This is a genomic window from Janthinobacterium sp. SUN120 (assembly GCF_030397735.1).
Classification (GTDB): domain Bacteria; phylum Pseudomonadota; class Gammaproteobacteria; order Burkholderiales; family Burkholderiaceae_D; genus Janthinobacterium; species Janthinobacterium kumbetense.
Window position 1 is genome coordinate 1 of the sequence record NZ_JAPUBW010000002.1, and the last position, 57671, is coordinate 57671.

Consider the following 57671-nt stretch of genomic DNA (forward strand, 5'->3'; position numbering starts at 1 on the left):
CGCATAGTCGGCGTAGCCGATCGCCAGCGGAGCATAGGGATTGTCCAAGCCGCTGCGCAGCGCCTGGTACTGGCTCAGGAATTCCTTGACCAGCAGGTCCATCGACCAGCCGTCCGAAGCGATGTGGTGCATATTAAACAGCAGCATGCCCTCCTCCTCGCCCAGCAGGATGAAGCTGGCGCGCAGCATCACGTCGCGCGCCAGGTCGAACGGCGCCTGGGCATCGGCCAGCGCCAGCTGCTGCGCGGCCTGTTCCCGCGCGCCGGCGTCGAGCTGCGTCAGGTCGCTCACCCGGATAGCGAATTCCACCTGCTCGCGGATCACCTGCCGCAATTGCTCGTCTTCGCCTGCGAACACCGTGCGCAGCGGCTCGTGCCGCGCGATGATGCGCCGGAACGCCTGCTCGGCGGCGGCAACGTCGAAGCGGCCCGTCACGCGCAGGGCGGACGGCATGTTGTAGTGCACGCTGCCGCCGTCGATCCGGTCCAGCAGCCACAGGCGCTGCTGCGCAAACGACAGGGGCAGCGCTGCGCCACGCGCCTGCGCCGTAACCTGCGGGCGGATGGGCGTGCCCGCACTGCGGTCGATAGCACCGGCCAGCGCCGCTAGCACGGCGTTGGCGAACAAGTCCTTGATGCTCAACTCGACACCGAGCGTCTGACGCACTTGCGCCGCCAGACGCACGGCCAGCAGCGAGTGGCCGCCCAGCGCAAAGAAATTTGCCTGCACGCCGATCTGGCCGGCGTCGAGATTCAGCAGGCCCGCCCAGATCGCGGCGAGGGCTATTTCGCTCGCGGTCTGCGGCGCCACGTATTCCTGCTGCGAGGCGCCCGCATCCGCGGCGGGCAAGGCCTTCCGGTCCACTTTGCCGTTGGGCGTCAGCGGCAAGGCATCGAGCACCATCCATGCCGTTGGCACCATGTAATCGGGAAGCTGCGCCTGCAATTGCGCCTGCAACTGCGCGACCGACAATTGCGCATCCAGCCCGGCCACCACATACGCCACCAGCCGCTTGTCGCCGGGGACATCCTCGCGCATGGCGACCACTGACTCGCGCACGTCCGCGCAGGCCAGCAGCTGGCTTTCGATTTCCCCCAGCTCGATACGGAAACCGCGCAGTTTCACCTGATCGTCGATGCGGCCGGCGAATTCCAGGCTGCCGTCCGCCAGATGGCGCACCAGATCGCCCGTCTTGTACAGACGCGAACCGGGCTCGCCAAACGGATTGGCAATGAATTTTTCGGCCGTCAGCTCGGAACGGTTCAGGTAGCCGCGCGCCAGGCCCACGCCGCCGACGTGCAATTCCCCCAGCACGCCAACCGGCACCGGGTTCAGGCAGCGGTCCAGCACATAGAGCTGGGTGTTGGCAATCGGGCGGCCAATCGTGATGACCTGGCCGGGCCGCAGTTCGGCCGTGCTGACCCAGACCGTGCTTTCGGTCGGCCCGTAGGCATTGAACACCCGGCATACCGACAGCCACGGCGCCACAACCTGCGCGCCGCAGGTTTCGCCCGCCAGCACCAGGGCCTCCAGCGCATAGCCCGCGCCACTGTCCAGGTGCGGCAACAGCGCTGGCGGCAAGGTCGCATGCGTGATGCCGTGCTCGCGCAGGAAGGTCTGGATCGCGGCCGGATTGTGCCGCTGTTCCTCCGTGCAGACATGGAAGGCGGCGCCGCGCAGCAGCGCCATGATCCATTCGAAGGTCGCCGCGTCGAAGCTCAGCGATGCGAAGCCGAGCACGCGGCTATCGTCGGCCACGCCGAACATGGCCTGCTGGCTGACCGCCAGGTTACAGGCGCCGCGATGCGCGATCTGCACGCCCTTCGGCTGCCCGGTCGAGCCGGATGTGTAGATCACGTAGGCCAGATGGGCAGGCTGCACCGCTGTGCGCGGATTGTCGCGGCGATAACCGGACAGCGCCTGCCAGCCGCTGTCCAGGCTGACCACCTTGGCACCGTCGAGCGGCAGATTGGCCTGCAGTTGCGGCTGGATCAGCACCACTGGAGGCCGGGAGTCGCCCAGCATATAGGCCAGCCGCTCGCGCGGATAGGCCGGGTCCAGCGGTACGTAGGCGCCGCCGGCCTTGAGGATGGCCAGCACGCCAACCACCATCTCGATGCCGCGCTCGACGCACAGTCCCACCAGCGTGTCGGCCGCCACGCCCTGTTCCAGCAGGCAGTGCGCCAGCTGGTTGGTGCGCTCGTTCAGTTCGCGATAGGTCAGCGAACGGTCTTCGCACACCAGCGCCACCTTGTCGGGCGTGCGTTCGGCCTGTTCCTCGAACAGCTGGTGGATGCACTGCTCATGCGGGTAGGCCGCTTCGGTCGCGTTGAGTTCATGCAGCAGGTAGTGCCGCTCATCGTCGCCCAGCAGCGGCAGGTCGTAGACCGGCGTCTGCGGCGCCGCCGCAATACCCTGCAGCAACCGGTCGTAATGCGCGGCCAGCCTGGCGACCGTGGCCGCGTCGAACAGATCGACGTTGTAGTCGATCGACAGCGACAGGCCGTTCTCGTCTTCGCTGGCATGGAAGGTCAATTCGTACTTGGCCGCCACGTCCTGCCCGGACACCAGGCTGAATTGCGCGTCGTCCAGACTGACCGCCGCCACCGTACTCGCCTCGTCCATGCCCATGCTGAACATGATCTGGAACAGCGGGCTGTATTGCGTGCTGCGCTGGGGATTGATGCGCTCGACCAGATACTCGAACGGTACGTCCTGCCGGCTTTGCGCGTCGAGGTTGACCGCCTTGACCTGCTCCAGGTACTGGTCGAAGCGCGGGTTGCCCGACACGTCGGTGCGCAGCACCAGTGTGTTGACGAAGAAGCCGATGAGCTCTTCCAGCTCCTTCTGCAGCCGGTTGGCCACCGGCGTGCCGATCACGATGTCGCTGCTGTTGCCGTGCCGCGCCAGCAGCACGCTCAGCGCGGCGTGCAGCACCATGAACAGCGTGGCCTGCTGGTCCTGGGCCAGCTGTTTCAGACACTCATGAACGGCCTTGCCCACGGCGAAGCGGTGGCGCGCACCACGGAAGCTTTGGTGCCCCGGGCGGGCGCGGTCCAGCGGCAGATTGTGCACCGGCGGCAGGCCGGCCAGCTGACTGTCCCAATAACCAAGCTGCTCTTCCAGCACCGGCCCGGCCAGCCAGTCGCGCTGCCATTGCGCATAGTCGGCGTAGCCGATCGCCAGCGGAGCATAGGGATTGTCCAAGCCGCTGCGCAGCGCCTGGTACTGGCTCAGGAATTCCTTGACCAACAGGTCCATCGACCAGCCGTCCGAAGCGATGTGGTGCATATTAAACAGCAGCATGCCCTCCTCCTCGCCCAGCAGGATGAAGCTGGCGCGCAGCATCACGTCGCGCGCCAGGTCGAATGGCGCCCGGGCATCGGCCAGCGCCAGCTGCCGCGCGGCCTGTTCCCGCGCACCGGCGTCGAGCTGCGTCAGGTCGCTCACCCGGATAGCGAATTCCACCTGCTCGCGGATCACCTGCCGCAATTGTTCGTCTTCGCCTGCGAACACCGTGCGCAGCGGCTCGTGCCGCGCGATGATGCGCCAGAGCGCCTGCTCGGCGGCGGCAACGTCGAAGCGGCCCGTCACGCGCAGGGCGGACGGCATGTTGTAGTGCACGCTGCCGCCGTCGATCCGGTCCAGCAGCCACAGGCGCTGCTGCGCAAACGACAGGGGCAGCGCTGCGCCACGCGCCTGCGCCGTAACCTGCGGGCGGATGGGCGTGCCCGCACTGCGGTCGATAGCACCGGCCAGCGCCGCTAGCACGGCGTTGGCGAACAAGTCCTTGATGCTCAACTCGACACCGAGCGTCTGACGCACTTGCGCCGCCAGACGCACGGCCAGCAGCGAGTGGCCGCCCAGCGCAAAGAAATTTGCCTGCACGCCGATCTGGCCGGCGTCGAGATTCAGCAGGCCCGCCCAGATCGCGGCGAGGGCTATTTCGCTCGCGGTCTGCGGCGCCACGTATTCCTGCTGCGAGGCGCCCGCATCCGCGGCGGGCAAGGCCTTCCGGTCCACTTTGCCGTTGGGCGTCAGCGGCAAGGCATCGAGCACCATCCATGCCGTTGGCACCATGTAATCGGGAATCTGCGCCTGCAATTGCGCCTGCAACTGCGCGACCGACAATTGCGCATCCGGCCCGGCCACCACATACGCCACCAGCCGCTTGTCGCCGGGGACATCCTCGCGCGCGACGACCACTGCCTCGCGCACGTCCGCGCAGGCCAGCAGCTGGCTTTCGATTTCCCCTAGCTCGATACGGAAACCGCGCAGCTTCACCTGAAAATCTCGGCGTCCTTTATATTCGATCCTGCCATCGGAGCTCCAGCGGGCCAGGTCTCCCGTCTTGAACAGGCGATCGGCCGGATCGTCGGAGAATGGATTGCCAATGAACCGTGCCCCGGTCAAAGCAGTATCACCCAGATAGTCACGCGCCAGACAATCACCACCTATATACATCTCGCCGATAACCCCCTGCGCCACCAGCTTGTGCCAGGCGTCCAGCAAGTAGACCTTGCAATTCGCAATCGGGCGGCCAATCGGAACTAGCCAGCTATCGGTATCGGACTGCGCGGCCTCAATATCGGTTTCCAGCGCGGGGTGTTGGACGCCCTTCGGCTCGATCAGCTCCTGGGCGATACGCAATTGATCGTCCAGGACCTCCTTGATGCTGGCCAGCGTCGTCAATGGGTTCGACAGCACCACGCGGAACACCGACAGCGGTGCGTCGGCAACCGCAGGCAGCAGTATCCTGGTGCGCGAGACAAAGGTCTTTCCCTGGTCGAACTGCAGCTTCTGGATACGCTCGACGGCATCGCTGATCGCCTCGTGCTCGTCGGCCGTATAACCCTGCCCTTTCTTGCCGCGCAGGTGAGAGGGCAGATAACGGTAATTGACGATGTTGAGTTCAGGCTGGCCGCCCGCCAGCTCGAAGCAAGGAGACTGCTCGATCGTGCGAACCAGGCTCAGGGTCTTTTCCATGCTCTGGTCAATCAGCCAGGCGTAGCCCTGCTTTGAAATCAGACGCAGGCTAGCATGCAAGAACAAGGCATTCGCCGGCCGCGAACCTTCCAGCGAATATTGACCGAGGTCGTAGCTTCCCTGCTGGGCCTGATATTCGGCGTGGGTGGCAATCGCGGCGACGCCACTTGTGTCACGGAACAGGCACAGACTGATGCCCTGCGGGAGGAACAGCTGCTTATGCGGGCACAGGGTGAGCGAATCGGCGTGCTCGATGCCGGCAAGCTTGCAGCGGTGCTTCGCCGAGAACTGGAATGCGCCGCCCCAGGCAGCATCGACATGAAAGTGGATGCCATGCCGCTGCGCCATTGCCGCGATCTGCTCAAGCGGATCGATGGTGCCGGTTTCGGTCGCGCCGGCCACGCCGACGATGGCGAGGATCAGGTAGTTCATCTGGCGGCACACCTCGATGCATCGCTCCAGGTCCGCCATCGACATGCGCTGGCGGTCGTCCTGCGCGACCTCGATGAAGCTCTCCTGGCCGATACCAAATACGCTGATGGCCTTCTTGATGGAGTAATGCAGCAAGCGCGTTCCCAGAATCACGCCGCGCTCAAAGCCCAGGGCGGCCAATGACTTCTGGTATCCCTCCCTCACCAGATCGCTCTTCTGGATGCCACGGCCCAGCAAGGCCCGATTGCGCGCATACCAGAGGGCGGTGACGTTGGCAACGCTGCCGCCACCGACCACCACGCCAAATACATGCGCAGGGTCCTGACAATAGCCGGCGTAGTAGTTGTCCTCCAGACCGAAGAACAGCTGGTGCATCGAAGCGAGCACCTGGCGCTCCAGGAAGGTCATTCCCTTCGACGTCTCGATCTTCACCACGTTCTGATTGAGCTGCGTGATCAGCCGGCCGATCTCGGTGACAAAGCTGGGCAGTTTGGACGTCATGTGTCCAATGAAGCGGTCGGACGACACATCGATCAGGTTGGGGAGGACTTGTTCATTGACGCTGCGCGCATACTCGTCCAGCGGCATGGGCCGATCTGGAATGGCGGCGTGCCCGAACGAGGCAGCCAGTTCGCCGATGCTCAGCGCCGGCCAGACGGGCGCGCCGGACTGGCCCATACCCCATGCCAGCGCTGGATTGCAGGGTGGCTGCCCCTGCTCCACAAAGTACTGCATCAAATCGGGATGGTCGGACAGGGGCGCAAATTCAAAGCAGGTTGCATCGGCTCCGACCTCGGTGGAACCGTACAGATTGAGCAGGCGGGTGCCCGGCAGGCAGCGCCGGAATGCCCTGGCGGTGCGCAGCGTCAACGCTTCGCCGCTCGACACCACATAACGCAGGCCCCGCAACTGCGGCGCAATCGCGTCGTCGAGCAGCACTTGCAGCAGCGAGGGCACGACCGTCAGCCGCGTCACGCGGCCGGCGCAAATCGCCTCGGACAAACTGGCAGGGTCCCTGACCTGTTCGGCGGGGATCACCAGCAGCGGCAATCCGCACAACAAGGGCTGGAACACTTCGGCCACGTGGTCGACAAAGGCAATCGTGGTCTTTTGGCAGAACACCTCGTCGGCGGCCGGATGCGCATGACGCTCCATCCAGCGCAGCCGGTTGACCATTGCCCGGTGTCCGCCGCGCACGCCCTTGGGCCGGCCGGTCGAGCCGGAGGTATAAATCACGTACGCGGTGCTGCCGGCATCGCCCTGCTGCACCGGATTGTCCGGCGATTCGCCGACCAGCTCCTGCCACTGGCTGTCCAGGCAGAATACGCCGCCCGCCACTTGCGGCAGGTCCGCACGCAGATGTTCCTGGGTCAGGATCACGGCGGGCGCCGCGTTCGAGACCATATAGGCCAGGCGTTCCTGCGGATTGGCGGGATCGAGCGGCAAGTAGGCGCCGCCCGCCTTGAGTACGCCAAGCATGCCGGCCACCATGTCAGCGCAGCGTTCGACGCACAGCCCGACCACGGTATCCTGGCCCACGCCCCGCCTGCGCAGGTAGTGGGCCAGACGGTTGGCCCGCTCGTTGAGCTCGCGGTAGCTCAGTACCTGGCCTTCAAATTGAACGGCCGGATTCCCAGGCGTTCGCGCCACCTGCGCCTCGAACAGCGCGTGCAGCGTGTGGTCGTGCTCATAGTCTTGCGCGGTCTGGTTCCACTCGACTAGCAATTGGCGCCGCTCGCGCTCTGCCAACATGTCCAGCTCGCACACCGGCGCATGCGGATTGGCGACGATCGCTTCCAGCAGGAGCACGAAATGGCCGACCATCCGCTCAATGGTGGCGCGCTCGAACAGGTCGGTGTTGTATTCGATGTCGCCGCGTAGTCCATCGGGCGACTCCGCCAGCGTCAGGGTCAGATCGAACTTGGCCCCATTCTGCTCGCGCTCGACCAGCTGCAGTTCCAGCCCTGGCAATTCCAGCTTGTCCATCGGCGCGTTCTGCAACACGAACATCACCTGGAACAGCGGGCTGTAGCTGCCATGACGTTCGGGTTTCAAGGCTTCCACCAGCTGTTCGAACGGCACGTCCTGGTGCGCGTAGGCGTCCAGCGTGCTGGCCCTGACTTGTTCGAGCAGCGCATTGAAACTGCTGGCCCCATCGACCTGCGTGCGCAGCACCAGCGTATTGGCGAAGAAGCCGATCAGAGGCTCGACCTCCGCCCGCTGTCGGTTAGCGATCGGGGTGCCGATGCAGATGTCGTCCTGGCCGGCGTAGCGGCTTAGCAGGATACTGAACGCCGCCGTCAGGGTCATGAACAGCGTGCCCTGGGTCTGCTGGCCAAGCCGATGCAGCGCGGCACTGGTCTGCGCCCCGATGGCCACCCGCACGCTGGCGCCTTGGTAGGTCTGCATCGGGGGACGCGGACGGTCGGTGGGCAGCGTGAGCAGCGTCGGCGCGCCGCGCAGTTGCACCTTCCAGTACGCCAGTTGATGCTGCAGCACCTCGCCCTCCAGCCACTGGCGCTGCCAGTGCGCGTAGTCGGCATACTGGACCGCCAGCTCCGGCAGCAACGGCGCCGCCGCGCCGACGAAGGCGCTGTACAGGGCCGCCACTTCCCTGACCAGCACCCCCATCGACCAGCCGTCCGCGACGATATGGTGTACGGTCAGCAGGAACATATGCTCGCTTTCGCCAAGGGCGATCAGCCTGGTGCGCAGCAGCGGCCCGGTGTGCAGGTCGAACGGAGCCTGCGCCTCGTCCTGCGCCAGCCATTCGGTCTTGGCACGGCGCTCGCTGGACGACAGCGCGCCCAGATCGGTGACCGGGATCGCCAGCCGCAGCTCGGGAGCGATGACCTGCACAGGCATGCCGTCGGCGGTATCGAAGGTGGTGCGCAATGCCTCGTGACGGTGCACCACCTCGTTCAGCGTGCGCTCAAGCGCAGCGCGGTCCAGACGTCCCAGCAAGCGCAGGCACACCGGAATATGGTAGATCGCGCTGCCCTGCACGATCCGGTCGATGAACCAGAGGCGCTGCTGGGCAAACGAGGTCTGGCAGCGGTTCGCGGCCCGCCGCGGCATCGCCGGCGCAGGGCTGAGCAGGGCCAGAATCTCGTCCTTGTGCGCCTTCAGAGCCGCCAGGATGTCCGGAGTCACGATGTCGCCCGGCGCCTTGAACTTGATCTTCCGGTCGACGACATGCAATTCGACGGAACGGCGCCTGAAAAAGGCCAACAACTCCCGAGCATTCATACGGTTCTCTCTCTAGCAAAAGTCTTCTTGTATGGGCAAAGCGGCGGAAATGGCAAGCCCGACGGCGCACACGTTTCCGTGTCCGGCCGTCGAGCAGACATTGCCCTGCTTCAGGGCATCAGGCGAAGCATTCGCTGGAGTCGGTAGGTTCGGTCTGCCGGTTGTCCTGCTTGCGCAACAGGAAATCACCGATGACCAGGAAATCGATTTCCGTCCTGAGGAAGGTCTTGATCGCGTCCTCGGGCGTGCAGACGATAGGTTCGCGGTCATTGAAGGAGGTGTTAAGCAGAAGCGGCACGCCCGTTTTTTGCTTGAAGCTAGCGATCAGCGCGTGGTATCGGGGATTGACCCGCTGGTCCACCGCCTGGATGCGGCTGGTCCCGTCGACGTGAACGACCGCCGGAATCAGCGCGCGCTTGCTTTCCTGGACCGGATAGGCCATCAGCATGTACTGGGCGCTGATGGCGTCCTTGCTGGTGACAAACCACTCCTTGACGTCTTCGGCCAGCACGCTTGGGCAGAACGGACGATGGTCCTCGCGGTGCTTGACCAGACGGTTCATGCGCTTGACCATCTCCGGATTGCGCGGGTCAGCCAGCAGGCTGCGGTTGCCCAGTGCACGCGGGCCAAATTCCATGCGACCCTGGAACCAGCCGACCACCTGGCCGTGGCTGATCAGGGTCGCCACCTCGTCCACCAACTGCCCAGGCGTGCTGTAGACCACGCCGAGTTCGTCTAGCGATTCGCGTATCTCGGCTTGATTGAACTCGGGACCAAGATAGGTGTCGCGCGTATGGAAGGCGCTGCCGCCCTTGCCGCGGAACAGCTCGTGATACACATGCAGCGCCGCGCCCAGCGAGGTGCCGGCGTCATTGGCCGCTGGCTGGACAAAGATCTGCTCGAAGGGGCCTTGTTCGAATATCGCCGTGTTGGTGACGCAGTTCAGCGCGACGCCGCCGGCCAGGCACAACTGCCTGGAGCCGGTCAGCTCATGGGCGTGATGGGCCAGGTTCAACAGGATTTCGGTGGTGATCTTTTGCACTCCAGCGGCCACATCCATGTAGTCGCGCGAGACTGGCTGGTAACTGCCGATCATGGGCAGGCCGAACAACTGTTCGAGCGCCGAAAAGTCGTCGGAACGGAACTGGCACAGGTCGGCATCGAGCTTGAAGCCACCCTTGGTGACGTCGATGAAGCTGCGGTACTGGCTATAGAAGCGCTCAGCGTCACCGAACGACGCCAGGCTCATCACCTTACAGGCATCATACTCGGACATGCCAAGATACTGGGAGATTTTCTCCCAAAGGAAGCCCAGCGAATGCGGGTAACCGATCTGCTCAAGCACGCTGATCCGTTCATCCCTGCCCAACGCCAGCGTGGTCGACTCAATCTCACCGATGCCGTCCACGGAAATGATCGCACTGTCTTGGAAGGAGGAAGGGAAAAATGCGGAAGCCGCGTGCGCCATGCTGTGGTCGACGAACACGAATTCGCCGCGGAAGCCCATCTCGCGGAAGCGGGACGGAATGCCCATCAGCTTGTCGTGGAACAACGTCTCGCCGGCCCGGCTGCCCCAGCTGCCGTCGATGACCTTGTCGTCGGCGATGAGGTTGTGCTCCAACCGCTTCGGCGGATTGAAAGAGAAGGCGATATAGTCGACCTGGGAGAGCGCCACGCTGCCCATCTTCAGGCAATAATTGAGCGCACCGACAGGCAGCTCGTCGGAATTGCTGACCAGCGCAGGCTTAGCGTGCTTGATCCGGTTGATACGTTCCTCTTCGATCGCCGCGACGATGCCGCGCTCCGTCACCAGGGCCACCGACGATTCATGGTATGCACAATTGACGCCTAAGATGTAAACCGACATAAATTCTTCTACCTTTCACTGAAACTCACTGTACGAAGGCCGGCCCGGCGATAACCGAAGTGCCGCTGCACGCTAGCGAACCTGGGTGAGGCGGCGTTCCATCTTGCGGAACCAGCCGGTCAACCAGATCGGGGGAATCTTTGACTCGGCAATCACATCGAAGGCCAATCCGCCGAAATAATCTCGCGCGGAAACCGGTGTCAGGCGAACGAAGTCCGCGCGCCACCAGAAGTTGACATTGACGTTGAAATCACCGAGGTGCTTGAAAGTGTGATACCAGTAAGCAGGGATGAACAACAGATCGCCTGCCTTGAGCGTTCCCTCGTAACCCTCCAGTTCGGAGAAGCGCGGGAATTGGTGGTGATCGACGTCTTCGACGTTGACCTGTGAAAAGGTGTAGGGATGGCCGTTCGAGTGCAGGTAGGGGTAGACCTGGCCCATCAGCTCGGGAGAGTAAAGTTGCACCTGCTTGCTGCCGGCGACCTGGGCATTGAGGTTGTGCAGGCAGTTGCCATCGTAATGCAGGTGGGAGCGGACGCCTTTCGCGCTGACCCACAGGGCCGCGCTGTCGAGCCTGGATTGCGGCACATAGGCGGGCACGTCGTAGTCGGCGCGCAGCTCGGCAAACGCATCGTTCCAGACGCCCTCGCGCAGGATGCCGAGTTCTTCGGCGCCGGCAAGATAACGGTATGCTTCCGGTGACGTGGTCAGCAGCTTCAGCAATTGGCCAAACGCCATCTGCTCGCCGTCATCAGTGCGGCCGCGCCCGATGATGCGCCGGCCAAGATGGCCCAGCAGCCGCAACAACAAGGGGCGACTCCATTCGGCGCGCATGCGCTCGAAATCGGGATGGAAATGGGTGGACGAAGTCCTGACGCCGATGCGCAAGTCACCTATTTTTTTTGTCAGATAATCAGGTGTCCAGCTGGCGCAGGCATTCCATCCCTGCACCGCGTCTTCGACGATGACGGGCCGGTCGCGCAAGATGGCGGTTTCAAAATCATGTTTCGAAAAATTCCGGACCCGTTCAATCGGGAGAAAATTTACTGCCATCAATAAGGCACCTGAAAAAATTTCAAATAGCGCAAAACTGATAAGAATGCGCCCCCCTTTGAGCCCCCCACTTTGAGCACCCAGTATCGGAGGACTTAGGGGGCGGTCATGTCGCGGTTAGCCTTCGACGTTTCAGCAACGATGAATCAGGCCAACTTTCAGATTTGAAAAGATTGTATTATATTGTACTATTTAAAGCAATGTAAAAACAGCTAGAAAATATTGCGATAAAGGGTTGCGCCCACAGCCCGATTTCGCTTGGGTACGCCTGAAATGGCGGCATGGCGCTCCCGGCCGGCCATGCGGACATACTGGGAATTTTTTTACTTTTTGGAGGGATGGCAAGGAATGGCTTCGGACACGCTTAATACAGCTTCATCGGCAAAGGTTAACCCATTAAAGAAGACCATATTTTCTGTGGAGGGAAAGCAGACCAGCCCCTCACTCAATGAGTATTACATTACGCAGGCAGCCGAGGTGGGGGGATTGGCGGACCTGCTGTCGGTCCAGAGCGGCTACAGGAAGCGCGATGACAGCGCGTTGTCGATGACCATACTGACCGATTCCTTCGAATACAAGTCCATCGACCAGGTCATTCCTCTTCAGCCCGAGCAGGTGTTCTTTATGGATTACACCAACCTGGACGATATCAAAGGGCGCCATGTGCTTGAGGTCGGGCTCGGCTCCGGGGTACTGAGCATTTTTTGCCTGCTCAATGGCGCCAGCTACTGCTCCGGCCTTGAAATCAATCCAAGGGCAAAAATACTGACTGGCTTCAATTGCGTGCTAAATGGCGTTGGGGATCGCTTGAATATTATCGACGGCGACGCGAAAGACATCTTTTCCCCCCTGCGCGACAAACAGTTTGACTTCATTTATTCCAATCCGCCGTTCGAACCGACTCCTCCCGGCATGGAATACTACTTTAATTCCGCCGCCGGAATTTATGGCCTGACTTTTGTCGAGGAACTGCTCAAGGGAATAAACGGCGTGCTCAATGATGGCGGGACATTCCAGATGGTGACCATGGCCCCTGGCGACCGCCATTCGCCCTTCATGCTGCATGAAATGATCGAACAATATCTGCCCGGTGCCGAAGTGGAAATCGTACTGGACCTGCAGCCCATCAGCTACGCGGGCTTTGTCGACCGTTTCGTGGATATTTTCAAGGAAGACAACGCCACGATCGATCAAATGAAAGACGAGGCTGCGCGCCGCGGCGTCACCCACCTGCATATGCTGATACTCAAATACAAAAAAGGCATGCAGGGGGGAGTGAAGACCAGCTGGGCCAGAAAGACCTACGAATCGTGGCAGTCCCCGTTGGGCACGACGAATGAGCTCTACCTTGAAGTCGCATAAGCGCAGCGCGGACAGGGCGTCTTTCCGCAGATGCGAAACGACGATTTCGGGCTGATTGGAGCGCCTCTCCGGCCTTAATGCCGTTCAGTTAAGAAGCATTCGTGCGATTGAGCGGCGGCCTCCCTCTCAGAGGTCGGGGGCAGACCCACATGGGGTCTGCCCCCAGTTCGCCGCAGTGCAGGGTAAACAATTTCCGTATCGATTAACTTAACGGCATTACTGCCTGGCCTGCCCGGAAAGCAGGCCAGCTGGCCGGTTGGAAGACTGCAACTGACCCTCGCACATGACGATGAGCTTGTCAGCCACGTCGAAGTAACGGTCATCGTGCGAAATCACCACCACGGCCTTCCCCTTCGCTTTCAGCGACGGCAGAATTTCCCGATAGAAGATATCCTTGAAGCTCGGGTCCTGGTCGGCGGCCCACTCATCGAACAGATACAGCTCACGGTCTTCCACAAATGCCGCCACTAGGGCCATCCGCCGCCGCTGCCCGTCGGATAGGGACAGTGTCGAGAAGCGGCCGTCATGGTAGTTGACCTTTTTGTCGAGGCCGAGCTGCTTCAGGTAGTACTCGACCTTCTCCTCTTTATCCTGATCGTGCCCGGCCGCCAGGATGCGGTCGAACAGGTAGTAATCGGAGTAGATCGCGCAGATGCTCTGGCGGTAGGAGTTCATGTTCTCGTTGGTGATGCGCTGCCCGCCAAAATAGATCGCGCCGCCGCTGGCGTGATAATGCAGCGTCAGCAATTTACTCAGCGTCGATTTGCCGGAACCGTTGCCGCCAACGATGAAGGTGATCTCACCTTTGCAAAACTCCAGATTGATCGGCCCGACCGCGAATCCGGCCCCCTCCTCCCCCTCATGCTCGTAGACCACGTGCTCAAACCGTACGCTGTCCCAGGCGCGCGCCTGGTACGCTTCCTGCGCCACCGGTTCCTGCGGCAGCTCGGCCAGCAGCGCGTTGACGCGGCCGATGGCGACCTTGGCGTAGGTGAACCCAGGGATCTTCGACGTCACCGAGCCGATCGGCATGGAGATATACAGCATCACCATCATGATGCTCGACAGGCTCTGCGCGCTGAGCGAATGGTAGCTAACAAAAATGAAGGCAATCGAGCCGAGGAACAGGAAGTTCAGCATCAGGCCATAGTTGGCGGCCGCGCTGTGGATGTTGTTGCCCGGCCGCTGGGCGGCGAGCAGCTCGCTCTCGGTCGCCAGCAGGGCCTGCTTAAAATACGCGTGGCGCTTGTCGTCGCTCAGCTTGAGCTCCTTGAAGCCATGCATGAGTCCATGAACCGAGCGTTGCAGGGAATCGTTGATTTTCGCGACGCGAAAGAAGTAGCGGTCGGCGAAGACGAAGATCAGCTGGTAGCTCAGCACGCCAAAAATGATGCACTTCAACACGAACCAGAACACCGCCGTGTGCACATAGGCGAGAAAGCTCAGCATTCCGATCAGGGTCACCATATCGATCAACATGGTCTGCGCCGTTTGCGCGCCGGTGACCACGGCCGGCATGTCGCTGGCGATCGCCGTGACGAGCCGGGGCAATCCGATCTTTTCGATCGCCGCCAGGGGCGCATGCGCGATGCGGTAGTACATCTGGATGCGCAGCTCGGACGTGGCCGCCATCGATACCCTGGTCATGGTGATGTCGACCCAGGTCCGGGAAGCCCAGATGAACAGCAGCGCCGCAGTAAATATCAGCGCCATCGAGGGGTTGGTGATCTCCATGCCGAACCAGAGCGCGCGGCCCGAGCCTGCGCCTTCGAGCGCGTCCCCTCCGTCCAGCGAGGCCATAACCAGCGGGATCAGCAGCGAGTACACGACCCCGGACAAAATGCCCACGATGATAGAGAAAAAGACCTTGTTGGGCGCGTTCTTGGCGAGTAGGGAAAACAGATTCATCGGGAAGATCCTTGGTGAGACACGGCGCCGGCAGCGGCAAGGCTACGCGCGCGGCCGGCCGTCTCGTCGGGCGCGAGCCGGGTGTATTCGAGCCGGGAGAATGGCTCGACCATGTCGGCATAGTGGCGGCTCGCCACATTGCCGGACTGGCCGGTCGAGTTCATGAATTCATGCACGATACCGCCCTCTCCCAGGCTGAACACCTGGCGAAAGCTGCCCCCCGTCCGTTGTTCAAAGCCTTGCCGGTCGATAAAGATGCTGTCCGCCGCATTGACGGTATTCGGGCTGCCGCCCTGGGCCGTCCCGCGTTCGAACAGGCCATTGAACGGCCGCCATGTGTCTTGCGAGGGATGGGCGTAGACGCCCCGCTGCAACGCGCCCCATCGCCAGTCGGCCATGCTGCGGCTGCCGGTGATCTTGCCAATTTCATCGAGCGCCGCCTGGAGGGCCGGCTGCAGCAGGCCGTCGCAGCCGGCCGCCGTGGCCGGCCGCCATACCGTTCTGCATTCGGCCAGCGCCTGCCGCAGCGCTCGCGTGCCCATCTGCTGGTCCAGGCTGCGCAGATAGCCGCCCTGTTCGGGGCGGTTCCAATACTGCTGCAATTTATCGCCCAGCAGCCGCTTGCGCAAATGGCGCGTCCAGACGTTGAAGATCGCGGCCGGCTGGCTGTCGGCCGCCATCGTGCCATTCCATCCTCGCAGCAGGCCGAGCGCCTTGGCCTGTGCCGCCCCGTCCGGGCGCATCGTCACTAGCTCAGCAGCCAGGGCGGCGGCGTCGAGGTCGACATCGTCGCCCTGGATGCGCTTCATATCGGCTGGGCCGAGCCGCTTTCCGGCCTGCAGGCGCTCCTGGAGTAGTTGCGCGATGCGCTCGGCGCGCGCGGGCGAGGCCCAGTCCCGGCCGATGAAGTCAGAATTGCTGGCGCCGGCTTCCTGCTGATTTGCAGCGACGACAAATCCGGTCGCCGGGTTGTACACCGCAGGCAGGCGCGCGACCGGAACATAACCGGCCCAGGCGAAACGCTGATCCCAGCCGGGCGCCGGCAGCGCGCCGCCGCCTTGCTTCCTGACCGGCACCTTGCCGGCGGCGATAGCGCCAATATTGCCGTCGATGTCGGCATATACCATTTTCAGCGCGGGCGTCGCATGCACGCTCAGCGCTGCGCGGAAGTCCTGCCAGTCGGCGGCGAACTGCAAACGGTACCAAGCCTCATAGCTGGTATCGCCCGAATCAAAGCCGACCCAGCGCAAGGAAACCGGCCGATCGAATCCGGCGAATTGATCCGAGATGAGCGGACCGTTCTTGGTCGCGCGAAGGACCACGCTGACCGTGCGCTGCTGCGCGCCGACCAGGGCACTGCCGCTCTCGGCCCGAACCTGGATGGTCTCCTTGCGCGTCACGAACGGCAGCCACTGCCCCTGCGCCTGGTAGCGGCTAGCATCGTCCGGGTCGGTGTTCTCGAAGTAGACGTCCTGGCTGTCGGCCCGCAGGCTGGCGCCGCCCCAACTGATTCTGTCGTTGCGGCCGAAGATCACCAGGGGTACGCCGACCAGGCTCATCCCAGACACGGCGAGCCGCTCCCCTTTCGCATGCACGGCGTACCACGGCGAGGGGATTTGCAGCTCAAGCTGGAGATCGTTGGCCAGCAGCGCCGCGCCAGCCTCGCCGTGGCGACCGGCCACGGCCCAAGCATTGCCGCCGGCCGCCGTCGGCGCGCCCCACGGCGGCGGTACCAGACCGGCTTCGCGCAGCGGCAACAGCGCGGCGGCACCGGCGTTTTCGCGGGCCTGGTCCATCCTGACGGCGGGAGTGCCCTCCAGCGCGTCACCGGGGAACAGCGTGCGCAACTGCGCCGTAGTCAGGGTCTGGCGCGCCGCTTCGCGCGTCAGGTCGAGCTGGAAGCTTCCGCTGAGATTGAGCGCGAACAGCTTCAGTCTGGCGAGGGAATCGTAGACCGTCCAGCGCTGCGGCGCGATACCGGCCTGCCTGAACTCGACCGGCAATTCGGACTGGGCGGCCATGCCCGCGTTGACGCCGTCGACATACTTCTGCAGCGAGCGCCTGGCCTGGTCGCTCAGCGCCGGCCAGGCGCTCTGCGCGGCGGCATGCAGGTTCAGCGAGCGGTACCAGATATCCTGCTTCAGGGTCTCCCGGCCGAACAGCTCGCTCAGCTCGCCGTGGACGGTGCGGCGCTGCAGTTCCAGTTGCCAGAGTCGGTCCTGCGCATGGGCGTAGCCGATGGCAAAAAACGCATCCTCGTCCGTCCGCGCCCGGATATGCGGCACGCCGTTGACGTCGCGCGCCATGAAGACCGGGGACAGCGCCCCATCCGGAAACAGCTGCATCCGCTCCGGCGGCAGCGTGCTGCCCAGCAGCCGGGTACAAACATAGTAGCCTCCGGACAGCACCAGCAGCACGAGGAGGATAAATCGCGTCAGCAAAGGAAAACGCTTGGACAGCTTCAACAGATTGAACAGATTCAACAATGTTTCCCCGCTAAATTTCGAACTCGGCCAGTTCTTCGCCTGGCGTCGGTGACAGGTGGGCGCCGGGATGGCGCAGCGCGAGGACGTCGTCAATCAAGGCTGCAATCCTTGCAATCGTGCTCATCTCGAACAGATCGCGAATATCGAGCCGGACCTGGAACTGGCCGTCGATTCGGGACACCAGCCGCACCAGCATCAGCGAATGGCCGCCCAGCGCAAAGAAACTGGCGTCGGTGCCGATGCGGCTGCCGTCCAGCTCAAGCAATTCCGCCCACAGGGCCACCAGTCGCACTTCGGTTGCCGTTGCCGGAGCGGCATACGCGCCCTGCAGATCTCGCGCATCCGGCTCCGGCAAGGCCTTGCGGTCGATTTTGCCGTTGGGGGTCAACGGCCACGCATCGATCACCATCACATGCGGCGGCACCATGAACTCCGGCAGCGCCTGCGTCAACCAGCTCTTCAGGCTGGCCACCGCTGCCTGGGCGGCGAGGCGGGCCGCCGCCGTCATGCTCACATAAGCAAGCAGGCGCTGCCCGCCTGCTGCGTCGGGCCTGGCAAGCACCACGGCGGCGCCGACCTGCTCATGCTCAACGAGCCGGTTTTCGATCTCGCCCAGTTCGATGCGGAAGCCGCGAATCTTGACCTGCTGGTCCAGCCGGCCCAGGTAATCGACCGCCCCGTCCGCCTTGTAGCGGGCCAGGTCGCCTGTCTTGTACATGGTGGCGCCAGGCGCACCGAAGGGATCGCCGATGAAACGGCTTCGTGTCAATTCGTCCTGGTTGAGGTAGCCATCGGCCACGCCGTCGCCGGCAATATGGAGCTCGCCGGCGACACCGAGCGGCACCGGCTGGAGCCAGGCATCGAGGATATAGAGCCGGGTGTTGGCAATCGGCCGGCCGATCGTGATGGCCATGTCCGCACGCGTAAGCTTATGCACGGTCGACCAGATGGTGGTTTCCGTTGGACCGTACATATTCCACACCACGGGCGCGCGTTCCAGCAGTTGCTGTGCCAGATCCCAGGGCATAGCCTCGCCGCCGCAGAGTATCCTGAGGCCTGGCGCGAAGGGGAAGCAGCCGGAATCGACCAGCATGCGCCAGGTGGACGGCGTGGCCTGCATCAGCGACACCCTGTGGCGCGCCGATGCTTCCGCTAGTTTTTCCGGGTGCGCTGCGCTATCGCGCGACACGATGACGGTGGTCGCACCTACCGTCAGCGGCAAATAGATCTCCAGCGCCGCGATATCGAAAGAGAGCGAGGTTACGCTAAGCAGCACGTCGGCCGCCTGCATGCCGGGCGCCGTTTGCATGGCGCAGATGAAATTGGTCAGGTTACGCCGGCAAATGCGGACACCCTTGGGACGACCGGTCGAGCCGGATGTGTAGATCACGTAGGCCAGATGGGCAGGCTGCACCGCTGTGCGCGGATTGTCGCGGCCATAGCCGGACAGCGCCTGCCAGCCGCTGTCCAGGCTGACCACCTTGGCACCGTCGAGCGGCAGATTGGCCTGCAGTTGCGGCTGGGTCAGCACCACCGGAGGCCGGGAGTCGCCCAGCATATAGGCCAGCCGCTCGCGCGGATAGGCCGGGTCCAGCGGTACATACGCGCCGCCGGCCTTGAGGATGGCCAGCACGCCAACCACCATCTCGATGCTGCGTTCGACATACAGTCCCACCAGCGTGTCGGCCACCACACCCTGCTCCAGCAGGCAGTGCGCCAGCTGGTTGGCACGCTCGTTCAGTTCGCGGTAGGTCAGCGAACGGTCTTCGCACACCAGCGCCACCTTATCGGGCGTGCGTTCGGCCTGTTCCTCGAACAGCTGGTGGATGCACTGCTCATGCGGGTAGGCCGCTTCGGTCGCGTTGAGTTCATACAGCAGGTAGTGTCGCTCATCGTCGCCCAGCAGCGGCAGGTCGTAGACCGGCGTCTGCGGCGCCGCCGCAATACCCTGCAGCAGCCGGTCGTAATGCGCGGCTAGCCTGGCGACCGTGGCCGCGTCGAACAGATCGACGTTGTAGTCGATCGACAGCGACAGGCCGTTCTCGTCTTCGCTGGCATGGAAGGTCAATTCGTACTTGGCCGCCACGTCCTGCCCGGACACCAGGCTGAATTGCGCGTCGTCCAGACTGACCGCCGCCACCGTGCTCGCCTCGTCCATGCCCATGCTGAACATGATCTGGAACAGCGGGCTGTATTGCGTGCTGCGCTGGGGATTGATGCGCTCGACCAGATACTCGAACGGTACGTCCTGCCGGCTTTGCGCGTCGAGGTTGACCGCCTTGACCTGCTCCAGGTACTGGTCGAAGCGCGGGTTGCCCGACACGTCGGTGCGCAGCACCAGTGTGTTGACGAAGAAGCCGATGAGCTCTTCCAGCTCCTTCTGCAGCCGGTTGGCCACCGGCGTGCCGATCACGATGTCGCTGCTGTTGCCGTGCCGCGCCAGCAGCACGCTCAGCGCGGCGTGCAGCACCATGAACAGCGTGGCCTGCTGGTCCTGGGCCAGCTGTTTCAGACATTCATGAACGGCCTTGCCCACGGCGAAGCGGTGGCGCGCGCCACGGAAGCTTTGGTGCCCCGGGCGGGCGCGGTCCAGCGGCAGATTGTGCACCGGCGGCAGGCCGGCCAGCTGACTGTCCCAATAACCAAGCTGCTCTTCCAGCACCGGCCCGGCCAACCAGTCGCGCTGCCATTGCGCATAGTCGGCGTAGCCGATCGCCAGCGGAGCATAGGGATTGTCCAAGCCGCTGCGCAGCGCCTGGTACTGGCTCAGGAATTCCTTGACCAGCAGGTCCATCGACCAGCCGTCCGAAGCGATATGGTGCATATTAAATAGCAGCATGCCCTCCTCCTCGCCCAGCAGGATGAAGCTGGCGCGCAGCATCACGTCGCGCGCCAGGTCGAACGGCGCCTGGGCATCGGCCAGCGCCAGCTGCTGCGCGGCCTGTTCCCGCGCGCCGGCGTCGAGCTGCGTCAGGTCGCTCACCCGGATAGCGAATTCCACCTGCTCGCGGATCACCTGCCGCAATTGCTCATCTTCGCCTGCGAACACCGTGCGCAGCGGCTCGTGCCGCGCGATGATGCGCCGGAACGCCTGCTCGGCGGCGGCAACGTCGAAGCGGCCCGTCACGCGCAGGGCGGACGGCATGTTGTAGTGCGCGCTGCCGCCGTTGAGCCGGTCCAGCAGCCACAGGCGCTGCTGCGCGAACGACAGGGGCAGCGCTGCGCCACGCGCCTGCGCCGTGACCTGCGGGCGGATGAGCGTGCCCGCACTGCGGTCGATGGCACCGGCCAGCGCCGCCAACGAACCGTTGGCGAACAAGTCCTTGATGCTCAACTCGACACCGAGCGTCTGGCGTACCTGCGCCACCAGACGCACCGCCAGCAGCGACTGGCCGCCCAGCGCGAAGAAGTTCGCCTGCACGCCGATCTGGCCGGCGTCGAGATTCAGCAGATCCGCCCAGATCGCAGCGAGCGCCTGCTCGGTCGCTGTCCCGCGCACCGCGGGCTGGTCCGGCATGGCATGGGCGCCGGCAAGATCGAGCTTGCTGACCTGCAACGGGGTCAACTCGCCACAGGCATGCCGCTGCTTCATGGTCGATCGCATCACCTTGCCGCTGGTCGTCTTCATGATGGCACCTGACGCCAGGAACACGATTTCGCTGAGCAGCACGCCAAAAGATTCAAAGGTACTGGCGCGGATGTCGACCGCGATGTCGTCATACTGCCGGTCCAGGAAACGCGGGCGCACCTCCAGCAGCAGGACGATGTGCTCGGTCCCCTCGGCTTCCATGCCGAAGACGGCCGCATCGCCGACGGCATCGGCCGCCAGCAACGCGCGTGCGCAGGCTTCCAGGTCATGCGGGTAGAGATTTCGGCCCTGGACGATCAGCACATCCTTGCTGCGCCCCAGGACGAACAGCTCGCCGTCGCGCACAAAGCCCAGATCGCCGGTGCGCAGATAGGGGCCGGCGCCGTCTTTCGTGTAGGCCTTGAACACCTGTTCCGACAGCTCCGGTTTGCCCCAGTATCCAGACGAAATGCTTTCGCCCTTAACCCAGATCTCGCCGACGCTGTCTTCTTCGGCCACGGCCGCATCCTGCACGACGATCATGTCGTGCGCCGCCGGCGACGGGCCGCAGCTGACCATTGCCTGCGACTTTTCCGATGCCGTCTCGGGAGGAAACGCCCTGCCCTGCTGCAGCCGGTCCAGGCTGACCTGGACCACCCGCGGCGGCTCCAGCAATGTGCCGGCACACAGGAACACGGTCGCTTCCGCCATGCCATAGGCTGGCGTCATGGTGGCGTCATGGAAGCCCAACGCCGAATAGGTGCGCTGAAAATCGGCAATGGTGTCGGCCCGGACCGGTTCCGCGCCATTTAGGGCCATGCGCCAGCTCGACAGATCGACATCCTTCAGCGCATCGGGCGCGAACTTGCGGGCACAGATATCGTAGGCAAAATTGGGCGCGCCGGAAATAGTGCCCCGGTAATGCGAGATGGCCTGCAACCAGAACAGCGGGCTCTTGGCAAACTTCAACGGCGAGAACAGCACCGACCTGGCGCCGGCATAGACCGGCATCAGGACCATCATCACCATGCCCATGTCGTGGAACAGCGGCAGCCAGCCGACAAAGATGTCAGCGGCGCAAGTGCGGGTGGTCGTTTCCAGCACGACCAGGTTAGCTATCATGCCGCGATGGGAGATCATCACGCCCTTGGGGTTGCCGGTGGAGCCGGAACTGTATTGCAGGAAGGCGATGGCATCGGGCTCCGGTTCAGGCAGTGCAACGGCATGCGGCGGCGCGCCCGTCTGCCCGGCCACGGTATCGGTATCGGTATCGGCCACCATATCGGCAAAGCACAGACAGCAAAGCGCCTGCTCGTGAAGGGCTGCGATCTGCTCCGGCGGCAGCGGATCGGACACGATCGCTAGCCGAGGGCCGCAGTCTTCGATGATGTTAAGGACCTTTCCGCTGCGGTCGTTCGGCTTGGGCGGATACAGCGGCACCGCGATCATTCCCGCGTACAAGCAGCCCCAGAAGGCAAGCAGAAACGCGGTGCCCGACGGCATCAGCAGCAGCACCCGGTCCCCGGCAGCGCCGTGCAGCAGCAGCTTGCGGGCAATCGTCTGCGCGGCAGCATCAAGCTCACGGTAGGTCAGGTCGGCCGCCACATGCAGGCTGTCAAGGTAGGTATAGCAAACTTCATCAGGCGACACCGACGCGCGGGACCGCAGTCTATCCAATATCGTTTTCACCTTGCTGGTCGTACTTTCTCATGAGGAAAAAAATAGGTAAATCAGCAACCAAAACAGCGTTACGTAGTATACTCGTATTGTCTTTTATGAATCAATGAAATAATGCAAAATTTCAATTTTTTCAACCTTGATCAGTTTGCCCAGAGCACCCCGCACGAGGCCTTCGCGCGCTTCCGCCGGGAGCAGCCGATCTCATGGCATTCCATCCCGCACGCGCCGGCCGGCGAAGGCTTCTGGCTGGTCGCCCGACACAAAGATATTTGCGAGGTGGCGCGCCAGCCGAGGATCTTCTTTTCCCACGGCAGTTCCGTGCTGAGCGATTCGGTCGACATTCCCCACCCGGCCTGGAAGATGATCCGCGACGGCTTGTGCCACCTCGACGCGCCCCAGCACGGCGAACTGCGCCGGATGGTGATGCCGCAGTTCGGCGCCGAGGCCATGTCGGCGCTGCAAACCGTCATCCGAAAACGAGCGGTCGAAGTCCTCGACCGCGCCCAGGAAAAAGGCGAGATCGACCTGGTGAGCGACATCGCGGCACGATTTCCCGTGCGCGTGGTATACGGCGACGTGCTCGGCTTCGCCGACGAGGATCTGCCGTCCGCCGCCTTCTGGGGAGACCTGTTCAACCGGGTTCACGCCATCCCAACCGGCGACCGTGAGTTCGCCGACGTCATGCACGCTTCGGGCGTGGCGCTAGACAAGCTGTATCGCTACGGCGTTGCCGCGTATCAGTCCCGGCGCGCGTCGCCGCGCAACGATGTGCTGTCGGTCCTGGCCAATATCGGCTACGACGACGGCAGCGTGATTTCACAGGAAGACTTCCTCAGCTACTTCTGGTCGCTGGCGATCGGCGCCTACGACACGACCGCCAGCACTATCGCCAGCGGCTTTGCCACCCTCGCCGCGCATCCAGAGCAGCAGGAGGCGTTGTACGCCGATCCCTCGCTGATCGAATCGGCGGTGGAAGAGATGCTGCGCTGGGAAACGCCGGTGATCTATTTCCGCCGGACCGCCTCGGAAGACTATGTGCTAAACGGCCAGGCGATCCGCAAGGGCCAGCGCGTCGTCATGTGCTTCGCCTCGGGCAACCGCGACGGCGACGTGTTCGAGTCGCCCGAGGTGTTCGACATCCGGCGCCGGCACAATCCCCATCTGTCGTTCGGGCACGGCGCCCACTTCTGCCTGGGCGCCCGCCTGGCCCGCATCGAGCTGCGCATGCTGTTCGAGGAAGTCGTCGCACGGCAGTTGCGCTTCCGGCCGGCCGGCCCGGCGGCGCGCGCGCGCTCCAACTTCATCAATCGGATTGTCAGCATGCCGGGAATGCTGGAATCGGCGGACCTCGTTACCATGTCGTTCAACTAGCAGGGAAAATAACCATGTCTGAAACCGTCACCAAAGTCATTGACCTGGTCCCCGGCGACGTCCATCCATTGGCCACCGTTGAAGCCGCATCGCTGACCGAACAGGCGTTCTGGGAACAGTATGTCGGCCAGCACGTTCCCGTGCTGATCAAGGGCGCCGCCGCGGCATGGCCGGCGCTGCAGCACTGGCACCGCCCCGGCTACCTGGAAAGCCGCTGCGGCGACGCCGAGGTGTTCGTCGCCCGCACCTTCAATCCCAATCCGTCGCTCGAACACGCGGCGGAACGGCGCCAGAGCCTTGCCGAGTGCATCGCCGACATGCGCGGCGCGGCCGATCACGAGACCTTTTCGATCCCGGCCATGGATGTGCCCCAGCAGTGGATGGACGACATCGGCGACTACCACTTCCTGCAGCAGCATGAGCGCAAACCGCTGGGCTATCCTGGCAAACGCATCTTCTTCTACAAGAACGCTTCCACCGAATGGCATTATCACCAGCTCGACGAGACCTTGACCTGCCAGCTGGCAGGTACCAAGCGCATCTCGTTGTTCAGGCTGACGCCGGCCAACTGGTGGAGCTTCGCCCCGCTGATCAAGGCCAATTACCACCACATGTCCTGCGCCGACCGCTTTTTCCCCACCGACAGCGGCCTAACCAAGTACGAAGGCGTCCTTGAAGCGGGCGACGCCGTCTATATCCCGCCGTTCTGGTGGCACGGTATCGACGCGGCCACGAGCGAACCCGGCATCACCCTGGCGCAGTGCTTTCGCTCGCCGGTGAAGCGCTTCGGCGACTGGAAGGAACCGATTACGCGCGAGCTGGTGGGCGACGCGCTCAGGATGAACAAGCTGCGCCTGCTCCCCTTGCTGGCGCTCATTTGGATCAGCTCGATTTCCCGCGCACTGAAGAAGGAAGCCTGGACCAGCGCCTGAGCCCCGGCTCACGGCAATCGGCATAGGGGCGGCCAGTATAACTGGCCGCCCCCTGCCACACCTCCCGGCATGCGGGTCCGCACCGGTCGGTTCGAGTAGTTGAGGTTATGAGAGTCGCGGCACGCCGAGACGGTCAAAGTAGGCAATCGTCAGCACACTGTTCAGTGCCATGCGACTATTCCGCCACCAGCAATGGCTATTCGCCACCACCAGTCGCGCCACTTTCGCCGACACTCCCAAGGCCAGCAGTTCCCGATATATTATCGGGCCACGTTGCCACTGGTTGAGTTGAATCTCCCGCAGTCGATGGCGCAGCCATTCGTTCAACCCACGCCAGACTCTTGGTGTTTGTGCCAAGCCAAAGTAAGCTTTCCAACCCAGCAAGTAGCGCCGCAGCGGGTCGACCAGTTCGGTCATGCTGCGTCCACAGGAGTGCGCCTATGCTGGGCGCACATAAAAAAGCCAACCGCGCGGTTGGCCTTTTTTGGTGCCGTGTGTGGTCCTTACATTTTCCAGACGGGAATGCCGATCGCCTGCCAGTAAAGCAGGTAGAGCGCCACGGTCAGGCAGGCCACCGACACCAGCGCCGAGTGCCAATAGACGAAGCGGCCCGTCGCCGGGCGGCGCTGGCGCACCAGGTTGACGACACCCATCACCGACAGCACCAGGAAGGCGATGCCGACGACCAGTGCGGCGATCGACTCGGCCGTTGGCGCGCCCCAACCGCCCCACAGGCCCTGCAGGTTCATGGCGCCGACCAGGGTAAAGCCGATCATGAAAAATAGCATGCTGGCCACCATCGGCAGCAGGCGGATTGAGGTCGCGACGGCGGCCGGGTCCCGCCAGAACAGTTTTTTCACGGCCCAGACCGCACCGGCGATCAGAGAACTGAGCATCAGGAATATGCTGAGCGCACCGACTGCCAGCGGCGCAAGCGCCCGGAAGGTCGACACCTTGCGTAGCGTGCCCCATTTCGACTGCATGACGATCTCGCCATCCTGGGCGCGAAACATCGCCACCATCGGCTCTGCCTGGCCCTGCTGCCGGAAGGTCCGGCCAGTCTGGGCGATCCATTCCTCGGCATAGCCGGAAAAGACATTGCGTGCAATCATGCCGTTGTCGGTAAACACCACCTGCATGACGTCGGTGAAATCGTGCACAAAGCGCATGCGCTCCGATGTGGGGCTGTCTTCCAAATAGTAGCCCTGATAGTGCTCTCGCAGTTCGGCATCGACGCTGGCCACCGGCGCGGCCGCCGGCCGCGGCACGCCCTGCACCAGATAGGCCTGCAACAGTTCGAGCACGCGGGCGCGGGCTAACTCGTTGAGGCTGTTCATCATCAGCACCACGCCCGAGCGCGTCTCCGGCAAATAGAGCACCTCGCTGAGGCCGCCGTTGACGATGCCGAAATGGCCGCGGAAGTGGACGCCGTTTTCGATGGTATTCAACATGCCCGCCCCCGGGGCCACCTTGATCCCCAGTGCCACCATTGCCAGCGTTTCCGGGCGCTCCAGCCGCTCGACCGAGGCCGGCGACACGATCTGGGTGCCGCCGACACTGCCTCGATTGACCAGCAGCAGCAGGTACTGCGCCATGTCCTCGGCCGACGCATTGAGCGCGCCGGACGGACGGTACAGATGATGCCAGTAAGGCAACGCGGTCACGCCGTCGGCCGCGTACTGTCCGGCAAAGCCGCTGTGCGGCTCGACATAGCTGGCCGACTTCATCCCCATCGGCAGGAAAAAATTTTGCGTGACGTAGTCCTCGAAGCGCTGGCCACTGACTTTCTCGATCACGTAGGCCACCAGCGCCGGCCCCACGCTGCTGTGGGCCGCGCGCGAGCCCGGACGCCAGCGCGCCTTGCGCCCGCCGCCGTTGAGCTGGAGCGCCTGTTTCAGCGACACCGGCGGCTCGGCGCTGTGCGCGTACTCCATCAAACTCATGTCGGACAGGCCGGAGGTATGTTCGAGCAAATGCGCCAGGCGTACCGGATCGCTCGCCTCCCAGGGATTGTCTAGGGCCAGCTCGGGCGCCCATTGTTTGAGCGTATCGGTGAGCTTGAGCTTGCCCTGTTCCTGCAGCTTCAGGGCCGCCAGGCCGACGAATCCCTTCGCGATGTCGCCGACGCGGAACAGCGTCTGCGCGCTGGCTGGCGTCTTGCCGGCCGGGTCGGCCAGGCCTAGGCCGGCCTGCCAGACCAACTGCCCGTTGGCCACCACAGCCAAGCCCATGCCGGGCACCCGTTCCTCGCGCATGATGGTTTCGAGCTGCGCCTTCAGCTCGGCCGGCGTACGGGGCGCCGATCCTCCGGCAGCGGCCGGGCCGGAGACCACCCAAGCCGCTGCCGCCAGCAGCAGTGCGCACAGCGGCCGGGCTTGCTTGCTGAGGATCGCGTCGATGCTCGTCGCCATCACGTGCGCAGCGCAACGGCCGGCTTGAGCCGCATCGCGATCCAGGCGTGCCGCGCGACGGCGACGGCCGCCGTGACCAGGGTCACAGCCAGAGCAAACACCAGGGTCCAATAAGCGAGTGGCGCCTGTACCGCGTAGGTTCTCAGGTAGTTGGCGATCAGCAGCGCGGCGAGCGGCAGAGCCACCACCGCGGACAGCGCGATGATGGTGCCGACCTCCTTCGCCACGAGCTTGCCGATGTCGCTGCGGCGCGCGCCGTACAGCTTGCGCAGCGCGATTTCCTGAGTGCGGCGCTGCACCGCATCGGCGGCCAATACGTAGGCGCCGAAGGCGGCGATGGTCATGGCAATGACCGTCGCCACCGCCAGCAACCTGGCCAGCCTGGCGTCTTCCGCATAATTTTCCGCGTAGATGTCTTTGGCCGAGCGCGCTTCGAGGATGGAGTTGGGGAAGTATTTCGCCCAGGTGGTACGCACCGCGCGCTCGGCGTCGGCGACCGATCCGCTGGCGCGGACCGTGAGCGTGGCATTGGCCGCCCACAATTCATACGCCGTCGCGCCCGGGGCTTCGCGCAGCGAATAGAACAGGATTTCCGGCGCGATGCCGACCACCCGCTTGGCGATCAGCGACGATACGCCGTGGTCCAGCCCCCGCAGCAGCAAGGTCTGTCCGAGCGCCTGCTCCGGCGACGCGAAACCGAGCTTGCGCGCGGCGATCGCATTGATCACGATCGGAACGGCGTCGTCTTCCTGGTCGATTTTGGAGTCGAACAGCCGGCCCGCAGCGGCCTTGACGCCATATTGCTCGAAGAAGTTGGCGCTGACCGACTTGATGTCGATGGTGGCCGCCTCGCCGCCTTCTCGCTTGATTTCGGTGCTCCACTGGTTCTTCGCGCGGCCTACCGGATCGGTGGAAAACGCGATACCCGCCACGCCGGGCTGTTGCGACAGCTCGGCCATCAGGCCGCGCGCCTTGTCGCTTGTGCGCACCATATGCCCCTCGGGCAGATCGAACACCAGCAGGGGCGCAGGGTCGAAGCCCGGCGAGGCGTCGATGGCGAAGCGGGTTTGCCATGCGATGGCCATGGCCACGCTAGCCAGTCCCATCGCGACAGCCAGTTGCAGCACGGACAGGGCCTGGCGCAGGCGCTTGCTGCGCCGCGATTCCGTATCGGGACGGCCGGCCAGGGCCTGCGCCGGCCGCACGCCAAAGGCGATCCAGGCCGGATAGATCACGGTCAGCAGACCGACCACCAGGCCGATGGCCAGCGCTGCGAGCAGGTTCTCCAGCGACAGGACACTGCCTAGGTCGCGGTTGACCAGCTGCGCAAAGACCGGCAGAGCCAGGCAGGCCAGCAGCAGGCCGATGGCCGTCGCCAGCATGGTCACCAGCAGCGATTCGGCAACGAACTGCAGCGCAAGGCGGCCGGCGCTGGCGCCCAGCACCTTGCGCATGCAGATCTCGCGCTGACGGCGGATCACGCGGATGGTCGCCAAGTTGACGTAATTGATGGCGGCCAGGACCAGGATCAGGATGGCGATAACCACCAGGCCGGTGACCACGGTGGCGCTGCCGCGCTCGACCTGCAGCGAGAAGGCGTTGGTGGCCACCTCGCGGTCGAAATACGCCTCGCGCAGCGGCGCCAGCCGGATGTCCATGATCTTGCGTCCGGCCAGGCGCTCCTTGGCCTCGGGCGGTACATTCTGCACGCTCGGCGCGCTGTCGGCGGCCTGCTGTACGGCCGCGGTGACGGCCGCCAGCGGAGCGCCCGCCCGGACCCGCACCAGCAGATTACCCAGCCAGCCCTGCTCGCCGGTGAGCGCCTCGGTACGCATCATCTGCGGTACCAGGCTCAGGTTCAGGCCGTTGAGGGCCTGGAAGGGAATCGTCGTATTGGCCGGCGGATTGCGCAGGATCGCGGCAATGCGCGCGCTGCCACCCTGCTCGTGCACGGTGCTCAGCGTCACCGTCCGCCCCAGCACATCGGTGCTGCCGAACAGCCGGATCGCAGTCTCCTCGGTGATGGCGAAGCTGTCCGGGCGCGACAGCGCCTCGTTCAGGTCGCCCTTCAGCACCTGCAGTCCCATCATCTCGGCAAAGCCGGGCAGCACGGTCAGGCTGCGCAGCTTGCGCAGCTGGCCGTCGACCTGCACGGTGAAGGGGAACCAGTTGACGTAGCCGCTGACGTTGCTCACGCCGGGGGCGGTCCTGGCCGCCTCGCGCAGCAACAGCGGGGCCTGGTCGACCCAGGGTTCCCCCAGGTCGAGGTTGTTGCGCTGCTTGACGATATATACGTTGTCGGCATCCGGCACGTGCGCATTGTACTGCCAGCAATAGCGCGCAAAACCGAGCAGCAGCAGGCAGGCCGCCAACCCTATCCCCAGCCCCAGTATCGCCACCAGCGAATAGGCGGGGTCCTTGACCAGGATGCGCAGTCCGACGCGGAAGTCTTGAAATGTCATCGTCGCTCCGGGATCAGGCAGCGACGGCTGGGACCGGCTCGGCGACCAGCGCACCGTCGAGCAGACGCACGATGCGCGCGGCGCGCGCGGCGTGCGACGGCGAGTGAGTGACCATCACGATGGTGGTGCCCTCGCCGTTGATCTGTTCGAGGATGCGCATGACCTCTTCGCCGTGGACGGAATCGAGGTTACCGGTCGGTTCGTCGGCCAGCAGCACGGCAGGCTTGGTGACCAGGGCGCGCGCAATAGCAACGCGCTGCTGCTGGCCGCCCGACAGCTGCGAAGGGCGGTGCTTGGCGCGGTGCGCCACCCCCAGCTTGTCGAGCAATTGCGCGACGCGCTCGCGGCGCTGCCTGGCCGGCACATTGCTGTACTCAAGCGCCAGTCCGACGTTCTCTTCGACCGTCAGTTCTTCGATCAGGTTGAAGCTCTGGAAGATGAAGCCGATCCGGCCGCGCCGCAGTTCGTTCAGTTTCACCTCGCTCCAGCCGGCCACATTCTGGCCGTCGAACCAGTACTCGCCGTCGTCTGGGCTGTCGAGCATGCCGAGGATGGACAGCAGGGTCGATTTGCCGCAGCCGGACGGCCCCGTGATGGCAATGTATTCGCCAGACTTGATCTCCAGGCTGATCCTGCTCAATGCCGTCGTGACGACTTCTCCACCTACAAATTTCTTATTGGTATTTACGAACTTGAGCATGATGCCTCTCTCTATTGATCGGGTTGAGCTTGGGTTGGTGAAAAAAGCGCAGGGAAAGTCTACTTGGCCAGTTGCAGTGTTTCGGCCTTGCCGTACGGGGCGTAGGATGAGACGATGACGCGCTCGCCGGGCGCCAGGCCGGCCGCCACCTCCACCTGGCTGTTGTTGCGACGGCCGATGCGGATCGCGCGCCGTTCGGCACTCCTGCCATCAGCGGCCAGCACGAACACCCAGCTGCCGCCACTGTCGTTCAGGTAGGCATCGTTGGGCAGGATCAGTCCGGGGCTGGTCTGGCCCAGAGTGATCCGCGTTTCGACGCTCTGACCGGGGTTCATCACGTCGGGCACCTCGCCGGTGAACACCAGCTCGACCGAGAACCTGCCATCCTTGATCTGCGGGAAGACGCCGCGGATGCGCACCGCGTAGTCGCGGCCGCTGACTTGGACACGGCCCGGTTTGCCGACCGACACGCTGCCCAGGTAATACTCGTCGATCTGGGCCGTGAGCTTGAACTGGCTGGGATCGTCGATGCGTCCGATGTGCTGGTCGGGCTTGACGATTTCGCCGAGTTGCAGGCGGAAGTCGGTGAGCCGGCCGGTGACCGGCGCGCGCACGGCCAGCGCCTCGATCGACTCGTTCACCACCCGGAGGCCGGCGTCGAGCCGGCCGATGGCCTGCTCCATTTGCTGGACGCCGTCGCGCTTGATGCGCATCTCGATGGCGACGCGCTGCTTTTCGTCGTCGAGGGAATGCTGCTGCAGCGCCAGCTGGTCCCGCGATTCCTCCAGCGTCGAGGCGGAGATGAAGTTTTTTTCGGCAAGCGACTGGTTGCGCGTGTGCAGCCGCTGGGCCTGCGCTAGGGCGAAGTTGATGTCGAGCAGGCGCCGCTGGTGCTCCGTCTGACTCGCCTCAAGCGCTACGCGCAAATTGGACAGGTTGGAAATTTGCTGGGCGCGGTCCGCCTCGCGCGCGACCAGCTCAAGGCGCCGCTGCGAATTGGACAGGCGGAACAGAAGCTCGCCTTTTTTGACCACGGTGCCGTCGCCGGCCAACACTTCCTCGACGCGGCCCGACTCGGTGGCGTCAAGCATGGTGGTGTGCAGCGGCGCCGCCGTCGCACGCACTACGATGTCGTTGCGCAACATACCCTGCTGGGCTGTGGCGGTGCGGACGCTGCCTTCGGCCACCTGCAGACCGTTCGGCGCCAGCTGCCAGATGGCGGCGGCCACACCGCTGGCCAGCGCCAGCGCGCCAAGCGACAGGGCCAGGTATTTTCCACGCCGCTTGGGCAGCGGCTGGTCCATCGCAGCGCCGGTGACGCGCTCCTCGGGAGGCGCGATCTTAAGCGCCATCGGCAGCGGCCGTCAGGGACCGGCCGGCCGCACAAGCAAGGCGCACGGCGCGATGCCAAAACGGCTGGGATGTGCCGACGGAAAAACGCATTCGTTTCATCAGACTGGACATAAACATTTGCCAATTGTTGTAAAAAGGATAGATTAACTTATAATTCAAGGCGTAGTCAACTTCGTCAACCTCATCCACTTCGTTCAGGCCACATGACCTCAATGACCTTGTCTTCCGCCGGCGCCCAGCGCTGGATACTGCGGCGCGCCGGGCCGCCGGCTGCGCTGCGCCTGTTCTGCTTTTGCTACGCGGGCGGCAACGCTGCCGTCTACCTACCCTGGCAGGGCGCACTGGGGCCGGACATCGAGGTGTGCGCCATCCAGCTGCCCGGCCGGGGCGCGCGGTTTGCCGAGCCGCTACTGCAGCACATTGATGAGGCGGTGCCGGCCATTGCCCAGGCCATCGCCGCATTGCCGGACCTGCCGTTCGCCTTCTTTGGCCACAGCCTGGGCGCCTTGCTCGCCTATGAAGTGAGTCACTACCTGCGGGAGCGCGGCGGTGCGCTTCCGCGCCAGCTGATCGTGTCCGGCGCCCACGGGCCGCGCGCGCGCAATCCCAAGCGCCAGTTGCACCTGCTCGACGACGCCGCGCTGGTGAGCGAGCTCGAACGCTATGACGGCACCCCGCCCCAGGTGCTGGCCAACCCTGGCCTGCTGGAGTTGTTGCTACCGATCGTGCGCGCCGACTTCCGTATGGCCAGCGACTACGCCGACACGCCACGCGCGCCGCTGCCCGTGCCCATTACGGTGTTTGCCGGCCGCGACGACGAGTTCGACGACGTGGCCCAGTATGAAGACTGGTTCAGCGACTCCAGCGTCGGCGGCGAACTGGCGTGGTTCGACGGCGGGCACTTTTTCATTAACTCGGCGACCGACCAGTTAATGGCACAGTTGCAGATGATCATCGCACCCAGCTTGCGCAGCGAGCCGCGCTACCGCCATGGCTGAGACCCGCCCGAGCCCTCTTTTTGCCGCAGCACAACCATGAGCATGCTCTTTTCCAACAATCCGATTGTCTACCACCTGGTCGCCGACCGTTTCGCACCGCCCTGGAGGTCTGTCGCGTTGTTCAGCCCAGTACGGATTTTCGTACTGAGCATGACGCCGGTTCATACGGGACGGACTTGTCCTGCCAACGTATAAAACTGGTCAGCGAATGACATGGGCGCCGGACCATCGAGCTGATGCACATGAGCCCCCCCCCCCCGCCCCAACATCTGGCGTACGGTAAGCTGATGCGCTATTATCTAGTGCCTCACTAGGTAAGCAAAGGACAGGAATGACGGCATGTGAGACTAGTGACATCGCTTGGCAAATGGAAAGCATGGCTCTCCCCCTCCGCACGAACATGCCTTGGCCATCATTTACGGCACGGATGATACGTCTGGACGTCGCGCCTTTCCACACCGACTGGTTTCAGCAGGCTGGCATAGATCGCCCGGACAGCATCGCCCGCAGCGTACCAAAGCGCCAGAGGGAATATTTTTTTGGCAGGCTGTGTGCACAACAGGCCCTCAGGATGGCAGCGTTGCCGGCAACGCCCATATATAACGGGAAAGGGCGGGCGCCGATCTGGCCAAATGGGATTGTCGGGAGTATCACCCACGACGCCAAGTTTGCCGCCGCCATCATCGCTCCAGCCACTGAGTATGTGGGTATCGGTATCGACATTGAAACCGTTCCATCGAGGGATGCGCTTGAGGCACTGGTCAGTACCGTGTTATCCGGCGCCGAGTTGGACTTATTGCAAAATTTGTCTACCCACGTGACACTGCCGTTACTGATCACAGCCGCATTTTCTGCCAAAGAAAGTTTTTTCAAGGCTAGTTATTCTGACGTAGGCCGCTACTTCGATTTCGACGCCGTCAGTGTGCGAACGCTCGACATGGCACGGGGAGTGATCGAGCTGGAACAGCGGCAGGATTTGTGCGAGGGCTTACGCGCAGGCGCCCGCCATCCAATCCATTTGCAGTGGCTCGAACCGGACACCATTTGTACACTGTACGCCCGCCTATCGCCGCGCTGACCCACACGCAATGGTGCCTCAGGTCAACGATTCTCAAGTCATCTAGCTCAATATTGCTTCCAGCGTCGGGGAAACGGTGGACGACAACTTGCGTTTAACACATGCAATCACTGGGGCAACGTTCGAGCACCGATGAAAATGTGCTGGACAAAGATTTGCCCCAAAAGGCACTTGAACAAACGTTTCTTCCGGAGGCGTCTTCGGTTTCTCACAACTTCAGAGCGCCCTCATTGTGTTGGCGCTGGGGGCGATTTGAATCAACCTGCAGATTTTAACTGATCCATATACAGAGCTTCAGATCCTGCACTGGGTCTACGTTTGCTGATTGTACGGGTAGAGCAACAAATCGGCACCAGCGCAACACTCTGAAACTACTGCGGAAAATCATCGATCTATAACGTGGCATTCGCGCGCAGGCCAACTAACGGAAGATGAAAAAGTCAATGACGGTACTAACGTCACGTTTACGCCGCCTCTTGAAATGAACAAGGATCAACCTTCACCTCCCTGTCTGCCCTGGTAACTAGAATGCCAAATGCTTCAATTCATCAAAACGCTCCAGGAATAAAGTATAAGCACGCTCAGGGCCGACAGGAACTATCTTGGCGCAATGCGGCGCTGGAAGATGTCCCCATTCCATCCAAGCAGGTGGCAACAGATCCCGCAGTTCAGTCGCCATGCATACCAGATCAGCGTGCTTTATCTCAGGGTGATCATCCTGGAAACCAAATCTGCGCCGCAATGCATCCTTTACCGGATGCAAGCGCTCCCTTACATAATCTCGACCTAGCATAACTTTAACAGGCGATGGCCAGTCACCGAGAAACTCCTCGCAATCGTGCAAAAGGGCCGCATACGCCAAACTCGACGGCACGAGGCGCGAGACCATGACCGAATGCTCGGCGACCGAATACCACGGTCTTGCTGCACCGCCCCAGCGAGGTTGTGATGCTAAACAAAGAGCTATATCATTGATTGGCAGGCCAGTCGCATCCGGAGCGAGTAGATCTAGCACGAATCCGGAAGGAAACAAAATCGATGTACGGCCGTCTGGCTTATTTAAAAGGTCGAATTCCATCGTACAATTATAGTCCTAGGTTTGACTTCTAGAAGTGAATCGCCCCGGAATTTTAGGAGGCCGTTTAGTGTGAGTCAGGTCAAGACGGCCTGCTTGGAAAGGTGTCGGTAGTAGTTTGCCTCTGCTTCGGCCGGTGGCATAAAGCCAAGTGGTTCGAGTAGCCGGTAATGGCTGAACCAGGATACCCATTCTAGCGTTGCCAGTTCGACGGCCTCGTGCGTCTTCCAAGGAGCTCGGCGAGGTATCAGCTCCTCTTTGTACAAACTATTGATGGTCTCAGCCAGTGCATTGTCGAAGCTGTCGCCTTTGCTGCCCACTGAGGGCATCGCAGGCTTCGGACAGGCGCTCGCGGTAACGGATAGAAACGTATTGCGAACCCAGGTCGCTGTGATGAATCAGGGCATCGTCACATTAGGCTGGCGAGCGTACAGTGCCGGCTCCATGGCATCAAGAACAAAGTCGATGCGCATCGCTAGAATACGCAGCGAGCCTTAGATTGTTGAGAATACTCAGTAATAGCAGCAAGGAATCGAACTGGCTATTCAATTGGGCAGTTTTCAAGTCTCTCAGTCTGCTAGCGGAACGTCAACTACCAATTGATTTTAGCGACCACGAGAAAGCCCAGGATGCCGGCAGAGCAGAGGTCTAACTACCCCGGACTGGTAACTAAGCAATTCTTTTACAAACCTCAATTGACAAAATATCTTTTACAACTAGAATGCCCCGCCCAACAGGTTCAGATGCGCACGACCCTGAATTCCATCATTGGTCACATGCATATTGAAGCTCCCTCGATATTTCACCGTCCATCAAGTATATTTTATGCAGCGTTCTTTTTCTAATGATGCTCACGTTCCCAATTTTCGAGATTCCAGATTAATGACTGATAGCCAAGTTTAGGGAAACACTGATTAATTTATCGCGGACCGTTCTCCACTGCGGTCCGACCTGAAACAATATCTGTATCGCTACTGTCCGCCATCGATCATGCAAAAGAGCTTCTCCGACCTTGAATACGCCGCCAAGAAGAAGTTGACGCGGCGCGACCGTTTCCTGGCCGAGATCGACAGCGTGACGCCGTGGGGCATGCTGCACAAACTGATCGGGCCGTTCTATCCGAAGGTCGAAGGGGCCGGTCGGCCACCGATTGGGCTGGCGCGCATGCTGCGCATGTACGTGAACGAACACGACCAACATATGTGAGCTTTCGATAAACGTCGTCATCATTGTACAAGTCAAATGTGCTGACAGGCTTGAACCATAACGGTACGCGGTAGGGATGGCCTCTGTGAGCTGGGCCATCGTGGACAGGACACCGCCGGCGGATAGGAAGGGTCCGACTCGCTCTGAAATTCAGGCGGAACAGGGTAAGCCCGTAGTGCTGCCGGCAACGGCAAGTGAACCGCGAGGGACGCTGTTGGTGCTGCGGGTATAGGAATGCGGAAAAATCGAAAGCCACTCTGTAATAGTGTAGATACCGGCTGAAACATCGCTGGGCGCAAAAGCGAGCAGACTTCCGTGCGGTCATTTTTGGCGAGAGAATTTGGCAAATCGTTATATGAAGGAAAGCAGATGACGGCATGTGATGCTGGTGCGCCTTAACAACTAAAGTTCCCTAACGATATATCGCTTCAGGCAGCGATGTGCTTCCTTGCTGGACATGCCTTCAACCGTTCGCCGTTCAACATACGCACGGGTTTTTCGCGGCTCGCTTCTCACCCTGACCATGCCGATGGTCATAACGCGTTATTGGACTATCTGCCCCCCCCAGCTCAAACGATGACGGATCGTTTTACCAGAAGATACGGGCAGCGGGCTCGCACTACACATAGCACTGATAATGCAATTAGCGTACCTTTATGAACCTAAATCATCGCCGCCACCTATGGCCTGGACTTTTCCGATTACGCACCCATCAAGCGGGCCGACCTGATCGCGCTGGCCACGGAAAAGCGCGACCTGATGCCGCACTCGGCCGAGCGCTGGGCTTACCTTGACGGCATCGCCCCCTTGCCCGGTATAATCGAGGCCATGGGTCCGGCCGAAGCCAAGCAGCGCTTCCTGCAGGCGTTCACCCAGTTGGGCGGCCTCGGGCTCGCCGCATGAATGCTTGCCCCCAGCCGCACGAACGGGCGCTAAGCCCCGGTTTTTGCACGGCTTTTTTAGATATCCACAGCAACTGTGGATAAAGTTGTTGATAAGCCCCTCTTGACAAGCCGCAACACCAGTATTGATGCGGGTTTCAACAATTTGCTGATTTCACAGGCAATTTTTTACCCCAATGAAATCAATGACTTGCAATCAGGAGTTTGCGCTAGAACAAACTTACTCGACCACCATGAAAATATATTTTGCGGCGCATTGGCAATCCCCGGTCCAGGCCGTCTTGCTTGAACAGCATTGTTTTGACAAACCCCGCAGACTGGCATAGTGTGGAGTAGCGACGACGATCAACGGTGGATAAACGCATGAATATGGATAGCGATAATTCCGCCAAGGGGGCGGACGAACCCGACTGGCTGGTCGACGAACCGCTGGAACGGGCAGAAGCGGCGGCGGAACCCGCCAACGCGGCGCCTTGGCGCGTGCTGATCGTCGATGACGATGTCGACGTGCATGTGGTGACCAAGTTTGCCCTCAGCCAGGCCAGCTTCCAGGGCCGCCGGCTGAGCTTTTTGCACGCGTATTCGGGCGCCGAGGCGCTGGCCTTGCTGCGCGGCACACAAGATATCGCCGTGGTGCTGCTCGATGTCATCATGGAAACCCAGGATGCCGGCCTGCAAGTGGCGCGCCAGGTGCGCGAAGACTTGCACAACAGCGCCGTGCGCATCATCCTGCGCACGGGCCAGCCCGGCCAGGCGCTGGAACACCGCATCATCATCGACTACGACATCAACGATTTCTGGTGCAAGACCGACCTCACCACGCGCAAGTTGTTTACCACCGTGATCGCCTCGCTGCGCACCTACGCCACCTTGCGCGAAGCGCAGCAACAGGTCGCCGAACTGGCCGCCGCCCTGGCCCAGTGCGGCGACACGCCAGCGGCGCCGGCCGGCAGCACACCCTGACCCTGCGCCGCTACTTTCAGTCATAAAAACAAGAGCACTGGATAGGCATACAGGCTTGCGGCATGCCCCATTCCGGCCCATCTTGCCCGCCGATTGCATGGGCTGAGCGGCGTCGATTTCCTAAGTGGCGGATTGTTAAGCGCTTTTTCAGATATCCACACGGACTGTGGATATCTTTGTGGATAAGCGCCTATTGACAGCCCTCAAAGCCACAGCCCGTGCGGCTTTCAATAAACTGCTCAATCAAACAGCAAAAATAAAACCCATTAAAATCAACCACTTAGAAACTCACACATAATCACAAGAAAATTATTTCGCCAATTTCGTTAACTCATCATTTGTGCATAACTGAGCCGTAATGATCAATCCGACAACAGCGGATCGCGGCCGCCGGCAACACAGTTGCTGTGCGGATACTCAATGCACGGTCTGCCGGCGCTGCTCCGGGTGCAGCAGCACGCGCTCGATCAGTTCCGGGGCGACATTGTATGACTTCAGGTATTCCAGCGCACACAAGGTACTGAAGGCCGCCTGCACGGCGATGCCCAGATTGACGATATCGCACATCTTCTGGTCGACCCGGGCATGCGGCACCACGGTTTTGACGGGCATATGCAGCGTTTCTGTGGATTGAGGCATGATGGACAACTCCTGCGAAGGGGACGGAGGGGGGAGACGGCGTAGCGGTGCGAACCGCGACAGCGCGGACAGGGACAGCGATCATGGTGCCGATAAAAGTATTGCCGATAAACTCTCGATGTCAATGGCAGGGAAACATGAGCCACGGTTTTTTTCTTCCAGGCACAACCGCAGCCGAAAGCGATGGACAAGCGCGAGCGGCCACGGCGATAATCAGCCATGCCTGCCCCCTCCGCCACCCAGCCCGACCTCCCCCGCCCCCAGCCCGCCTCGCTTGCCGACCTGTTCTTCTCGTTCACCTGGCTGGCCCTGCAAGGCTTCGGCGGCGTGCTGGCCGTGATCCAGCGCGAGATGGTCGAGCGCAAGCGCTGGCTGACGCAGGAGGAATTCTTGGAAGACTGGGCCGTGGCGCAAATCATGCCCGGCCCAAATGTCGTCAACCTGTCCCTGATGGTGGGCGGACGCTATTTCGGCTTGAAAGGCGCGCTGACGGCGCTGGCCGGCATGCTGACTTTGCCCCTCGTCATCGTGCTCGTGCTGGGCGTGCTGTACACGCGCTTCGGCGACAATCCGCAGATGGCGGGCGCCCTGCGCGGCATGGCGGCCGTCTCGGCCGGCATGATCGCCGCCACGGGCGTGAAACTGGCGACCGCGCTGGCCAAGCATCCGCTGCCCCTGTGGCTGACCTTGTCCATCACCGTGCTGGGCGTGCTGATGGTGGCAATCTTCCGCTGGCCCCTGCTGTACATCCTGCTGGGCCTGGGCAGCATCGGCTGCCTGCTTACGTATCGAAAGCTGTCCGCATGACGCCGCCCCTGCAACTGGTATTGAGCGCGGGCGACTGGCTGAACCTGTTCGGCCATTACCTGATGCTGTCGCTGATGTCGATCGGCGGCGCCATTTCCACCACGTCCGAAATGCACCGTTTCCTCGTCGAGCAGCATGGCTGGCTGACGCAGGCGCAATTCAACGAGTCGATCGCCATCGCCCAGGCCGCACCCGGCCCGAACGTGCTGTTCGTCGCCCTGATGGGCTGGAACGTGGGCATGAATGCGGGCAGCTACACGGCCGCCTGGCTTGGCGTGTTCATCACGATGGTGGGCATCATGCTGCCCAGCACCACCCTCACCTACGTGGCAGCCCAGTGGGGCTACCGCAACCGCGACCTGCGCCCCGTGCGCGCCTTCAAGCAAGGCATGGCGCCCATCGTCGTCGCCCTCTTGATTTCCACGGGCATGATTTTGGGCGGCGCCAACCACCAATGGCGCACCGACTGGCCCCTGTGGACCCTGTCCATCGTGGCTGGCCTCATCATCTGGCGCACGAAGATCCATTTATTGTGGCTGCTGGCGGCCGGCGCCGTGCTGGGGTGGCTCCAACTCATCTGACCTCACACGGCCAGGTGCCGCTTCACCTCCTCGCCATCCATCTGTTCTGCATTGCCGCTGGCCACGACACTGCCGCGCGACAGGACGATGAAGTCGTCGGCCAGTTCGCGGGCGAAATCGAAATACTGTTCGCACAGCACGATGGCCATGTCGCCGCGCTGTTTCAGCAAGGAAATGACCCTGCCGATATCCTTGATGACGGACGGCTGAATCCCCTCCGTAGGCTCGTCGAAGATGATCAGCTGCGGTTCGGCCAGCAGGGCGCGGGCGATGGCCAGTTGCTGCTGTTGCCCGCCAGACAAATCGCCGCCGCGCCGCTGCAGCATCTCTTTCAATACCGGAAACAGTTCATACACGTGGGGATCGATGCGCGCAGCTTGCCTGCCCCGCTTCACCGCCATGCCCATCAGCAAGTTTTCCTCGACCGTCAGGCGCGCAAAGATGTCGCGCCCCTGCGGCACGAAAGCGATGCCCAGCTTGGCCCGCGCATGGGGCGCCAGCTTCGTGATATCGCGCCCGTGGAACACCACCTGGCCCTGCGCCACGGGCAGCACGCCCATCAGGCATTTCAGCAAGGTCGTCTTGCCCACGCCATTCCTGCCCAGCAAGGCCAGGCACTCGCCCTTGCGCGCCGACAAGTTGATGCCGCGCAAGGTGTGCGAGGAGCCGTAGTATTGATTTAGCTGTTGCACTTCCAACATAGTCTGTGATCCCCCCTATTACCTTCCCAGATAGACTTCGATGACCCGCTCGTCGGCTTGCACCTCGTCCATGCGGCCCTGCGCAAGCACGGAACCCTCATGCAGCACGGTGACGATGCCTTGCCGGGCGATTTCCGTCACAAAGCCCATGTCGTGCTCGACCACCATGATCGAATGTTTACCCCGTAATTCATTGAGCAATTCCGCCGTGCGCGCCGTTTCCGCGTCCGACATGCCGGCCACCGGTTCATCCAATAAAATCAACTGCGGCTCCTGCATCAGGAGCATGCCGATTTCCAGCCACTGCTTTTGCCCGTGCGACAGCAAACCGGCCGGCCGCGCTTCGTGGCCGTTGAGGCGGATCAAGCGCAATACCGCTTCGATCTTGCCGGCCTGCTCCGACGTGAGGCGCGCAAACAGGGTGGGCGCCACGCGCTTGTCCATCTTCATCGCCAGTTCCAGGTTGTCGAACACCGTGTGCTGCTCGAACACGGTGGGACGCTGGAACTTGCGGCCGATGCCCGCGTGGGCGATCTGCGCTTCCGTCATGGTCGCCAGATTCATGGTTTGCCCGAACCAGGCCGTGCCGGACGTGGGCCGCGTCTTGCCGGTGATGACATCCATCATCGTCGTCTTGCCCGCGCCGTTAGGCCCGATGATGCAGCGCAATTCGCCCACGGAAATATCGAGACTGAGCTTGTTGATGGCCTTGAAGCCGTCGAAGGACACGCTGATATCTTCCAGATACAAAATGGCGCCATGCGTCGTGTCGACGCCCTCGCCCTTCACGCGCGCATACGTGGGGCCCGCTTCTGCGCTGGCCATGCCGGGCAACATGCGGATGCTCATGCGGCCTCCTCTGCCACGACGGCGGCTTTTTTACGTTTGAGCTTGCTCAATACGCCCAGCATGCCTTGCTGCATGAACAGGGTGACGACGATGAACAGCAAGCCCAGCGCGAACAGCCACAGTTCCGGCATGGCGGCCGTGAACCAGCTTTTCAAGCCGTTGACGGTGAAGGCGCCCAGAATCGGGCCGATCAAAGTCCCCCGCCCGCCCACGGCCACCCACACGACCATCTCGATGGAGTTGGCCGGCGACATCTCGGACGGGTTGATGATGCCCACCTGCGGCACGTACAGGGCGCCAGCGATGCCGCACAGCACGGCCGACAAGGTCCAGACGAACAGCTTGAACCACAGAGGGTTGTAGCCGAGGAACATCAAGCGCGCCTCGCTGTCGCGCACGCCCTGCAGCACCCGTCCCAGCTTCGAGCGGACGATGGCGCGCGCACCGACCAAAGCGGCCAGCAGGAAGGCCAGGGTCAGCAGGAACAGCACGGCCCGCGTGGCGGGCGCCGTGATGCTGTGGCCCAATATCGTCTTGAAGTCCGTGAAACCGTTGTTGCCGCCAAAGCCAGTGTCATTGCGGAAGAACAAGAGCATGAAGGCATATGTCATCGCTTGCGTGATGATGGAAAAATACACGCCCTTGATGCGCGAGCGAAACGCAAAGTAACCGAACACAAAGGCCAGTACGCCCGGCACCAGTACGACGAGGGCCATGCAGTACCAGAAATGTTCCGTAAACGCCCAGTACCAGGGGTAGGTTTTCCAGTCGAGAAAGACCATGAAGTCGGGCAAGCTGCTGTGGTACTGGCCCTGGTCGCCGATGGCGCGCATCAGATACATGCCGTGCGCATACGCGCCCAGGGCAAAGAATACGCCGTGGCCCAGGGACAATATGCCCGTGTAGCCCCAGACGAGGTCCAGCGCCAGCGCGGCCAGCGCGTAGCACATGAACTTGCCCACCAGCGCCACCGTATAGGCGGACACGTGCAGCGCATGCCCTTCGGCAAACGCCAGGTTAAAAATCGGCAACAACGCGGCCAGTACTGTACAGGCGGCAATCGCCAGCCACACGGGCCGCGTGAACAGGCCAGGCTTGATTTGATGGGAGGTAATCATTCGACGCTGCGTCCCTTCATGGCAAACAGGCCCTGCGGCCGGCGCTGGATGAAAATGATGATGAATATCAAAATGGCGATCTTCGCCAGCACGGCGCCCGCCACCGGTTCGAGGAATTTGTTCACTTCTCCCAGGCTCAGCGCGGCGATCACGGTGCCGGCCAGCTGGCCCACGCCGCCGAGCACCACCACCATGAAGGAATCGACGATGTAGCTTTGGCCCAGGTCCGGACCCACGTTCCCCAGCTGCGACAGGGCCACGCCGCCGAGCCCCGCGATGCCGGAACCGAGGCCGAAGGTCAGCATGTCGACCTTGCCCGTGGCCACGCCCACGCAATCGGCCATGCGCCGGTTTTGCGTGACGGCCCGCACGAACAGTCCCAGCCGCGTCTTGTTCAAGATCAACCACACGGCTACCACGACAACGATGGCAAAGGCGATGATGGCCAGGCGGTTGTACGGCAGCACGAGGCCGCCCAGCACGGTGACGCCGCCCGACATCCAGGCCGGATTGGCCACTTCCACGTTTTGCGCGCCAAAGATCGTGCGCACCGCCTGCATGAGGATCAGGCTGATGCCCCAGGTGGCCAGCAGGGTTTCCAGCGGCCGGCCATACAGCCAGCGGATCACCGTGCGTTCCAGCACTACGCCCACCAGGCCGGAGACGAAAAAAGCGGCAGGCAAGGCGGTCAGCAAATACCAGTCCTGCACGCCGGGCAGGAAGTTGCGGAAAAACAGCTGGCACAGATACGTCGTGTAAGCGCCTATCATCAGCAGTTCGCCATGCGCCATGTTGATGATGCCCATCAAGCCGAACGTGATGGCCAGGCCCAGGGCCGCCAGCAGCAGCACGCTGCCCAGCGAAATGCCGTAAAACACATTGCCGGCGAACTCCATGCGCGCCACTCGTCCCTTGATCTGGCGCATGGTCTCGATGGCGGCCAGTTGCACGGCCTCGTCCGGCTCTCCGGCCTTGCCATCTGGCCCTTTCTCCAGCATGGCTTGCAGCACGGGCAGCAGGCGCGCATCGCTGCTGCCGGCCAGCGCCTGCACGGCGACCTTGCGCGTGGCGACGTCGGGCGCATGCAGGTTGGCGCTGGCAATCAGCACCTGCAATATCTGTGTGATCTCAGCATCGTTTTCCTGCGCCAGCGCCGCGCGGATCAAGGGAAGCTGCGCGGGATCAACCGCCTTTTGCAACGCTTGCGCGGCCGCCAGCCGTTCGGCACGTTCCGGCGCCAGCAGTTTCAGCCCCGACAAGGCGCCTGCCACGGCCGAGCGCAAGCGGTTGTTGACCATCACGCCATCGATGCCGTCGGGCAGCGGCACGTTCTTGCCGAGCGCCGGGTCAAGCGCCTGCTCGCCGTCGACGATATACACCTTGCCGTCGGGTGTGGCGTATAACGCGTCGTCCTGCAAGGCTTGCAGCACATGGGCGGCCTCGGGCGTGGCAAGGGCGGCGATCTGCGCGACGGCGGCGACACGGGCGTCGGGATCGTCGCCGGCCAGCGGCTTGAGCAGGTCGGGAGGGATGGCGGCCTGCGCCATGGACGACAGGCACAGGCAGGCGAAGACCAGCAGCGATGTGAATAGCCTCATTGATATCCCGGGAAAGCGTTGATGGTCGGCGCCACCGGACGCATGCCCGATGGCGCCGGCGTGGCTTTTACAGCTTTTGCTTGCCCTCATTGCCCTTGATAAACGGGCTCCACGGCTGGGCGCGTATTGCTTCCTTGGTTTTCCACACGACATTGAATTGCCCATCAGCCTTGATTTCGCCGATCATCACGGGCTTGTGCAAGTGGTGATTCGTGGCATCCATGGTCAGGGTAAAGCCCGACGGCGCCTTGACGCTCTGGCCGGCCATGGCGGCGATCACCTTGTCCGTATCCGTCGATTTCGCCTTTTCCACGGCTTGCGCCCACATGTGGATGCCGACATACGTCGCTTCCATCGGGTCGTTCGTCACCACCGAACCCGCGTTCGGCAGCTTTTGCGCCACCGCATACACCTTCCACTGCTTGATGAAGGCCGTATTGACGGGATTCTTGACGGATTCAAAATAATTCCAGGCCGCCAGATGACCGAGCAGCGGCTTGGTATCGATGCCGCGCAACTCTTCCTCGCCCACGGAAAACGCGACGACGGGCACGTCCGTGGCTTTCAAGCCCGCATTGCCCAGTTCCTTGTAGAACGGGACGTTGGAATCGCCATTGATGGTGGAAATGACGGCCGTCTTGCCGCCCGTGGAAAACTTCTTGATGTTGGCGACGATGGTTTGATAGTCGGCGTGGCCGAACGGCGTGTAGACCTCGCTGATGTCGCTATCCTTGACACCTTTGCTTTTCAGGAAGGCGCGCAAGATCTTGTTGGTGGTGCGCGGATACACGTAATCCGTGCCCAGCAGCACGAAGCGCTTGGCGCCGCCGCCATCCTTGCTCATCAGGTATTCCACGGCGGGTATCGCCTGCTGGTTCGGCGCGGCGCCCGTATAGAACACGTTCTTTTCCAGTTCCTCGCCCTCGTATTGCACCGGGTAAAACAGCAAGCTGTTGAGTTCCTTGAACACAGGCAACACCGACTTGCGCGACACGGACGTCCAGCAGCCGAACACGACAGCCACTTTATCCTGCGCCACCAGCTGGCGCGCTTTTTCCGCAAACAAGGGCCAGTTCGATGCGGGATCGACGACGACGGCTTCCAGCTTCTTGCCCAGCACGCCGCCTTTGGCATTGATCTCGGCAATCGTCATCAGCGCCACATCCTTGAGCGACGTTTCGGAAATGGCCATGGTGCCCGACAGGGAGTGCAAAATGCCCACCTTGATCGTATCGGCGGCCAGGGCTGCCTGCATATAAGTGGACGTGGCCAGGGCCAGTGCGCCGGCGGCGGCCGCTTTCAGGATGATGCGTCGTGACATGGGGACTCCTGTGATGGGTTCGTGGGGGTCGAGCTGGGCCTGCGATGTTGTTAAAGCAGAATGCATGCCAGGCACATTGCCCTGGAGTTGCGGGGACTGGGCGGCAAGGGTGGCGCGCGGCCCACCGTTTTGGTGCGGCAGCGCTACTTCCTGGGGAATCCGGGGGGGGGGGGGGCCCTCTCCAGGAAAAACGGCGAGGAAATGCCAATATGTAATTACCTAAAAAATAATTGAGCTTTCTTGATAAGCGCACTAAGATGTGACTCTCTTATGTCGCATTGCTTGGCGGCGTAAGTAAACTGAAATCAGCGTGGCACTTGCTTCTTTCCCTTTACTTAACTCACTTAGGTAGTTCACTCATGAAAAATATGATCGCGGGCGTGTGCGCCCTGTTGCTGTTGAGCGCATGTGCCGCACCTACGGCCCCGGCGGGCGGCGTAAGCACGAGCCAGGTCAAGGTCGACGATGAAGGCAGTACGGGCAGCAATATCAAGAAACGTCCGAAAAAAGCGGCCGAAGTCGTGTCTGCCAACCCGGCGAACCGCAGCGCCTGATCAAGCCGCGCGGCAAGCATGTGACGCCGTTCCAGGGCCTGCCGCGCGCAGGCCCTGTTCACGTCTGCGGCGCGCGCCTAGCGCTTGATGCCGCGCAAACGGCGCCAGCCCTTGCGGCCCAGCGGGAACAGCAGCACGAAAGCGATCAGCCACGGCAGGATGTAGGCCATGGCCGTGATGGCGTTGGCCACGCCTTCCGACAGGTTTTCCGTGAAATTGCCCAGCGCGCGCTTGACGGGCCGCCAGAACGATTGCTTGCCTTCGGCGCTGATGGCCACGTTCAACAAGTCCGTATCGATGCGCTGCATCAACAGCGCGTTGGCGGCCGTCGCCTGCTCCAGCTCCACTTGCACGGTGGCCAGCTCCTTGGTCACCTTGATGAGGGCATCGACGTTGGTGCCCGAGCGCTTTTCCAGGTCTTGCAGCTGCGCCTGGTATTGCTTGAGCATTTCCAGGCGTTTCTTGCTGTCGAGCACCGGACGGCCCAGGTCTTCCACCTTGGTGCCCTGGCTGGTGACGTCGCCTTCGGCCGCGACCAGCGCGACCAGCTTCTTGATGCCGGCCGGCTTGGCGCGCATGCTGATGCGCGCATGCACGTAGCGGCCGCTGTCGACGCTGGAATCGAGCAGCAGGCAGCCGTTTTCCGTATCGGCCTTGCAGGCGGCGACCACTTTTTCATACAGGGGACGCACTTGCGCTTCGTGCGTATCGACGCTGACATTATGCTCATAGGCAAGAAACTCGCTGCCCTTTTCCTTGCCATCGAGACGCGCGGCGCTCGATTGCCCGCCGCTCTCGCCCTTGCTGCCGCAGCCGGCCAGCAGCAACAGTCCAAACAGGCATATGGATATTTTTTTCATGATTTCTTTCTTTGGATTATTTTTGCAGCGGCAACAATTCGATATCGGGCAAGTGCGCCGCCACATCCTGCACGGTCGCATGGCAAGTCAAGGACGCCACCACCTGCGGCAACGGTTCCGGCCAGATTTCCGGCAAGTCGCGCTCTTCGGGCGCCAGCACGGGAAAGGCCAGCTGTTCCCGTGGCGGCGTGAAGGCGGCAGCGACGCCGGGCTTGTTGCCGCGCGCATCGATGCGGTACCAGCCAAACTCTTGCAGATACACGGCATTCAAGCCATGCAGGCAGAACGGCGGCCCCACCTCGCCCACGGCCAGGCGCTGGTAGCACAGGCCGGCAGGAATACCGTTGGCGCGCAGCAGCGCGGCCAGCAGATGGCTCTTCGCATAGCAGTAGCCCGTGCCATGCTGCAAGACGTCGGAAGCGCGGCAGGTGACGGGATTGCGCCGGTAATCCCAGCTGTGGGCCACCTCGTCGCGCACGAAGGCAAAGCAGCGGGCCGCGATCGCGGCGTCGCCCACGGCGCCCTCCGCCAGTGCGGCCGCCCTGGCGCGCACGGCAGGATGGTCGCTGTCGATGTAAGTGCTGCTGGCTAAATACAGGGAAAAGTCGGTAGACATGGCATCGAGGTCATGCAAAAAGATAATGCGCGATTCTAGTCGAAGCGGCACGAAATCGAACGTTTCCTTGCGCAGGAACAAAGAAAATCCACGCTTCGGCCTGCCTGCCAGGGGGGCGGCGACTTTGGCGGCGGCCCGGTAGCTGGTATCATGCGGGCAAACGCAGCCGGCCCTGTTGGCCCCGCACATGGCACTACCTTGCGAAGCGGCCCCCGCCGCCGACGCCTCCCTACAGATCAGAGAAACGAGTTCCCTATGAGCACTTCATCGTCCCACCCATCGTTCTGGCGCCGAGTCCCGCTGGCTTTCGGCGCCTTCTTCAGCACCCTGTCGGACGCCGCCTATGCGGCCCGCGTGGAAAAGCTGTCCTTGCCCGAAGCCTCCCCGGTGGCGCCAGTGGCCCCGGCTCCGGCGCCCGCCCCCGTGCCGACGCCGGCCGCCGCGCCCGTCATTTTGAAGGAAGCCACGCCCGATGCGGCCCTGCAATTGCTGGCCCTGCTGCAACGCGAAGCGCGATTGATCGACTTTACCCAGGAAAACCTGGGCAGCCATGCCGATGCCGACATCGGCGCGGCCGCCCGCGTCGTACATGAAGGCTGCGCCAAGGTCATGCGCGAGTATTTCACCATCGAGGCCGTGCGCCAGGAAGCCGAAGGCAGCCGCATCGTGCTGCAGGAAGGCTTTGATTCCGCGCAAGTACGCCTCACAGGCAACGTGGTCGGTTCGGCGCCATTCACGGGCACCCTCAGCCACCGCGGCTGGCGCGCGTCCAGCGTGCGCCTGCCGAAACTGAGCGAGCAGCACGACGCGGCCATCCTGGCGCCAGCCGAGGTGGAACTGTGAACGTTCAAGCCAACCCAAGCCCGCGCTACGCCATCGGCATCGACCTGGGCACCACCCACAGCGCCCTGTCGTATGTTAACCTGGTCGAGAGCGACGGCGAAAAGTCCAGCCATGGCGTGCTGAAAGTGCCGCAGCTGTCGGCGCCGGGCACCATCGAAGAATTGTCGCTGCTGCCGTCGTTCGTCTACCTGCCGCACGCCGATGAAGTGGCGGCGGGCGACCTGGCCCTGCCCTGGGTTACCGAGGAAGCGGAAGCGCCGTTCGTCGTCGGCGAAATGGCCCGCAGCCGTGGCGCCACCACGCCCATCCGTCTCGTGTCGAGCGCGAAAAGCTGGCTGTGCCACCCGGGCGTGGACCGCCGCGCAGCCATCCTGCCGAACGATGCGCCGGCGGAAGTGGCGCGCATTTCGCCCATCACGGCCGCCACGCGCTACCTGACGCATTTGCGCCAGGCCTGGGACCACGCCCACCCGCAAGCGCCGTTCGCCGAGCAGGAAATCACCGTCACGATTCCCGCCTCGTTCGATCCGGCCGCGCGCGAACTGACGATGGAAGCGGCGCAGGCAGCCGGCTACGCCTCGCTGACCCTGCTGGAAGAGCCGCAGGCGGCCTTGTACAGCTGGATCCAGACCAGCGAAGGGCGCTGGCGCAAGGAAGTCAAGCCGGGCGACATCATCCTGGTCGTCGACGTGGGCGGCGGCACCAGCGACTTTTCGCTGATCGCCGTGCTGGAACGCGACGGCGTGCTGGAACCGCACCGCGTGGCCGTCGGCGAACACATCCTGCTGGGCGGCGACAATATGGACCTGGCGCTGGCCCACCTGGTGGCCCGCAAGCTGGCCGCCAACGGCACCCAGCTGGACGCCTGGCAGATGCGCGCGCTCACTTATGGCTGCCGCAGCGCCAAGGAAAGCCTGCTGGCCGACAGCGGCATGGAAACGGCGCCCATCGTCGTGCCGAGCCGCGGCTCAAAGCTGATCGGCGGCTCCATCCGCACGGAACTGACGCGCGCGGAAGTGTCCACCTTCATCCTCGACGGCTTCTTCCCGCAAGTGGAAGCGTCGAGCCGCCCTGCCGTGCGCACGCGCGCCGGCCTGACGCAACTGGGCTTGCCGTATGCGCAGGACGCGGCCATCACGCGCCACCTGGCCGCGTTCCTGGGCCGGCAAGTGGCAGCCACCGCCGAACTGGAAGGCTTTGCGGGCCGCCAGTCGGCCGACGCCAGCTTTTTGCACCCGACGGCCGTGCTGTTCAACGGCGGCGTCTTCAAGTCCGACCTGCTGGTCCAGCGCATCATGGCCACCGTCAACGACTGGCTGTACATGGAAGGCGCGGAACCGGCGCGCATGCTGGCCGGGGCCGATCTGGACCTGGCCGTGGCGCGCGGCGCCGCCTACTACAGCTACGTGCGGCGCGGCCATGGTGTGCGCATCCGCGGCGGCACGGCCAGTTCCTTCTATGTCGCCATCGAATCGGCCATGCCCGCCATCCCCGGCATGGAACCGCCGATCCAGGCCCTGTGCGTGGCGCCGTTCGGCATGGAAGAAGGCAGCGAACTGGAATTGCCGGGCCAGCAATTCGGCCTGGTGGTGGGAGAGCCCGTGCACTTCCGCTTCTTCGCCTCGTCCACGCGCCGCAACGACCAGATCGGCGACTTGCTCGATTTCTGGGGTCCCGACGAATTGCAGGAACTGAGCGAAATCCAGGCCACCCTGTCCGCCGAAGGCCGATCGGCCGGCGACGTGGTGCAAGTGACACTGCACGCGCGCGTGACAGAAGCGGGCACCCTGGAACTGCTGGCCGTTTCCCCTGACGGCGCCGAGCGCTGGAAGGTGGAATTCGACGTGCGCGGCACGCCACAGCAATAAGCATGGCGAGCGCCGTGGGCAAGCCGGCCTATCTGGTCGGCATCGACTTGGGCACCACCAACACGGTGGTGGCCTATGCCAATGCCGCCGATGCGGCCGATGCGCCGGCGGTCATCGAGCTGTTCGCCATCGAGCAGCTGGTCGCTCCCGGCGAAGTGGGCGCACGCCCCCTGCTGCCTTCCTTGCGCTACCATCCCGCCGCCGGCGAACTGGCGGCGGGCGACTTGACGCTGCCGTGGCCACAGCAGGACGTGGCCGGCGTCGAGCATGCCGTTCTGGGCGCGCTGGCGCGCCAGCTGGGCGCCCAGGTGCCGGGCCGGTTAGTGGCCAGCGCGAAGAGCTGGCTGTCGCACGCGAACGTGGACCGCCAGGCGCCCATCCTGCCGTGGGGCGCGGCCGCCGATGTCGCGAAAGTGTCGCCCGTGGCGGCCAGCGCCAGCTACCTGGCCTATGTGCGCGCCGCGTGGAACCACCGCTTTCCCGACGCTCCTTTGGCGCAGCAGGAACTGGTGCTGACCATCCCCGCCTCGTTCGACGAGGGTGCGCGCGCACTCACCCTGGAAGCGGCCCGCATGGCGGGCTTGCCTGCGCTACGCCTGGTGGAAGAACCGCAGGCGGCCTTCTATGATTTCCTGCAGCGCCGGCGCGCCACCCTGCGCGCCGACCTGGCCGACACGCGCCGCATTTTAGTCTGCGACGTGGGCGGCGGCACCACCGATTTCAGCCTGATCGACGTGGCCTTCGATGACGACGGCGAACCGCAGCTCACGCGCAGCAGCGTGGGCAACCATTTGATACTCGGCGGCGACAATATGGATCTGGCGCTGGCCCACCTGGTGGAAGCGCGCCTGGCAGCTGGCCAGGAAGGCGGCATGAAGCTGTCCGCCGCGCGCCTGTCGCAGCTGATGGAACGCTGCCGCGCCGCCAAGGAGCTGCTGCTGTCCGCCGACGCGCCGGAGAAAACCACCGTCACCCTGCTGGGCGCGGGCTCGCGCCTGATCGGCGGCAGCCGTTCCGCCGACGTCACGCGCGAGGAAGTGGCGGCCATGGTGGTCGACGGCTTCTTTCCGAAGGTGGAGCTGGGCGAGGTGGGCAGGAAGGGCCGCGCCGGCATCGTCGAATTCGGCCTGCCGTATGCGCAGGACGCGGCCATCACGCGCCACCTGGCCAGCTTTCTGCAACAGCATGCGGGCGCTCTGCCCGATACCCTGCTGCTCAATGGCGGCGTGTTCCGCGCCGACGCATTGGCGCGCCGCCTGGCCGACACCCTGGCGCACTGGCGCGGACAGCCGCTGACCATACTGCACAACGATAATCCCGACGTGGCCGTGGCGCGTGGCGCCGTCGCCTACGCGCTGGCCCGGCGCGGCCAGGCGCCGCGCATCGGCGGCGGTTCGCCGCGCAGCTATTTCCTCGTGCTGGGCGAGGCGGGCAAGGACCACCGCGCCGTCTGCATCCTGCCTCGTGGCAGCGCCAGCGGCGAGGAAATCCGCCTGACGGAGCGCCTGTTCGCCTTGCGCCTGGGCCGGCCCGTGCGCTTCCACCTGGCGTCCTCGATCGCGGAAACGGGGACGCCGCCGCAACTGGGCGACCTCGTCGACCTGGACGCGGGCGACTACCTGCGCCTGCCGCCGCTGGCCAGCGTGCTGCACGCCAGGGACGGCGGCAATGACAAGCGCGACATCACCGTGCAGCTGGCCACCGTGATGACAGAAGTGGGCACGCTGGAAGTGCACTGCGTGGCCGAAGCCGATGCCAGTCAGCGCTGGCTGTTGGAATTCCAGCTGCGTGGCGAAGAGGAAGCGCCCGCCGAAACGTCTACCGTGCCGCCGCGCGTCAAGGAAGCCATCGAGAAGATCGAACGCATCTTCGGCGGCAAGGCGCAAAAGGTCGACGCCAGGGAAGTGCGCCAGCTGCGCCAGCACCTGGAACGGGGGCTGGGCGGACGCGAAAGCTGGGATACGCCGCTGCTGCGCCATCTGTTCGACGCCCTCCTGCTGCGCGCCCGCGGCCGGCGCCGCTCCGCCGAGCATGAGCGGGCCTGGCTGAACCTGGCCGGCTACTGCCTGCGTCCCGGCTACGGCGATGCGCTGGACCCGTGGCGCATCGAGCAGCTGTGGGCGATGTTCGACACGGGCGTGCAGCACCACAAGGATAGCCAGGTGTGCGCCGAATGGTGGACCCTGTGGCGCCGGGTGGCCGGCGGCCTGAGTTCGGAGCAGCAATTGCGCCTGCTCGACGACTTTGCCTTCAACCTGCAAGCCGATGCGGCGCAGCGGGGCAGCCGCCCCGTCACCCTCGTGAACGGCAGCGACGACGACATGCTGCGCCTGGGCGCTTCGCTGGAGCGCATCCCCGGCGCCTACAAGGCCGAAGTGGGCGCCTGGCTGCTGAAACGCCTGGAGAAAGCCGGCAAGAAGGGGGAAGCGGCGGACACGAACACCCTGTGGGCGCTGGCCAGGGTCGGCGCGCGCCAGCCCTTCCACGGCAGCGCGCACGAAGTGGTCGACAGCGCCGCCGTGGCCGACTGGTTGCAGGTGCTGCTGGCGCTGGACTGGAAAAAGGTGGAACCGGCCGCTTTCGCCGCCACCCACCTGGCGCGCATGACGGGCGACCGCTCGCGCGACATCGCCGACGATTTACGGGCCACCATCCTCGCCCGCCTGAAAGCCGTGGGCGCCCCGCCCCTGTGGCAAGCGATGGTCAGCGAAGTGACGCAGCTGGACGAAGCGAATACCAAGCGCATGCTGGGCGAGGCGCTGCCGCCGGGGTTGAAGCTGATCAATTAATCAACTGCCATCTCGCTACACCAGCGCCACCACCAGCAACACCACCGCCAGCGGCGCCTGCACCAGCACGATGCCGGGATGCGTGCGGCGCAACTGAGCCCACACGGACAGGCCCGGCACTTCCTCGTGCGGATGGTGGGCTTCGTCGCGCAGCGACATCGCGTGCAGGAACATGCCGGCGATCAGGGGGCCGGGATTGACCCACCAGCCCAGCTCCAGCAAGCCGCGCGATAAATAGATGGCCAGCGCGCCGATGGCAAACGGCGAAGCCCACACCAGCGCCAGCATCAGGCGGATGCCATAGAATTCCGCCAGGGTGCCCATGCGGTGCAGGCGGCTGAAATCGTGGTCTTCCATGCGCTTGTCGATGGCCAGTTCGGCGCGGCCGTACAAGGTCCACAGGCCGCCGAACAGGCAGCCCAGCAGCACGCCGATGACGATATCGGCCGCGAAGACCGCATATTTATTGACGTCGGCCGTGCCGATGCCCAGCGACGTATGGGCGGCCGCATGCAGGTGCAGGCCGGCCTGCTCGCCTTCGGCCGTCGTATAGCGGTCGCGCACGTCATACGTGCTGCCGATATACACGACATTCTTGCGCAGCGCCCCGGCATCCACGCCGGCCTGGCCTTCGATCAGTTTGACGCGCGTGCGCGTGGGGTTCAAGAAGGCCGGCGCCACGGCGGCCGGGTGAAACGGCGCGGTGACGGCGTTCTGCTCCGCCGCATCCTTGGCGTCGCCGCGGATGACGGGTTCGAACGCCCAGCGCGCCAAGTCCTTTTCGCTGCCCGTGCGCCGCGCCAGCTGGCACACGCGGCCGGCCAGCGCCAGCCCTTGCTTTTGCTCGGACAGGACGGCCGGCATGGGCTGCTTCTGCTCCTGTTCATCGGCGCCATGCGCCAGCTCGAAGGCCACGGCCGCCAGCACGGGACTTTTCAGCTCGATGCGCGTGACGGCGCCCATGCGTTCGCGGATTTGCGGACTGGCGAAATGGATGCCGGCCGCGCAGCGCGCGCGTATCCACGGCAGGTTCGCATTCCGGTCCGATTGTTCGGGCAGGATCAGCACCAGTTGCCGGCCATCGGCGGCCAGCCGGTCGAGCAGGCGGTCCAGCGGCCGCTCGCCCGCCTTGTGCTGTTCGTACACGGCGGGTGCCAGGTCCAGGTCGATGGCCAGCACCTGGCTGCCGCGCGCTGCGGCGCCGGCGATCAATTGCTCCAGGCGCGTGCGTTCCAGCGGTTCACGCTCGTCGAAGACCTGTTCGAACGCGGGCTGGTCGATTTCGATGATGCCGGGCCGGTAGGCTGCGCCCGGGTCCTTGCCCCGGTCCAGCAGCTGCTCCTGCGCCGCGCTGGCGCGCAGCATGGCCGCATCGAGCCATTCGAGCACGTGAAAACCTTCCAGCGCCAGCATCAGCGCGGCGATCAGGCTGGCGCCGATCACGTGGTGCAGCAAGTGCGTGCCCGTCAGCTTGAAGGCCGAGCCCAGCTGGGCGACCGGCCACAGCAGACGCCGCCAGAGCGGCGGGTGCGGTTGATCCGGCTGGCTGGTTTCCACGGTGCCTGCTCCTTGCGCGCAACGAATAAATTATCACTCAAGCAACAAGTGGTAACGAAAGGACAGTATATTGCAGTTGTGCCCGTTTCGCCGCACGGCTGGCAAGGGTCAGCCTGGCACCCTACTTCGGCCTGGCCAGCAGCAGCTTGCCCAGCGCTTCGAAGGCCGGCGTGGTGGTCGGGTCATTGGCCGCATTGGCCGCCGTCGGCGTCGAGGCGAAGCGCACGATCACCATTTCCGCCTTCGGGTCGACGTAGATGCGCTGACCATACACGCCGCGCGCCATGTAGGCGCCATGGTCGTTATGCGTGACCCACCACATGTCGCGGTAGCTCCAGCCCTTGAGCAAATCGTAGCCGCCCTTGGCGAACAGCTGCTTGTCGCCGCCGCGGCGGATATCCGCGACAGCCGCGCGGGGGATGATTTGCTGGCCGTTGTAGCGGCCATCGTTGCGCAGCATTTCGCCGAAGCGGGCCAGGTCGCGCAAGCCCGCGCTCAAGCCGCCGCCGGCAAACGGCGTGCCCGTCGAATCGACGCTCATGTAGGCATCCTGTTCAGCGCCCAGCTTCTGCCAGATATGTTCGGACAGGTACGCGTTGACGTTCTGCCCCGTGACGCGGGCGATGATCCAGCCCAGCACGTCGGAGTTCACCGTGCGGTAGCCGAACGCCTCGCCATGCCGGCCCTCGTGCCGCACCGTTTGCAAATACTCGAAATAGCTGCGCGGCCCCGTGTAATCCTTCGGCTTGGGCAGCGGATTGCCGGCCGCCGCGTGCTGCCACACTTCCGCTGTCGGGTCGGCGTAATCTTCGCTGAATTTCAGGCCCGTGGTCATGTCGAGCACCTGGCGCACGGTGGCGTCGCCAAACGCGGACTTGGCCAGTTCCGGCACATACTCGGCCACTTTCTTGTTCGGATCGAGCTTGCCTTCGGCCACCAGTGCCGCGCCGATGGTGCCCATCACGGACTTCGTCACGGACATGGCGCCATGCTGGCCGCTGTCCTTCAGCACGCCGAAATAGCGCTCATACACGATGCGGCCCCGGTGCAGCACGACGATGCCGTCCGTGTAGTTGGCGCCCAGCGACTGCTCCCAGGTCATCGTTTCCGTCCCGCCCAGGGGCGTGAATCGCAGGCTGTCGATATCCTTGCGCAACGCGCGCGGCAAGGGTACGGGCGCCTTCAGGCCGCGCGACACCTCCACCGTCGGCATCAGCTGGCGGAAATGCGACACGCTCCAGCGCAACTGCGGGAAATTGAAATAGCTGCCATCGTCGAAGCGGATGATCTTATCGGCCGGCGGCGGCGCGCCCACCATCCATTGCAAGGTAGCCGGGTCGCTGGCGGCGGCCGACAGCGGCGCCGTCGTTTCTGCCGCATGGGCGCCGGTGGCCAGCGCCAGGCAGGCTGCGGCCAGGGCCAGGCGTTTCATGCTGGGGAAATTGTTCATGTGATGCTCTCCTTGATAGACAGAATACTTAATAGACCCAGACGACGTTCGCCAGCCAGCCCGTCCACGTCCTGGCCTGGCCATTCACCAGCTGGTTGACGCCCGACTGCGCGAACGAGGCGCTGAAGCCCAGGGTCAGATAGGTATTCGGGTTCACCACGCGCACGTACTTGACGAAGACATCGTTCGCCAGCATCGGACGCAGCACGCCGGCGATCACCACGGGCGCGTCGCCCGGCACGTCGAGCCGCGTGGCCTGGCCGAACTGCAGCGGGCTGCCCATCTGGTTGGCCCGTACCTGGGCCAGGTAGGCGGTCACGGTATCTTTCGGCGTCGGGTGCAGCTCGATGGTAGCCTGCAGCGCATTCACGTTGGCATTGACGAAGACCCAGGTCGCCTTGCTGCCAGAAGCCCAGGCGCCCGGCGTGCCTTCGAAAAACAGCGGGTCGAAGCGCTCGTTGCGCGCCGTGCGCGGATCGTCGCCTGAAAAACTCTGGTAGCCAAGCGTGAACTTCGGCGTCCAGGCCACGTCGGGCAGCGAAAAGCCCCCTTCCGTGCGCCAGCCCCAGGCCCGCATCGGCTCGCGCGTGTTCCATTCGCGCGCGGCGTCAAAGCCGAACCAGCCTTTCGGCAGCACGGTGGGCAATACGGGAACGCGCGCATAGCCATACACGAACTGCAAGTCCTTGCGGCCTTCGGGCACGGCCAGCGGCGCGCCGATGCCGCCTGGCGCCGCCTGCGGATACGCGGCATGCGAACGGGGCACCTTGCCATATGCAATGCCGGCCTTGCGGTCGTTCGCTGGCGCGTAGCTGAAATCAACGCCGACGACGCGCGTGCCCGAATCGTTGTCGGGGTTTTCATTCGGGTCGAGATAAAACGCCTGGGCGCTGAACGCATCCTGGCTTATTTTCGCCACCACCGAATTCTGGAAGGCCTTGCGCGGCCCCAGTTTCAGCGCGCCACGGTCAAAGCCGTTCGAGCCGCCATTGGCGATCAGCATGCCGGTGCCCAGCGTGAAATTTTGCGCGCCGGCCGACAAGTCGAGTATGGCGCGCGTGCCGCCGAGCGGCATGCGGATGCCGGCGACGAATTCCTCGATCGAGATGCGGCCCGTATCGCCGGCGCCGAATGGGTCATGGCGCGCCGTGCCCGAGCCGACGGCGGACACGCGCGCATACAGCTGCTTGCCGTCGCCCAGATTGCGCTTGAAGCCAAGGGCCGGCTTGACATAGAACTCGTACCAATAGGGGGTGAATTCGAAGCCGGAATTACGCGCAGGCGTATTCGACAGCTTCCAGAACAAGTTGTTTTCGCCGGCCACCTGCACGCCCGCTTCCACGAAGCGCGTCACTTGCCAGTCGGCGACTATGGCCGGTTCGACGGCGGCGCGCCGGGCCACTTCCTTTTCCAGGCTGCTCTGGCCATCGGGATCGAGCTGGCCGGCGGCGCCGCAGGAGGCGCTCGCTCCCAGCAAG

Annotated in this window: 35 protein-coding genes and 3 pseudogenes (1 of these 38 running past the window's edge); 14 read left to right on the forward strand and 24 right to left on the reverse strand. The window is 63.4% G+C overall.

The window, feature by feature from the left end:
- From O0879_RS09685 to O0879_RS09695, 3 genes are all read right to left on the reverse strand, one after another.
- Positions 1-8667 (reverse strand): non-ribosomal peptide synthetase (locus tag O0879_RS09685; protein WP_289916186.1); only part of this gene is annotated, 8667 nt, incomplete at its 3' end.
- Positions 8668-8785: 118 nt separating this feature from the next.
- A complete protein-coding gene (locus O0879_RS09690) occupies positions 8786-10534 on the reverse strand; it encodes a carbamoyltransferase C-terminal domain-containing protein (RefSeq protein ID WP_289916187.1) in 1749 nt (582 codons plus the stop codon).
- 72 nt (positions 10535-10606) lie between these two features.
- Positions 10607-11587 (reverse strand): cupin-like domain-containing protein, encoded by a 981-nt coding sequence (locus O0879_RS09695; protein WP_289917851.1) that lies wholly within the window; start codon positions 11585-11587, stop codon positions 10607-10609.
- Between the two features lie 258 nt (positions 11588-11845).
- Here O0879_RS09695 and O0879_RS09700 point away from each other — a divergent pair, with 258 nt between their 5' ends.
- On the forward strand, positions 11846-12949 hold the full coding sequence (locus tag O0879_RS09700) for a methyltransferase (RefSeq protein ID WP_289916188.1): 1104 nt from the start codon (positions 11846-11848) through the stop codon (positions 12947-12949).
- 216 nt (positions 12950-13165) lie between these two features.
- On the opposite strand, the gene O0879_RS09705 is transcribed toward O0879_RS09700, so the two are convergent.
- The 3 genes from O0879_RS09705 to O0879_RS09715 are packed head-to-tail and all read right to left on the reverse strand — an operon-like array spanning position 13166 to position 22600.
- Positions 13166-14857 carry a cyclic peptide export ABC transporter gene (locus O0879_RS09705; protein ID WP_289916190.1) on the reverse strand — a complete coding sequence of 564 codons (1692 nt, stop codon included), beginning with the start codon at positions 14855-14857 and terminating at the stop codon, positions 13166-13168.
- Entirely contained in the window at positions 14854-17340 is a 2487-nt protein-coding gene (locus O0879_RS09710) for a penicillin acylase family protein (protein ID WP_289916193.1), read from the reverse strand. Before O0879_RS09710 ends, O0879_RS09705 begins: the two co-directional genes overlap by 4 nt.
- Positions 17341-17353: 13 nt before the next feature.
- Positions 17354-22600, reverse strand: a complete 5247-nt coding sequence (locus O0879_RS09715; protein WP_289916194.1) for a non-ribosomal peptide synthetase — start codon at positions 22598-22600, stop codon at positions 17354-17356.
- A 102-nt stretch (positions 22601-22702) separates the two neighbouring features.
- Between O0879_RS09715 and O0879_RS09720 the strand changes: the two genes are divergently transcribed.
- Together O0879_RS09720 and O0879_RS09725 are read left to right on the forward strand one after the other, a co-directional pair.
- On the forward strand, positions 22703-23962 hold the full coding sequence (locus O0879_RS09720; protein WP_289916195.1) for a cytochrome P450: 1260 nt from the start codon (positions 22703-22705) through the stop codon (positions 23960-23962).
- A gap of 14 nt (positions 23963-23976) precedes the next feature.
- Positions 23977-24894, forward strand: a complete 918-nt coding sequence (locus O0879_RS09725) for a cupin-like domain-containing protein (protein ID WP_289916197.1) — start codon at positions 23977-23979, stop codon at positions 24892-24894.
- Positions 24895-24999: 105 nt separating this feature from the next.
- Here the strand turns inward: O0879_RS09725 and O0879_RS09730 are convergent.
- From O0879_RS09730 to O0879_RS09750, 5 genes and pseudogenes are all read right to left on the reverse strand, one after another.
- Positions 25000-25326: pseudogene (locus tag O0879_RS09730) on the reverse strand (group II intron maturase-specific domain-containing protein); the annotation flags it as partial.
- Positions 25327-25397: 71 nt separating this feature from the next.
- Positions 25398-27305, reverse strand: a complete 1908-nt coding sequence (locus tag O0879_RS09735) for a serine hydrolase domain-containing protein (RefSeq protein WP_289916200.1) — start codon at positions 27303-27305, stop codon at positions 25398-25400.
- Complete coding sequence (locus tag O0879_RS09740) at positions 27305-29767, reverse strand: FtsX-like permease family protein (RefSeq protein ID WP_289916204.1); 2463 nt, start codon at positions 29765-29767, stop codon at positions 27305-27307. Before O0879_RS09740 ends, O0879_RS09735 begins: the two co-directional genes overlap by 1 nt.
- A gap of 13 nt (positions 29768-29780) precedes the next feature.
- Positions 29781-30467: an ABC transporter ATP-binding protein gene (locus O0879_RS09745; RefSeq protein WP_289916206.1), complete on the reverse strand. Its 687-nt coding sequence runs from the start codon at positions 30465-30467 to the stop codon at positions 29781-29783.
- Positions 30468-30526: 59 nt separating this feature from the next.
- Positions 30527-31819 carry an HlyD family efflux transporter periplasmic adaptor subunit gene (locus tag O0879_RS09750; RefSeq protein ID WP_289916207.1) on the reverse strand — a complete coding sequence of 431 codons (1293 nt, stop codon included), beginning with the start codon at positions 31817-31819 and terminating at the stop codon, positions 30527-30529.
- Between the two features lie 204 nt (positions 31820-32023).
- Between O0879_RS09750 and O0879_RS09755 the strand changes: the two genes are divergently transcribed.
- Positions 32024-32818, forward strand: a complete 795-nt coding sequence (locus O0879_RS09755) for an alpha/beta fold hydrolase (RefSeq protein WP_289916209.1) — start codon at positions 32024-32026, stop codon at positions 32816-32818.
- Positions 32819-33194: 376 nt separating this feature from the next.
- Positions 33195-33896, forward strand: a complete 702-nt coding sequence (locus tag O0879_RS09760) for a 4'-phosphopantetheinyl transferase superfamily protein (protein ID WP_289916211.1) — start codon at positions 33195-33197, stop codon at positions 33894-33896.
- 523 nt (positions 33897-34419) lie between these two features.
- Here O0879_RS09760 and O0879_RS09765 read toward each other — a convergent pair.
- Together O0879_RS09765 and O0879_RS09770 are read right to left on the reverse strand one after the other, a co-directional pair.
- Entirely contained in the window at positions 34420-34974 is a 555-nt protein-coding gene (locus tag O0879_RS09765) for a hydrolase (RefSeq protein WP_289916213.1), read from the reverse strand.
- Between the two features lie 74 nt (positions 34975-35048).
- Positions 35049-35447 (reverse strand): annotated as a pseudogene (locus O0879_RS09770) (IS3 family transposase); the annotation flags it as partial.
- A gap of 514 nt (positions 35448-35961) precedes the next feature.
- Between O0879_RS09770 and O0879_RS09775 the strand changes: the two are divergent.
- From O0879_RS09775 to O0879_RS09785, 3 genes and pseudogenes are all read left to right on the forward strand, one after another.
- Positions 35962-36153: pseudogene (locus O0879_RS09775) on the forward strand (IS5/IS1182 family transposase); the annotation flags it as partial.
- A gap of 783 nt (positions 36154-36936) precedes the next feature.
- A complete protein-coding gene (locus O0879_RS09780; RefSeq protein WP_289916215.1) occupies positions 36937-37080 on the forward strand; it encodes a hypothetical protein in 144 nt (47 codons plus the stop codon).
- Between the two features lie 362 nt (positions 37081-37442).
- Complete coding sequence (locus O0879_RS09785) at positions 37443-38042, forward strand: response regulator (RefSeq protein WP_289916217.1); 600 nt, start codon at positions 37443-37445, stop codon at positions 38040-38042.
- 417 nt (positions 38043-38459) lie between these two features.
- Here the strand turns inward: O0879_RS09785 and O0879_RS09790 are convergent, their stop codons facing one another.
- Positions 38460-38681: a hypothetical protein gene (locus tag O0879_RS09790; RefSeq protein WP_099667305.1), complete on the reverse strand. Its 222-nt coding sequence runs from the start codon at positions 38679-38681 to the stop codon at positions 38460-38462.
- A gap of 219 nt (positions 38682-38900) precedes the next feature.
- Between O0879_RS09790 and O0879_RS09795 the strand changes: the two genes are divergently transcribed.
- Together O0879_RS09795 and O0879_RS09800 are read left to right on the forward strand one after the other, a co-directional pair.
- Entirely contained in the window at positions 38901-39488 is a 588-nt protein-coding gene (locus O0879_RS09795) for a chromate transporter (protein WP_289916218.1), read from the forward strand.
- Positions 39485-40069, forward strand: a complete 585-nt coding sequence (locus tag O0879_RS09800) for a chromate transporter (protein WP_289904397.1) — start codon at positions 39485-39487, stop codon at positions 40067-40069. The genes O0879_RS09795 and O0879_RS09800 overlap by 4 nt, the downstream gene beginning before the upstream one ends.
- A gap of 2 nt (positions 40070-40071) precedes the next feature.
- Here the strand turns inward: O0879_RS09800 and urtE are convergent, their stop codons facing one another.
- From urtE to urtA, 5 genes are all read right to left on the reverse strand, one after another.
- Complete coding sequence (gene urtE, locus O0879_RS09805; protein WP_289904396.1) at positions 40072-40770, reverse strand: urea ABC transporter ATP-binding subunit UrtE; 699 nt, start codon at positions 40768-40770, stop codon at positions 40072-40074.
- Between the two features lie 18 nt (positions 40771-40788).
- Entirely contained in the window at positions 40789-41619 is an 831-nt protein-coding gene (urtD, locus tag O0879_RS09810) for an urea ABC transporter ATP-binding protein UrtD (protein ID WP_251348099.1), read from the reverse strand.
- Positions 41616-42737 (reverse strand): urea ABC transporter permease subunit UrtC, encoded by a 1122-nt coding sequence (gene urtC / locus O0879_RS09815; protein ID WP_289916220.1) that lies wholly within the window; start codon positions 42735-42737, stop codon positions 41616-41618. Before urtC ends, urtD begins: the two co-directional genes overlap by 4 nt.
- The gene (gene urtB, locus O0879_RS09820; RefSeq protein WP_289916222.1) at positions 42734-44335 is read right to left on the reverse strand and encodes an urea ABC transporter permease subunit UrtB; all 1602 of its coding nucleotides are present in this window, start codon (positions 44333-44335) and stop codon (positions 42734-42736) included. Before urtB ends, urtC begins: the two co-directional genes overlap by 4 nt.
- 67 nt (positions 44336-44402) lie before the next feature.
- Positions 44403-45656 carry an urea ABC transporter substrate-binding protein gene (gene urtA / locus O0879_RS09825; RefSeq protein ID WP_289916224.1) on the reverse strand — a complete coding sequence of 418 codons (1254 nt, stop codon included), beginning with the start codon at positions 45654-45656 and terminating at the stop codon, positions 44403-44405.
- Positions 45657-46015: 359 nt separating this feature from the next.
- Between urtA and O0879_RS09830 the strand changes: the two genes are divergently transcribed.
- On the forward strand, positions 46016-46210 hold the full coding sequence (locus O0879_RS09830; protein ID WP_289916226.1) for a hypothetical protein: 195 nt from the start codon (positions 46016-46018) through the stop codon (positions 46208-46210).
- A gap of 77 nt (positions 46211-46287) precedes the next feature.
- On the opposite strand, the gene O0879_RS09835 is transcribed toward O0879_RS09830, so the two are convergent.
- Positions 46288-47070: a DUF4349 domain-containing protein gene (locus tag O0879_RS09835; RefSeq protein WP_289916228.1), complete on the reverse strand. Its 783-nt coding sequence runs from the start codon at positions 47068-47070 to the stop codon at positions 46288-46290.
- A 16-nt stretch (positions 47071-47086) separates the two neighbouring features.
- Positions 47087-47686, reverse strand: a complete 600-nt coding sequence (locus O0879_RS09840) for a transglutaminase family protein (RefSeq protein WP_289916230.1) — start codon at positions 47684-47686, stop codon at positions 47087-47089.
- Between the two features lie 255 nt (positions 47687-47941).
- Here O0879_RS09840 and O0879_RS09845 point away from each other — a divergent pair, with 255 nt between their 5' ends.
- From O0879_RS09845 to O0879_RS09855, 3 genes are read left to right on the forward strand one after another with little or no spacing between them, the layout of a single operon-like run.
- Complete coding sequence (locus O0879_RS09845; RefSeq protein ID WP_289916232.1) at positions 47942-48529, forward strand: DUF2760 domain-containing protein; 588 nt, start codon at positions 47942-47944, stop codon at positions 48527-48529.
- Positions 48526-50397: an Hsp70 family protein gene (locus O0879_RS09850; RefSeq protein WP_289916234.1), complete on the forward strand. Its 1872-nt coding sequence runs from the start codon at positions 48526-48528 to the stop codon at positions 50395-50397. Before O0879_RS09845 ends, O0879_RS09850 begins: the two co-directional genes overlap by 4 nt.
- Positions 50398-50399: 2 nt before the next feature.
- Positions 50400-53186, forward strand: a complete 2787-nt coding sequence (locus O0879_RS09855) for an Hsp70 family protein (RefSeq protein ID WP_289916237.1) — start codon at positions 50400-50402, stop codon at positions 53184-53186.
- Between the two features lie 15 nt (positions 53187-53201).
- Here O0879_RS09855 and O0879_RS09860 read toward each other — a convergent pair whose 3' ends face one another.
- From O0879_RS09860 to O0879_RS09870, 3 genes are all read right to left on the reverse strand, one after another.
- Positions 53202-54743 (reverse strand): CHASE2 domain-containing protein, encoded by a 1542-nt coding sequence (locus O0879_RS09860; protein ID WP_289916238.1) that lies wholly within the window; start codon positions 54741-54743, stop codon positions 53202-53204.
- Positions 54744-54864: 121 nt separating this feature from the next.
- A complete protein-coding gene (locus O0879_RS09865; protein ID WP_289917852.1) occupies positions 54865-56175 on the reverse strand; it encodes a serine hydrolase in 1311 nt (436 codons plus the stop codon).
- Positions 56176-56221: 46 nt separating this feature from the next.
- On the reverse strand, positions 56222-57671 hold the 3' portion of the coding sequence (locus O0879_RS09870) for an alginate export family protein (protein ID WP_289916240.1). Its footprint extends 47 nt past the window's final position; 1450 of the gene's 1497 nt are visible here — the last part of the coding sequence; its start codon lies off the right edge, out of view; it ends in the stop codon at positions 56222-56224.

Excerpts from the sequence above, each read along its gene's own strand:
- O0879_RS09690 (WP_289916187.1), bottom strand. The coding sequence starts at position 10,534 with ATGTCGGTTTACATCTTAGGCGTCAATTGTGCATACCATGAATCGTCG.
- O0879_RS09695 (WP_289917851.1), bottom strand. The coding sequence starts at position 11,587 with ATGGCAGTAAATTTTCTCCCGATTGAACGGGTCCGGAATTTTTCGAAA.
- O0879_RS09705 (WP_289916190.1), bottom strand. The coding sequence starts at position 14,857 with ATGAATCTGTTTTCCCTACTCGCCAAGAACGCGCCCAACAAGGTCTTT.
- O0879_RS09720 (WP_289916195.1), top strand. The coding sequence starts at position 22,703 with ATGCAAAATTTCAATTTTTTCAACCTTGATCAGTTTGCCCAGAGCACC.
- O0879_RS09725 (WP_289916197.1), top strand. The coding sequence starts at position 23,977 with ATGTCTGAAACCGTCACCAAAGTCATTGACCTGGTCCCCGGCGACGTC.
- O0879_RS09735 (WP_289916200.1), bottom strand. The coding sequence starts at position 27,305 with ATGGCGACGAGCATCGACGCGATCCTCAGCAAGCAAGCCCGGCCGCTG.
- O0879_RS09740 (WP_289916204.1), bottom strand. The coding sequence starts at position 29,767 with ATGACATTTCAAGACTTCCGCGTCGGACTGCGCATCCTGGTCAAGGAC.
- O0879_RS09745 (WP_289916206.1), bottom strand. The coding sequence starts at position 30,467 with ATGCTCAAGTTCGTAAATACCAATAAGAAATTTGTAGGTGGAGAAGTC.
- O0879_RS09750 (WP_289916207.1), bottom strand. The coding sequence starts at position 31,819 with ATGGCGCTTAAGATCGCGCCTCCCGAGGAGCGCGTCACCGGCGCTGCG.
- O0879_RS09755 (WP_289916209.1), top strand. The coding sequence starts at position 32,024 with ATGACCTCAATGACCTTGTCTTCCGCCGGCGCCCAGCGCTGGATACTG.
- O0879_RS09760 (WP_289916211.1), top strand. The coding sequence starts at position 33,195 with ATGGCTCTCCCCCTCCGCACGAACATGCCTTGGCCATCATTTACGGCA.
- O0879_RS09765 (WP_289916213.1), bottom strand. The coding sequence starts at position 34,974 with ATGGAATTCGACCTTTTAAATAAGCCAGACGGCCGTACATCGATTTTG.
- O0879_RS09780 (WP_289916215.1), top strand. The coding sequence starts at position 36,937 with ATGCCGCACTCGGCCGAGCGCTGGGCTTACCTTGACGGCATCGCCCCC.
- O0879_RS09785 (WP_289916217.1), top strand. The coding sequence starts at position 37,443 with ATGAATATGGATAGCGATAATTCCGCCAAGGGGGCGGACGAACCCGAC.
- O0879_RS09790 (WP_099667305.1), bottom strand. The coding sequence starts at position 38,681 with ATGCCTCAATCCACAGAAACGCTGCATATGCCCGTCAAAACCGTGGTG.
- O0879_RS09795 (WP_289916218.1), top strand. The coding sequence starts at position 38,901 with ATGCCTGCCCCCTCCGCCACCCAGCCCGACCTCCCCCGCCCCCAGCCC.
- O0879_RS09800 (WP_289904397.1), top strand. The coding sequence starts at position 39,485 with ATGACGCCGCCCCTGCAACTGGTATTGAGCGCGGGCGACTGGCTGAAC.
- urtE (WP_289904396.1), bottom strand. The coding sequence starts at position 40,770 with ATGTTGGAAGTGCAACAGCTAAATCAATACTACGGCTCCTCGCACACC.
- urtD (WP_251348099.1), bottom strand. The coding sequence starts at position 41,619 with ATGAGCATCCGCATGTTGCCCGGCATGGCCAGCGCAGAAGCGGGCCCC.
- urtC (WP_289916220.1), bottom strand. The coding sequence starts at position 42,737 with ATGATTACCTCCCATCAAATCAAGCCTGGCCTGTTCACGCGGCCCGTG.
- urtB (WP_289916222.1), bottom strand. The coding sequence starts at position 44,335 with ATGAGGCTATTCACATCGCTGCTGGTCTTCGCCTGCCTGTGCCTGTCG.
- urtA (WP_289916224.1), bottom strand. The coding sequence starts at position 45,656 with ATGTCACGACGCATCATCCTGAAAGCGGCCGCCGCCGGCGCACTGGCC.
- O0879_RS09830 (WP_289916226.1), top strand. The coding sequence starts at position 46,016 with ATGAAAAATATGATCGCGGGCGTGTGCGCCCTGTTGCTGTTGAGCGCA.
- O0879_RS09835 (WP_289916228.1), bottom strand. The coding sequence starts at position 47,070 with ATGAAAAAAATATCCATATGCCTGTTTGGACTGTTGCTGCTGGCCGGC.
- O0879_RS09840 (WP_289916230.1), bottom strand. The coding sequence starts at position 47,686 with ATGTCTACCGACTTTTCCCTGTATTTAGCCAGCAGCACTTACATCGAC.
- O0879_RS09845 (WP_289916232.1), top strand. The coding sequence starts at position 47,942 with ATGAGCACTTCATCGTCCCACCCATCGTTCTGGCGCCGAGTCCCGCTG.
- O0879_RS09855 (WP_289916237.1), top strand. The coding sequence starts at position 50,400 with ATGGCGAGCGCCGTGGGCAAGCCGGCCTATCTGGTCGGCATCGACTTG.
- O0879_RS09865 (WP_289917852.1), bottom strand. The coding sequence starts at position 56,175 with ATGAAACGCCTGGCCCTGGCCGCAGCCTGCCTGGCGCTGGCCACCGGC.